The following is a 57357-nucleotide window of genomic DNA, read 5'->3' on the forward strand; positions in this document are numbered from 1 at the left end:
AAGGCGGAGCATCACCCGCGTACTGGATGTACTCGGGTGATGCGACAACGCGGCGAGGCGCCGTGCCGGGCGTCGCGAGCCGGTGAACCTTTCCGGTCACAGCACTGGGGTCCGCCCTCCCACTGCCGCGCCAACGGTACGGAAACGCTCCGGCGGTGCGGCAGAATCTTGGGCATGGGCATAGTCGCCGGCTTGGACAGTTCTTCCGCCTTCACACACATCGTCGTCTGCGATACGGACACGGGCGCCGTGCTGCGCCGGGGGTACGCCGCACACCCCGTCGAGGCGAAGGCCACCGAGGTCGACCCGCAGGCGTGGCTGCTCTCGCTCGGTGAGGCCGCCACCGATGGGCTGCTCGAAGGCGTGCAGGCCATCGGGGTCTCCGCGCAGCAGCACGGTCTGGTGCCGCTGGACCACCAGGGCAATCTCGTACGCCCGGCGCTGCTCGGCAACGACAAGCGGGCACAGGTGGCCGCGGCCGATCTGATCGACGGGCTCGGCGGACGGCAGTCCTGGGTCGAGGCGGTCGGATCGGTACCGCAGGCCGCACAGCCGGTCTCGAAGCTGCGCTGGCTGGCGCGGACCGAGCCGGAGGCGGCCCAGCGCGTGGCCTCGGTGCTGCAGCCGCACGACTGGCTGGTGTGGCAGCTGCTGGGGCGGCCGGCCCGGCGGACCACCGACCGGGGTGCCGCGTCCGGCACCGGTTACTGGTCGGCGGGCAGTGGTTCCTACCGGCCCGACCTGGTGGAGCTCGCGCTCGGGCACCAGGTGGCGCTGCCCGAGGTGCTCGGCCCCTCCGATGCGGCCGGTACGACGCCCGAAGGGCTGCTGATCTCCGCGGGGACCGGCGAGACGATGGCGGCGGCGTTCGGGCTCGGGGTCGGGGTCGGCGATGCGGTGGTGTCGCTGGGCGCGTCGGGTTCGGTCATGGCGGTGCACCACGAGGCGCTCTCGGATCCGGGCGGGATGATCACTTCGTTCGCGGACGCGACCGGGATGCATCTGCCGGTGGTGTACACGTCGAATGCGGTACGTGCGTTGCGCGGGTCCGTCGAGATGCTGGGTGTGGAGGGGCTTCAGGAGCTGTCCGCGCTGGCGCTGAAGTCGACGCCGGGCGCCTCCGGGCTCGTACTCCTGCCGTATCTGGAGGGCGAGCGCACCCCGTATCTGCCGCACACGGCGGGGACGCTGTGCGGGCTGCGGCGCGAGTCGATGAAGCCGGAACATCTGGCGCGGGCGGCGTTCGAGGGGATGCTGTGCTCACTGGCCGACGCGCTCGATGTGCTGCGCGGCCGCGGTGTCGAGGTGCGGCGGGTGTTCCTGCTGGGGGCGGCGGCCGAGCTGCCCGCAGTGCAGGCGCTCGCGCCCGCGCTGTTCGGTACTCAGGTGGTCGTGCCGCAGCCCGCCGAGTACGCGGCGCTGGGTGCGGCCCGGCAGGCGGCCTGGGCGCTGGGGGTCTCGCAGGGGACGGCCGATCCGCTCACTCCCCCGGCCTGGCAGGGTGCCGCGGCGCAGGTGCTGGAGCCGGGCGACGAGCTGGCGGTCGGCCGGGCGGTGCGCCAGCAGTACGTGGCCACGCGCGACCAGATTCACCCGGGGGCGTTCGACTCCGCGCCCTGAGCCGCCCGCCCTGCGTGACACGACCGGGTACACCTGACGGAGATTGATCTCCTACATGTGTACTCGGTCTTTTTTTTGACCTGGTCTTGAATAAAATCGTTCGCAGTCCCAGTCGGGGGTGCCGGAAAATGGGTTGCCTCCCGACCCCCGCCGACTCCGAGAGACACGCGTGCTCATAAAACTACTGCGGGCCTGTCTCGGTCCGTACAAGAAACCCATCCTGCTGCTGGTCCTCCTCCAACTCCTGCAGACCTGCGCCAGCCTCTATCTGCCCACCCTGAACGCCGACATCATCGACCACGGTGTCGTCAAGGGAGACACGGACTACATCCTGGAGTTCGGCGGCATCATGATCGCCGTCAGCATCGCCCAGGTGGTCTGCAACATCGGGGCGGTCTACTTCGGCGCCCGCACCGCGTCCGCCCTGGGCCGTGACATCCGGGCGTCGGTCTTCGAGCGGGTGCAGTCGTTCTCGGCGCGCGAGGTCGGGCGGTTCGGCGCGCCCTCGCTGATCACCCGTACGACCAATGACGTCCAGCAGATCCAGATGCTGGTGCTGATGACGTTCACCCTGATGGTTTCGGCGCCGATCATGTGCGTCGGCGGCATCATCATGGCGCTCGGCCAGGACATCCCGCTGTCGGCGGTGCTACTCGCTGTGGTGCCGGTGCTGGGCATCGCGGTGAGCCTGATCGTCAAGCGGATGCGGCCGCTGTTTCGCACCATGCAGGAGCGGGTCGACACCGTGAACCGGGTGCTGCGCGAGCAGATCACCGGCAACCGCGTCATCCGCGCCTTCGTACGCGACCGTTACGAGGAGGAGCGTTTCCGCGGCGCCAACAACGAGCTGACCGATGTGTCGCTGTCCACGGGCCGGCTGATGGCGCTGATGTTCCCGACCGTCACGACGGTCGTGAGTGTGTCCTCGATCGCCGTGGTCTGGTTCGGCGCCCACCGCATCGACAGCGGCGGCATGGAGATCGGCGCGCTGACCGCGTTCCTCGCCTATCTGATGCAGATCGTCATGTCGGTGATGATGGCCACCTTCATGTTCATGATGGTGCCGCGCGCCGAGGTCTGCGCCGAGCGCATCCAGGAGGTCCTGGAGACCGAGTCGAGCGTGGTTCCGCCCGTCAAGCCGGTCCGCGAGCTGCGCGCCCACGGTCATCTGGAGGTCCGTGGCGCGGACTTCCGCTACCCGGGCGCCCAGGAGCCGGTGCTGCGATCGGTGGATCTGGTGGCCCGTCCCGGCGAGACCACCGCGATCATCGGGTCGACGGGCAGCGGGAAGTCGACGCTGCTCGGACTCGTACCGCGGCTGTTCGATGTGACGGACGGCCAGGTGCTGGTCGACGGCACGGACGTACGGACGCTGGAGCCGACGCTGCTGGCGAAGACCGTGAGTCTCGTTCCGCAGAAGCCGTATCTGTTCTCCGGGACGGTCGCGACGAATCTTCGGTACGGAAACCCGGACGCCACCGACGAGGAGCTCTGGCACGCGCTGGAGGTCGCACAGGCCAAGGAGTTCGTCGAGGCACTGGAGCACGGCCTGAACGCGCCGATCGCGCAGGGCGGCACCAATGTCTCCGGCGGCCAGCGGCAGCGTCTGGCGATCGCCAGGACGCTGGTGCAGCGGCCGGAGATCTACCTCTTCGACGACTCGTTCTCGGCGCTCGACTACGCGACCGACGCCGCGCTGCGTGGGGCACTGGCACTGGAGACCGCCGAGGCGACCGTCGTGATCGTGGCGCAGCGGGTGTCCACCATCCGCGACGCCGACCGGATCCTGGTGCTGGACGAGGGCCAGGTCGTCGGCTCCGGCACCCATCACGAGCTGATGGACGGCAATGAAACGTACCGGGAGATCGTGCTCTCCCAGCTGACGGAAGCGGAGGCCGCGTAATGGCCGGTCCTGGCGGACGCATGATGGCGGGCGGGGCGCCGACCGACCGGTCCATGGACTTCAAGGGGTCCTCGAAGCGGCTGCTGAAGCGCTTCGCGCCGGAGAAGGCCACGCTGTACGTGATGCTGGCGGCCGGTGTGCTGAGCGTCGGGCTCTCGGTCATCGGGCCGAAGATCCTCGGCAAGGCGACCGACCTGGTGTTCGCCGGTGTGATCGGCCGGCAGATGCCCGACGGCACGACGAAGGAGCAGGCCGTCGAGGGCCTGCGCAAAACCAACAGCGGCCTCGCCGACATGCTTGCCGGGGTGGACTTCGTCCCCGGTCACGGCATCGACTTCGGTGCGGTGGGCGACGTACTGCTGGTGGCGCTGGCGGTCTATGTCGGTGCCGGGCTGTTCATGCTGATGGCGTCCCGGCTGTCGATCCGGATCATCAACCAGGTCGTGTTCCAGCTGCGCGAGGACATCCAGACGAAGCTGTCGCGACTGCCGTTGTCGTACTTCGACCGGGCCAAGCGCGGCGAGGTGCTCAGCCGGGCGACGAACGACATCGACAACATCTCGCAGACGATGCAGCAGACGATGGGCCAGCTCATCAACTCCCTGCTCACCATCGTCGGCGTACTGATCATGATGTTCTGGGTCTCGCCGCTGCTGGCGCTGATCGCACTGGTGACGGTGCCGCTCTCGGTGGTCGTGGCCGCGAAGGTCGGCAAGCGGTCCCAGCCGCAGTTCGTGCAGCAGTGGAAGGTGACGGGCAAGCTCAACGCCCATATCGAGGAGATGTACACCGGGCACACCCTGGTGAAGGTCTTCGGGCGGCAGGAGGAGTCCGCGAGGGACTTCGCCGAGCAGAACGAGGCGCTGTACGAGGCGGGCTTCAAGGCGCAGTTCAACAGCGGGATCATGCAGCCGCTGATGATGTTCATCTCCAACCTGAACTATGTGCTGATAGCCGTCGTCGGTGGTCTGCGGGTCGCTTCGGGTTCGCTGTCGATCGGTGATGTGCAGGCGTTCATCCAGTACTCGCGGCAGTTCTCGACGCCGCTGACCCAGGTCGCCTCGATGGCGAACCTGGTGCAGTCGGGCGTCGCGTCGGCCGAGCGGATCTTCGAGCTGCTGGATGCCGAGGAGCAGGGCGCCGACCCCGCGCCGGGTACCGGCGAGCACCCCGAGGAGCTGCGGGGCAGCGTCTCGCTGGAGAAGGTGTCGTTCCGCTACGACCCGAAGAAGCCGCTCATCGAGGGTCTGTCGTTGAACGTCGAGCCGGGTCACACGGTCGCGATCGTCGGCCCGACCGGCGCCGGCAAGACCACGCTCGTCAATCTGCTGATGCGGTTCTACGAGGTGACGGGCGGCCGGATCACCCTCGACGGGGTGGACGTGGCGAACATGTCGCGCGACGACCTGCGGTCGGGGATAGGCATGGTCCTCCAGGACACCTGGCTCTTCGGCGGGTCGATCGCGGAGAACATCGCGTACGGCGCTTCGCGCGAGGTCACCCGGGAGGAGATCGAGGAGGCGGCGAAGGCGGCCCACGCCGACCGCTTCATCCGCACTCTGCCGGACGGCTACGACACGGTGATCGACGACGAGGGCTCCGGCGTCAGCGCGGGCGAGAAGCAACTGATCACCATCGCGCGGGCGTTCCTGTCCGACCCGGTGATCCTGGTGCTCGACGAGGCGACGAGCTCCGTCGACACCCGTACGGAGGTGCTGATCCAGAAGGCGATGGCGCGCCTGGCGCACGGTCGTACGAGCTTTGTGATCGCGCACCGGCTCTCCACCATCCGGGATGCCGACGTCATCCTGGTGATGGAGAACGGCTCGATCGTCGAACAGGGCACGCACGACGAGCTGCTGAATGCCGAGGGCGCGTACGCCCGGCTGTATTCGGCGCAGTTCGCGCAGGCGGTCGCCGAGGTCGACTAGGGCGTGTGGCGAAAGTAGCGTCGTCCGCCCGAAGAAGGAGGGCCGTACCGCCGGCCGGCGGTGCGGCCCCTCCTTCTTCGGGCCGGACCGGGCCGCTCTCATGGGCGAGGTGCCGACCCGGCCCGCCCATCGGCGGTGCTTGTACGGCCCGGTGTCGCCGCGTGGTCAGTCGAGGTAGCCGCGGAGCTGGTCGGCGAAGGCGTGGTCCCGCAGCTTGTTGAGGGTCTTGGACTCGATCTGGCGGATGCGTTCGCGTGTCACGCCGAAGATCCTGCCTATCTCCTCAAGTGTGCGGGGCCGCCCGTCGGCCAGCCCGTAGCGCAGCTGGACAACCTTCCGCTCGCGCTCGCCCAGCGTGGAGAGCACCGCTTCCAGGTGCTCGCGCAGCAGCAGGAACGCGGCGGACTCGACCGGGGAAGCGGCGTCACCGTCCTCGATCAGGTCACCGAGGGCGACGTCCTCCTCCTCACCGACCGGGGCGTGCAGCGAGACGGGTTCCTGGGCGAGCCGCGGGACTTCGCCGACCCGTTCCGGGGTGAGGTCGAGCTGGTCGGCGACCTCCTCGGGCGTCGGCTCGTATCCGCGCTCCTGGAGCATCCGGCGCTGGACCCGCACGACGCGGTTGATCAGTTCGACGACATGGACCGGGACCCGTATGGTCCGCGCCTGGTCGGCGAGGGCGCGGGACATGGCCTGCCGGATCCACCAGGTCGCGTACGTCGAGAACTTGTAGCCCCGGACGTAGTCGAACTTCTCGACCGCCCTGATCAGTCCGAGGTTTCCCTCCTGGACGAGATCGAGCATGGTCAGCCCGCGGCCGACGTAACGTTTGGCGACGGAGACGACGAGGCGGAGGTTGGCCTCGATGAGACGGCGTTTCGCCATCCGCCCCATGACCACCAACCGGTCGAGATCGACGGCCAGTCGGGTGTCCGGGTCCGGGGTGCTCGCGAGTCGTTCCTCGGCGAAGAGACCGGCCTCGACACGGCGGGCGAGCTCCACTTCTTCGGCGGCGGTGAGTAGCGGAATCCGGCCGATCTCCCGCAGATACTGGCAGAAAAGATCGGCGGACGGACCGAAGGTCTCGGGGCGGCCCCGCGGCTCCGGCGGTTCGGGCGCCTGGGGCAGCTCCTCCATGAGTGCCTCAGGTGGGTCGGGTGGATCGGATGGTGTCTGCGGCTCCACCGCGGCCTCCGGATGATGCACGGCCCGGTTCTGCGCGGGTATGGCCGAGACATGCTCGGTTTCGGTCGGGGTCCGGGTCTGCACGGGGGCGACCTCCAGGTGATCGCTGCCGGATCGCGGGGATGGCGGACCACCGTTCGGTGGGCCGGCCGCGCTCCGATGACTCAGAGCCTGTCGGGTGACCTTCGATCGGAGAGCGGACGCGGTGTGGCGCGTGCGATTCCAAGGCGCCGGGATGGCCTCGGATGGGGTCTCCCCTGCCCCTTGAGAGCTTGGGGAAGGAGCTACTAGGCCATTTCGGCAACGCCGGAAGCATGCGTGCCACACCGCGTCCGCCCGATCAGAGGTCGCCCGACAGGCTCTCAGGCACCGCCCCCCAGTGTGGGGGAAGACACATCGCTGCCACGAGGGGCGTGCGGGGACTTTCTGAGTCCGGTCCGTGACCGAGCGGTTACGGAGACGGGCAGGTTTTTCGAGCCGGTCCGGCGATCGAGGACGCAGCGGCGACCGGGCGGACCCAGGTGCGCCTCCCGGGTCGCGGCGCCGGAACCTCGCGTCAGAGCGCGTCGGCGCCGTTGTTGCGCAGGGCCTGGGCGTACTGCTGGAGGACCCAGACCTCGTTCTGCGCGGCAGCCAGATGGTCCGGGGCGACGTTGCTGCCGAGGCGGGCGAGGCTGCCCTGTACATCGTTGATCCGGCGGTCGACGGCGCGCAGCCGGACCTGGACGAGCTGCATGCCCGCGTAGGTCTCGTCGATGGTCTTGCCGTGGAAGACCTCCACCGCCAGCTCGGTGACCAGATTGCGCACGGTGTCGTTGGGGGCCGTGTCCAGCACCTGGACCAGGTATTCGCGGGTCTCCGGGACACCCATCTCGGCGCCGCCCGCCTCCGCGATGCACTGCCGGACCGCGGCGTACGGCGGGGCCGTGAACTCGTCGGCCCCGTAGGCGTCGAAGGCCGGTGAGACGAGGGCGGGTTTCTGCAGGGCGAGCTTGAGCAGCTCGCGCTCGGTGCGGTGGGCGGGGCTGCGGAGGTTGAGGGCGGGGCCCGAGGGGGCGGCGGGCGCCCGGACCTGCTGGCGCTGGGGGCCACCGCGGGACGGGGCCTGCGCGGGGCCCCGCTGCTCGCCCCGCTCGCGGGCCCAGCGGGCGAGCTGGCCGACGCGCTTGACCACGAACTGGGTGTCCAGGATGCCGAGCATGCCGGCCAGCTGGACGGCGACCTCGTGCTGCGAGGAGCTGTTCTTGATCCGGGCGACGACGGGTGCCGCCTCGTCGAGCGCGGCGCCGCGGCCCGCCGGGGTCTCCAGGTCGTACCGGCCGACGATCTGGCGGAGCGCGAACTCGAAGAGCGGGGTGCGGGGTTCGACCAGGTCGCGGACGGCCTCGTCGCCCTTGGCCAGGCGCAGGTCGCACGGGTCCATGTTGTCCGGGGCGATCGCGATGTACGTCTCGGCGGCGAACTTCTGGTCGTCCTCGAAGGCGCGCAGGGCGGCCTTCTGCCCGGCCGCGTCACCGTCGAAGGTGAAGATCACCCGGGCGCTGCCGTTGTCCATCAGGAGGCGGCGCAGGATCTTGATGTGGTCGCCGCCGAAGGCCGTACCGCAGGTGGCGATGGCAGTCGTGATCCCGGCGAGATGGCAGGCCATGACGTCGGTGTAGCCCTCGACGACCACGGCCCGGCTGGCCTTCGCGATGTCCTTCTTCGCCAGGTCGATGCCGTACAGCACCTGGGATTTCTTGTAGATCGCGGTCTCGGGGGTGTTGAGGTACTTCGGTCCGTTGTCGTCGTCGCGCAGCTTGCGGGCGCCGAAGCCGACGACATCGCCGGAGGTGTCGCTGATCGGCCACATCAGCCGGCCGCGGAAGCGGTCGATGGGGCCGCGCCTGCCGTCCTGGGAGAGGCCGGAGGTGATCAGCTCCTTGTCACTGAAGCCCTTGCCGCGCAGATAGCGGGTGAGATGGTCCCAGCCCGCCGGGCTGTAGCCGACGCCGAAATGGGCGGCCGCCGCCTGGTCGAAGCCGCGCTCGGCGAGGAACTTCCGGCCGATCTCGGCCTCGGGGCTGTCCAGCTGCTCGACATAGAACTGGGCGGCCACTTTGTGCGCCTCGACCAGCCGGATGCGCTCGCCGCGCTGGTGGGAGGGGTTGTACCCGCCCTCCTCGTACCGCAGGGTGATGCCCGCCTTGGCGGCGAGCCGCTCGACCGTCTCGGAGAACGAGAGATGGTCGATCTTCATCACGAAGGCGATCGTGTCGCCGCCCTCCTGACAGCCGAAGCAGTGGAAGAGACCCTTGCTCGGGCTGACCTGGAAGGAGGGGGACTTCTCGTCATGGAACGGGCAGAGGCCCTTGAGGTTGCCACCGCCGGCGTTGCGCAGCTGGAGATACTCGGAAACGACGGCGTCGATCGGGACCGCGTCCCGTACCGCCTTCACATCGTCGTCATTGATCCTGCCTGCCACGGGTGAAGTCTACGGGTGGGGGTACGACAGCTGTGCCGCGCGGCGATGTGATCCGGGGAACCCGGGGGCGAGGGCGCCCGGCGAGTGCCGTACGACTGAGCCGCCCCGTCCGTGGCCATCAGGGGCAACGACTCGGCTCGGCTCAGCTCAGGGAGACCAGCGGTACCGACGGGTCCGCCAGCGCGTCCGGGTCGACCTGCCGGCCGGACCGGATCAGCTCCTGTACCGCCTCGGTGACGTCCCACACGTTGACGTTCATCCCGGCCAGCACCCGGCGGTCCTTCAGCCAGAAGGCGATGAACTCGCGCTTCCCCGCATCGCCGCGGATCACCACCTGGTCGTAGCTGCCCGGCGGCGCCCAGCCCGAGTATTCGAGACCGAGGTCGTACTGGTCGGAGAAGAAGTACGGCACCCGGTCGTAGCTGACGTCCTTGCCGAGCATGGCGCGGGCCGCGGCCGGGCCGCCGTTCAGCGCGTTCGCCCAGTGCTCCACGCGCAGCCGGGCACCGAGCAGCGGATGGGCCACGTTGGCGACGTCACCGGCCGCGAAGATGTGCGGGTCGCAGGTGCGCAGGGAGGCGTCGACGGCAATGCCGCCGCCGTCCTCGCGCGAGGCGATGTCGAGCCCCGCGGCTTCGGCGAGGCCGGTGCGGGGGGCGGCACCGATTGCGGCGAGCACGTCGTGGGCGGGGTGCTCCTCGCCGTCGTCGGTACGGACCGCGAGGACCAGGCCGTCCTGACCGATGATCTCGGTGAGGCGGACGCCGAAGTGGAAGCGGACACCGTGGCTGCTGTGCAGATCGGTGAAGATCTGGCCGAGTTCGGGCCCGACGACCTGATGCAGTGGCGTCGGCTCCGGTTCGACGACGGTGACCTCAGCGCCGTACCCGCGCGCCACCGCCGCAACCTCCAGGCCGATCCAGCCGGCCCCGGCGATCACCAGATGGCCGTTGTCGCGGCCGAGGGCGGCCAGTACGTTGCGCAGCCGGTCGGAGTGGGCGAGACGGCGCAAATGGTGGACGCCGGCCAGGTCCGTACCCGGAATGGGCAGGCGGCGCGGCTCGGCCCCGGTGGCGAGCAGCAGCTTGTCGTAGTGGACGACAGTGCCGTCGCCGAGCTGTACGGAGCGGGCCTCCCTGTCGAGGCTGGTGACGGGCTGGCCCAGGTGGAGCTCGATGTCGGCGCCCGCGTACCAGGCGGTCTCGTGGACGAAGACGCTGTCCCGTTCCTCCTTGCCGGACAGATAGCCCTTGGAGAGCGGAGGCCGTTCGTACGGATGGTCGCGTTCATCGCCGAGAAGGATCACCCGGCCGCTGAAACCCTCCGCCCGGAGTGTCTCGGCTGCCTTCGCTCCTGCCAGTCCTGCGCCGACGATGACGAACGTCCGATGTGCGTCGACCACGTGATGCCTCCTCGTTACTTGCTGCGCGGGGCCCAACTGCGAGCGTCCCGCACGCAGCGTGATGGCGAAAGAGGGTGTACACCGATCAGGTCACACCCGGTGGTCACAGGCCGGTCTGCGCGGCTCGGTCGATGCCGCACGGTGCGGCTCGCGGACACGACCGGCCGGGTACGGGGCTCCGGTCAGCGGCGGTCGGTGAGCGATGCGTGCAGGGAGCGCGCGGAGGCGTCGGTCAGGGCGGCGATCTGGTCGACCAGGACCCGCTTGCGGGCCCTGTCGTCCTGGGCGGCGTGGAACAGCGCCCGGAACTGCGGCTCCAGCCCCTCCGGGGCACGTGCGGTCAGCGCGGCGGCCAGTTCCGCGATGACGATCCGCTGGTCGGCACGGATCGCCTCCTGCTCGGCGCGCTGCATGACGTACCGGTCGGCGACCGCCTTGAGCACGGCGCATTCGTTGCGTGTCTCGCGGGGGACGACAAGTTCGGCGGCGTACCGGCCGAGGCGGCCCGTCCCGTGGGCCAGCCGGGTGCTGCTCTCGGCGGCGAGACAGAACCGGCCGATCAGCTGGCTCGTCGCGTCCTTCAGCCGGGCCTGGGCGACGGCGGATCCGTCGTAGCCGTGCGGCCACCAGTCCTGGCCGATGAGCCGGTCCAGGGCGTCGTCCAGCTCCTCGGGGTCGGTGTCCGGCGGGACGTAGCGGCCGATGGCGACCGCCCAGATCTCGTTCCGCTCGGGCTCGGCGTAGAGGCAGTCGGGGTCGATGTGACCGGCGTGCAGCCCGTCCTCGAAGTCGTGCACCGAGTAGGCGACGTCGTCGGACCAGTCCATGACCTGGGCCTCGAAGCACTTGCGGTCCTTCGGGGCGCCGTGGCGCGCCCACTCGAAGACCGGCAGGTCGTCCTCGTACACCCCGAATTTCGGCGAGCCGGGGTCGACGGGGTGCCCGCCGCGCGGCCACGGGTACTTGGTGGCGGCGTCCAGAGCGGCACGGGTCAGGTTGAGTCCGACGCTGACCAGCTCGCCGGTCCGGGTGTCGGGCACGAACCGCTTCGGTTCGAGCCTGGTCAGCAGGCGCAGCGACTGGGCGTTGCCTTCGAAGCCGCCGCAGTCCGACGCGAAGTCGTTCAGCGCCTGCTCCCCGTTGTGTCCGAACGGCGGGTGGCCGAGGTCATGGGCGAGGCAGGCCGTCTCGACCAGATCGGGGTCGCAGCCGAGCGCCGCCCCGAGTTCGCGGCCGACCTGGGCGCATTCCAGGGAGTGGGTGAGCCGGGTCCGTGGGCTGGCGTCCCAGGCGTGGCTGCGGGTGCCGGGGGTGACGACCTGGGTCTTCCCGGCGAGCCGGCGCAGCGCGGCGGAGTGCAGCACGCGGGCGCGGTCACGCTGGAACGCGGTACGACCGGGCCGTTTGTCCGGCTCGGTGTCCCAGCGCTCGGCGTCGGCCGCACCGTAGGGGGCCGTGCCGTGGTCCTGTGTGGCCTGCGTACCGTCCATGCCGTCCATGGTTCCGACAGTAAACGGCCGGGCCGACAAGAGGGCTCAGGCGGATGCGCGGCGGGCGGCTCGGGGGAGGCGCGCTTCGGTCGTCGCGACCCCGGCCGCGAACCGCCGGACAGGCCCTGGGGCGGGGGCCTGCGCGGCCCGTCGGGTTCCGTTCAGGGAGACGAGGCTGAGCTGGGTGCCGAGCTGTGCGGTGATGCGGCTCAACAATTGCGCCGTGCTGTCGAGGGGCAGGGACTCATCGGGATGTGCCGGTGCCGACTCCGTCATGCACCGATGGTGCAGGGCCGAGGTTGCCGCACCGTTGCGTGAGGGTGACGGGTGCTTTCCGCGGGCGCATCGAGCGGTCGGGGCGGTGTCGGGCGAGGTTTCGGTGACGGGCCGGGTCTCGATATCAGGCCGCGCCGCCGAAGAGCCGCTCGATGACGTGCGCGACCCCGTCCTCCTCGTTGGAGAGCGTGTGCGTCCGTACGGCGGCCAGCACACTCGGGTGGGCGTTGCCCATCGCGTAGCCGGTGCCGGCCCAGTCGAGGACGGTCAGGTCGTTGGGCATGTCGCCGAAGGCGATGACCTCCGTGGCGTCGATGCCCCGCCCGGCGCACAGCATCGAGAGTGTGCCGGCCTTGGTGACGCCGGACGCGCTGATCTCCAGCAGCCCGCGCCCGCCGGAGTGGGTGAGCTGTACCTCGTCGCCCGCCCCTTCCTCGGCAGCGGCCAGCAGGACGTCCGCGTCGAGCCGGTCCGACCAGGCGAGCAGCTTGGTGACGGGGACGTCGGTCAGCCACAGATCCGCCAGCGACGGTACAGGCAGCTCGGCGTCGATGTCCTCGGAGAGCCGCAGCCGGTAGGCGGGTTCGTACAGGACGTGGCTGCCGGTCTCCAGGGCGAAGCCGATCTCGGGCACGGCGGCGGCGAGCGCGGTGGCCACGCGCCGGGCGGTGGCGAGGGGCAGGGCGCGGGAGGAGACGACGGTGCGCGTCCGGATGTCGTACACCAGCGCCCCGTTGCTGCACACGGCTGTCCCCTCGAGGCCGGCGGCCTCGGCGAGCCGGTCGACGAATCTGGGCGGCCGGGCGGTGACGAGGACGACCTCCGTACCGGCGCTCTCGGCCGTGCGCAGGGCGCGCAGGGTGCGGGGCGAGAGGGTGCCGTCGTTGCGCAGGAGCGTGCCGTCGAGATCGGAGGCGATCAGCCGTGGAAGCAACATTGCCCGATGCTACTGGGCGTCCTTTGGACAATCGCCGGTCTCAGTCCGAGTCGCACCGGAGCAGCACGCCCGGCCCGTCCGGGGTGAGCACCGGCACCCATGCCTCGTCGGCCCCGTCCAACCGGCTCTCGTCCCAGCACAGTTCGTGGAGATGGTGGTCCACGCCGTCGCGGAACCAGTATCAATGAGTTCTCCGGGCCGCCCGTTCGGCTGCCGCGTGCCACCACGCCGGGGCGGGCGGGAATCCTGGCTGCGAGGTCGGCTGGTCGGGATGGAGGCCGAGCGGAATCAGTGCTGAAGCCCGGACACGAACGGTGAACCAGCCGTGCCAGTGGCCGTCCGGGCCCGGGCCGCAGGCCAGGTCGACGTGCAGGTCGTCGACAGCGAACGGCATCCAGTCGATGCCCCGGTCCCGCAGTCAAGTGCGGACGGCAGCCGCGAGATGCGGTCGGCCCTTCAGATTCTCGTACGCGGCCACGGTCACCCAGTTGTCTGTCCCGGTTCCAGGTCGGTTCATGGCGGCCATCCTGCCGGAAGTGTCCGCGCCGAATCGGAAACGGTAACGAAATCAACGAAATCGGGAGATGGAGAACCCTTTCCCCCCATCGCTCGTCCGATCATGTGGGACAGCACGGCACAGGGCACGGACAGGGGGAGACCCATGCGGGAGAAGCAGCCTGGACGGCTGGGGCGGTTGCGGACGCGGCGCGGGCAGCGGCGGCTCGTGCAGGGGGTGATGGTCGCCTGTGTGGCGGCGCTGGCGCCCGCGACCTGGATGTACTCCGCAGCCGACGCCCACGTCGGGACGACCGCGGACGCGCCCGCACAGCAGGTCGCCATGGTGTTCGGGGCCGGTCTCTGGGAGGGCAAGCCGTCGCCGTATCTCGCGAACCGGCTCAAAGCCGCCGCCGAGCTGTACCGGGACGGGAAGGTGAAGGTCGTGCTCGTGACCGGCGACAACAGCCGGAAGGAGTACGACGAACCCGACGCCATGCGCACGTATCTCAGGGAGCACGGGGTACCGGACAAGCGGATCGTGAGCGACTTCGCCGGGTTCGACACCTGGGACTCGTGCGTTCGGGCCAAGAAGATCTTCGGCGTCGACCGCGCGGTGCTGGTGAGCCAGGGGTTCCACATCCGACGGGCGATCGCGCTGTGCCGGACCGCGGGGATCGATGCGTACGGGGTCGGCGTCGACGCCGTACACGATGCGACCTGGTACTACGGCGGGACGCGGGAGATATTCGCGGCGGGCAAGGCGGCGCTGGATGCCGTGTTCAAGCCCGACCCGCACTTCCTGGGGCCGAAGGAGCCCGGGATCGGGGAGGCCATGGCGGCGGACGGGCGTTGAGGGCGGGCGACCCCGGGCGGGTGCCCGGCGCTACAGAGAGCTGACCGGGGCGGTCTCGGCCGAGACCCAGTCGAGGTAGCGGGCGCTGCCCCGTAGCACCGGGATCGCGACGATCTCCGGAGTGTCGTAGTCGTGCGCCGCCAGGAGATGGGCCTCCAGTTCGTCGTAGCGCTCGACCGTCGTCTTGAACAGCAGCTGCCACTCCTCGGTGGTCTCGATGGCGTTCTGCCAGCGGTAGACCGAGGTGACGGGCGCGGAGATCTGTACGCAGGCGGCGAGCCGCGCCTCCACCGCGCCCTGCGCCAGGGAATGGGCCTTCTCCTCGCTGTCCGTCGTGGTCAGTACGGTCAGCGATGCCGGCGTCGTCACCTTCGGGCTCCCTCGGGGGTCGGTAATGGAGCGTGCTTGCTCCCTTCGTCGATTGTCGGGGGCGTCGCGGCGCGGCGCAGTACCTGGTGGTCAGACGCCGTACGGACGGACAGCCTTGGCGTCGCGCAGCGCGCGCCCCCACCAGACCAGCTGGTCGAGCAGCGCCTTGGCCGCCGCGTCGCAGCCCGCAGAGTCCTTGTGCCTGCCTTCGCCGTCGAACAGGGCACCCGCGTTGTGGAACGACACGGTTTCGCGGATGCCGACGGCGTGCAGCTCCGCGAAGACCTGCCTCAGGTGCTCGACGGCGCGCAGACCTCCGGAGACTCCGCCGTACGAGACGAAGGCGACGGGTTTGGCCTGCCACTCGGCGTGGTGCCAGTCGATGAGGTTCTTCAGCGGGGCCGGGTACGAGTGGTTGTACTCGGGGGTGACGACGACGAAGGCATCGGATTCCGCCAACCTGGGTGACACGGCCGCGAGTTGTGCTTGCGCATCGGCGTCGGGCCGGTAGGAGAGAGCGGTCGGGAGGTCGAGTTCCGCGACGTCGATCAGGTCGGTCTCGATGTCGGGGTGACCGGCGGTGTGCGAGAGGAACCAGTCCGAGACGACGGGGGCGAACCGTCCCTCGCGATTGCTGGCGAGGATGACCGCGATCTTCAGAGGTGCGGTGGAGGCGGTCGTGGATGCGATGGATGAGGGTGCTTCGGTGAGGTCCATACGGAGAGGCTCATATGTCAACCATGGTTGAGGTCAAGTCCTGTCCGTCGGGGCCCCCTCGCGCGCGGCGGCATACGGTGGATCGCATGACGACTTTCCCTCCCGCGCCCTTCCCGTACGCCGAGTTCAATGGGCGCCCGGCCACGGGGGCGGATCTACGGATTCCCGCCTTCCTCAACTACGGCCATTTCACGGCCATGCAGGTCAGAGGCGGAAAGGCACGCGGCCTCGCCCTGCATCTGGCCCGGCTGGACTCCGCCAATCAGGAGCTGTTCGAGCGCGGTCTCGACGGGGAGCGGGTCCGCGAGCTGATCCGGCACGCGCTGGACAGTGCCGGGGTACGGGACGCCTCGACCCGCGTGTACGGCTTCCTGGCGCCGGGCGACACGGAGACGACCGTGATGGTCACGGTGCGCGAGCCGGCACGGAAGTCCGCCGAACCGCACGCCCTGATGTCCGTTCCGTACGCCCGGACCGTGCCGCACATCAAGCGTCCCGGCGAGTTCGGCCAGACGTACTACGCGAGGCTCGCGGCACGCGCCGGTTTCGACGAGGCCCTGCTGACCACGCCGGGCGGTGCTGTGACGGAGGGTTCGATCACCAACATCGGTTTCTGGGACGGCACTTCGGTCGTCTGGCCCGATGCTCCTTCCCTGCCCGGCATCACCATGGCGCTGCTGGAGCAGGAGCTGCCCGGCGCAGGACTGGAGTCCGTACGCCGCCCGGTGACGCTGGACGGGCTGGCCGCGTTCCGGTCGGCGTTCATCACCAACTCGCAGGGCATCGCGCCGGTCCGGCGCATCGACGACACCGAGTTCACGGTGGACGAGGAGCTGATGAAGCGGATCGGGCAGGCGTACGACGGTGCACCGTGGGACACGATCTGACGCCCGGCCCCACCTGTGGGCCCGACAGCGATTTCCCCGGCGCCCACACCATCCACGCGGACACACAGCGCAAGGACAGGCCCGGTGAACTGCTCGACTTTCACCTGGGCGACGCCCCGTCGGCCTCGCGGATCTCGGACCTCGGGCCGCACCGTCGCCCCGGCCTGAGAGCGCCGCACCGCCGGACGCCACGGCACGAAACCGCCCCCGCCGGACCCAGGGGGGATGGGCCCGGCGAGGGCGGCGGCCGGGGGCGGCCTGGTTCACCGTCCCGTGGGGGGGGTGTCAGACGTGTGCCCGACACCCACAAAGTCATGCGTGTGATGCGCGTCACTCTCCTCCGGGGTGGCATCACCCAATCGGCACCGGGCGATGCGGGACCGGTCACCCTCGCCTCGATCACCGCTGTGACCTGCACACATACGGTTCGGCAAGGATGCCGCGCCGGGCCATTCGGGTGAAAGCTGACTTCATGTCAGCAGGCATGGGTGGCGGACCGCCCGTTAGCTCGAGGTCAGGACACACCTAATCGCGCAGTTGCCGGAGGAACCCCCCATGCGCCCTGCCCGCCTAGTGACCGGGACCGCCGCTTCCGCGGTCACCATAGCTGCGCTCGGCCTCTTCACCGCCGGGCCGTCCGCGTACGCAGTTGGTGCCGGCGCACTGCGGGACAGCTCGGCGACCGCACCACGGGCCAATGGCAAGCCGGAGGCGGAGACCGACGACGGCAGGGCGAACAACCCCGCCGGGTCCGGGCACGACACCCCCTTCGGCCTCAGCAATCCCTCCGGCCTCAATATCCCCTCGCTGCTCGACTCCGTCGGCGGGCTCAACGCCCTCTCCGGGCTCGACGCCCGCTCCGGGGACGAGGGGTCGGACGAGCGGGAGAGCCGAAAGCCGTACAAGGACGAGGGCTCGACAAAACACGACAGCTCGTCATCCGGACGCGACAACTCGTCCGGGCGTGAAAGCTCGTCCGGACGCGACGACTCCTCCGGAAACAACAACCACTCCGGGCGCGACAACTCGTCCGGTCACGACAGCTCGTCCGGGCGTGACAACTCGTCCGGACGCGACAACCAGTCCGGGCGTGACAACTCGTCCGAACCCAACGCCCCCAGCGGGCACGTCAAAACAGGCGTCGGCGGCAGCGTCCGGCCCGACACCACCCAGATCGCGGCGGGCGCCGGCGTACTCGCCGCGACCGCCGTCGGCGGAGCCTGGCTCCTGCGTCGCCGGGCGAGCGGCACGCAGGGAGCCGGCTGACGGCGACGGATTCACGTCTCCGTACCGCCTGGTTTCCGTCCCGGTGGCCGCGCGCCACCGGGACGGGACTGTCCCCGTACCGTCCCCATTTCGTCATCCGGAGGACGACCGTGTCCCAGAAGGCCAAGAGCTGGCTGCTGGTCGTCGCAGCGCTGGCCGGTATCTGGCTGATCCGTCACGGCGCCGGCGTCGAGCTGATCCCGCCCCAGCCGACCGCCGGCCAGGCCTTCGCGGGCGGCCCCGAGCCGCAGCCGGGGTCTCCGGTCGCCGAACCGCTGAAGCCCTCGGCGCCCGTACGCATCCGGATTCCGAGCATCCGGGTGGACGCACCGATGATGCGACTGGGACTCGGGGCCGACGGCAGTCTCGATGTGCCGCCTGCCGGGAACCGCAACGTCGTCGGCTGGTACCGGGACGGCACTCCGCCCGGCTCCAAGGGCAGCGCGATCGTCGCCGGTCATGTCGACAACGCACAGGGACCGTCGGTCTTTTACAACCTGGGCACTCTGCAGAAGGGCAGCACCGTCGAGGTGGTCCGCCGGGACGGGCGTACCGCCGTCTTCTCACTCGACGCGATCGAGGTCTACGAGAGCAAGAACTTCCCCGACAAGCGGGTGTACGGCGCCTCGCCCTACGCCTCGCTGCGGCTGATCACCTGCGGCGGCGGATTCTCGAAGAGGACGGGTTACCAGGGCAATGTGGTGGCGTACGCGCACCTCACCGCGGTGCGGTGAACCCGGCCGCCCGCCGCCGTCGTCATGCCGCCCACTGGTCGAACGCCAACTTGGCAACCAGCGAGAACACCACGACCAGCAGTACCCCGCGGACGAACTCGCTGCCCTTCCTGAGCGCCATCCGCGCCCCAATCAGCCCGCCTGCCAGGTTGAACACCGCCATCAGCGCGGCCAGTTGCCACATCACGCTGCCCTGGTAGGCGAACATCGCCAGCGCCCCGCCGTTGGTGCAGACGTTGACGATCTTGGCGGTGGCGGACGCCGTCACCAGATCGAGGTGGAGCACCGCGGTCAGCGCCAGCACCAGGAACGTACCGGTGCCGGGGCCGAACAGCCCGTCGTAGAAGCCGATGCCGCCGCCGACCAGCACGATCGCGGTGACGGTGCGGGCCCGGGTGACCTTGTGCCGCGTACCGTCGTCCGTCGCCCTGCCGAACGAGGGCCGCAGCATCACGAACGCCGCGACCGCCAGCAGCACAACCATGATGACCGGGCGCAGCACCTCGCTGCTGATCCCGGCCGCGAAGAACGCACCGGCCATCGATCCGGCCAGCGCCGCGAGCCCGATCCGCAGGGCCGTCCCGACCTTCACCGGCGCCTTGCGTACATACGTCACGGCGGCACCCGACGTACCGACGATCGCGACCGCCTTGTTCGTGCCGAGGACGTGCGCGGCCGGGACGTGCGGCAGGCCCAGCAGCAGGGCGGGCAGCAGGAGCAGTCCGCCGCCACCGACGACCGCGTCGATCCAGCCGGCCGCGGCCGCGGCGAGGCAGAGGACGACCAGAGTGGTGAGTGCTATGTCGGGCATGATCGCGACCCTAAGGAGACGATGCGTGCCCCGTCCAACGACTTCGGCCGGATCGCGGGAAAGTTGAGCCAACTCTGAGGTTCCCGGGCTTCCGGGCCCTCGCGGGCCCGGCGGAATCCGGCCCGTCCGGCCCGTCCAATCGGCCCGTCCGGCCCGTCCGACCGGCCGGTGTGCCGCGGTCTTACGCTTGGTCCATGAGCCAGGGCTGGAACGCGAGCGACATCCCCGATCAGAGCGGCCGTACGGCCGTGGTCACCGGAGCCAACAGCGGCATCGGACTGATCACAGCACGGGAACTGGCCCGGCACGGCGCGCGGGTGCTGCTCGCCTGCCGTGACGAGACACGCGGCAAGGAGGCCGAATCCCGCATCCGGACGGCCGTGACCGGCGCGGACGTGGAGTTCGTACCGCTCGATCTGGCCGATCTCGATTCCGTACGCAAGTTCGCCGCGGCCCACACGCCCGACCGGATCGATCTGCTGATCAACAACGCGGGCGTAATGGCCCTTCCGTACGGGAGGACGACCGACGGCTTCGAGAGGCAGTTCGGCGTCAACCACCTCGGGCACTTCGCCCTCACCGGACTGCTGCTCCCGAAGCTGCTCGGCACCCCCGGGGCGCGCGTGGTGAGCGTCTCCAGCGGCATGCACGCCCTGTCCAACATCGACATGGGGGATCTCAACAGCGAGCGGAACTACCGCCGTTGGATCTCCTACGGTCGCTCGAAGACCGCCAATCTGCTCTTCATCCACGAGCTGGCGCGGCGGCTTTCGGTGGCCGGTTCCGAGGTGCTGGCCGCCGCGGCGCACCCCGGCTACGCGGCGACCAATCTGCAGACGGCGGGCGCCCGGATGGAGAACCGCAAGGCGGCACAACGGGTGGTCGAGCTCGGCAACCGGATCATCGCCCAGCCCGCGTCGTCCGGTGCGCTGCCCATCCTGTACGCGGCCACCGCTCCCGGCGTACGCCCCGACTCGTTCACCGGGCCGAGGCTGCTCGGCTGGCGCGGTGCGCCCGCCCCGTCCTGGCGGGCCGGCTGGACGCTGAACAATGTGGCGAGCGAACGGCTCTGGGTGGCGTCCGAGCAGCTCACAGGGATGTCGTATCCGGGCCTCACACCCTGAGGACCGCTCCCCCGTCCAACCGGCACATGGGAGGCGGCCGGGCTGCGCAGAACTCATCGGTCCCGCGAAGAAAACGTCTGCCCTCCGGTGTCAGGACATGGCGAGCGGTGCGCCGCCCCGCAGCAGTGATCCGCCCAGCGGGGTCAGTGTGTGCAGTACCGAGCTGCCGTGCCGCAGGGTGTGGATCAGGCCGGCTTCACGCAGTACACAGGCGTGCTGGCTCGCCGAGGCGAGGGAAACTCCTGCCCGGCGGGCGAGTTCGCTGGTCGTGCATCCGTTGCCGATGGCTCTCAGGATCGTCGAGCGGGTATTGCCGAGGAGCCGGCCGAGCCAGGGCCCTGGTTCGGCGAAGACCGGGGCGCGGGAGTGGGTGACCGGATAGACGAGGACCGGCGGGAGCTGCGGGTCGCGGTGGACGACCGGCGTGACGCGGCAGAAGTAGGACGGCTGGAGCAATAACCCCCTTCCGTCCAGGCGGAGTTCACGGTCGACGGGGTAGTCCGCCTCCAGTACGGGTGCCCGCCAGCGGATCATGGGCGGGAGGGAGGCCAGCAGTTCTTCCGCCCCGCCGTCCAGGAGAGCGCGGCCTCGGACGGCGCGGTCGGCCTCGACGCTGGCCTGGATGTGCGGCCAGTACGGTTCGATCGCGGCGCGGTGATAACTGCGCAGGGCACCGATGAGCCGGCCGAGCACCTCGGCGCGCCCGTCCGGGGTGCGGCCCGCCTCGCGGCGTTCGGCGCTCAGCAGGGCAAGTTCGGCGCGGATCCGCCGGAGCGGGGTGTCGCGCAAGGCTTCAATTCCGGCGTCGAAGCCGTACGGCTCACTACTTTCCTGAGAAGGCGTCAGAAAGTCCGGGAAATAGCCACGCGGTGGAATCACGGTGGCCAGCAGACGTACTTCACCACTCAGCCTGGGCCGGGTTTCCGTACGCCATTTCCCGAACACCGTGGAACCGCGCCGGTCCCTCAGTCGATGGAAACTCAGAATGGTTTCCCACAGCGCATCCGGCCGGGTAGCCATCCGCACCCTGGAAAGGTCCACTCCGGACATATGGATACGCAGCACCGAACCCCCACCTGTTGCACCCGCAATTCCCCCCACTCAAGGGTAGGTGATCCGTAACAACACGTCACCACGGGGTTTCGGCCAGAGGTGAAACGTCTCGCCTCCACATGCCGTCTCCAGAAATGCTGTACGCCGTCGGGTACGAATCCGGAGCCACCGGCAAGAGCGAGTGAAGGCCGTGGGGGGTTTTGCTCGTTCGGCGGCGGTCGGCGACGGAGCGGCTCCGTACCCGACGGGGGTAAGCCGGGTGCGGCTCATGGATGGGGATCCATGGGCCGCACCCCGGTCCGTTCCCGGCCCATGCCTTTGCGCATGGAGCGAACTTTGCGTATTGAACGAAGAAAAGGCACAACGTCGAACAGCCATTTTCCCCAGAACAAAACGAAACGGCGGCATCCCCGTACAGGGCGTCGCCGCCTCTGGGAGTTCCGGAGTCGCCGTCGAGTCGGTGAGGGTACGGGTGAACCGACGACGGCTCCGGAGTCAGGGGGTGTGGTGCCGGGTCAGCGGCTGTCACTGCCCTTCGAGTCCGCCGCAGCCCGGCCCGCCTCCAGGCGGGCGACGGGGATGCGGAACGGGGAGCAGGACACGTAGTCCAGGCCCACCTCGTGGAAGAAGTGCACCGACTCCGGGTCGCCGCCGTGCTCGCCGCAGACGCCGAGCTTCAGGTCCGGGCGGGTGGCCCGGCCGGCCTCGACCGCGCTGCGGACCAGGGATCCCACACCGTCCTTGTCGATCGTCTCGAACGGCGACACCCCGAAGATGCCCTTTTCCAGGTACGCGGTGAAGAACGAGGCCTCCACGTCGTCACGGGAGAAGCCCCACACCGTCTGGGTCAGGTCGTTCGTGCCGAAGGAGAAGAACTGTGCGGCCTCGGCGATCTGACCGGCGGTCAGCGCGGCGCGCGGCAACTCGATCATCGTGCCGATGGTGAGCTTCAGCCGGGTGCCGGTAGCGGCCTCGACCTCGGCGATGACCTGGTCGGCCTCCTCGCGGACGATCTCCAGCTCCTGGACCGTGCCGACGAGCGGAATCATGATCTCGGCGCGCGGGTCGCCCTTGGCGTTCTTGCGTTCGGCCGCGGCCTCGGCGATCGCCCGTACCTGCATGGCGAACAGGCCGGGGATGACGAGACCGAGACGGACCCCGCGCAGACCGAGCATCGGATTCTGCTCGTGCAGCTTGTGCACGGCCTGGAGCAGACGCAGGTCGTTCTCGTTCGCGTCCTTGCGGGACTCGGCGAGCGCGACCCGCACCGAGAGCTCGGTGATGTCGGGCAGGAACTCGTGCAGCGGCGGGTCGAGCAGCCGTACGGTGACGGGCAGTCCGTCCATCGCCTCGAACAGCTCGATGAAGTCGGCCTTCTGGAGCGGAAGCAGCTCGTCCAGCGCGGTCTCGCGCTCGGCGTCGGTGTCCGCGAGGATCAGCTTCTCGACCATCTCGCGGCGCTCGCCGAGGAACATGTGCTCGGTACGGCACAGGCCGATGCCCTGGGCACCGAAGCGGCGGGCGCGCAGCGCGTCCTCGGCGTTGTCGGCGTTGGCCCGCACCCGCAGCCGGCGCACCCGGTCCGCGTACGCCATGATCCGGTGCACGGCGGCGACCAGTTCGTCGGCGTCGTCGGCGCCCGCGTGCATCCGGCCCTCGAAGTACTCGACGACCGGGGACGGCACGACGGGGACCTCACCGAGGTACACCTTGCCGGTGGAGCCGTCGATGGAGACGACGTCGCCCTCCTCGATGACCCGGCCGCCCACCGTCATCCGGCGGCGCTTGGTGTCGACTTCGAGGTCCTCGGCGCCGCAGACACAGGTCTTGCCCATGCCGCGTGCGACGACGGCGGCGTGCGAGGTCTTGCCGCCGCGCGAGGTCAGGATGCCCTCGGCCGCGATCATGCCGTCGAGGTCGTCGGGGTTGGTCTCGCGGCGGATGAGGATGACCTTCTCGCCGGACCGGGACCACTTCACCGCGGTGTACGAGTCGAAGACGGCCTTGCCGACCGCGGCGCCCGGCGACGCGGCGATGCCACGGCCGAGCAGCTCGGTCCTGGCCTCGTCGTCGAAGCGCGGGAACATCAGCTGCGCGAGCTGCGCCCCGTTGACCCGCTGGAGCGCCTCGGCCTCGTCGATCAGGCCCTGGTCGACGAGCTGCGTGGCGATCCGGAAGGCGGCACCGGCGGTGCGCTTGCCGACCCGGGTCTGGAGCATCCACAGCCGGCCGCGCTCGATGGTGAACTCGATGTCGCACAGGTCCTTGTAGTGCGTTTCGAGGGCTTCCATGATCTGCATCAGCTGGTCGTACGACTTCTTGTCGATCGACTCCAGCTCGGCGAGCGGCACGGTGTTGCGGATACCCGCGACGACGTCCTCGCCCTGCGCGTTCTGCAGGTAGTCGCCGTAGACGCCCTGGTGGCCACTGGCCGGGTCGCGGGTGAACGCGACACCCGTACCGGAGTCGGGACCGAGGTTGCCGAAGACCATCGAGCAGATGTTGACGGCCGTGCCGAGGTCGCCGGGAATGCGCTCCTGACGACGGTAGAGCTTGGCCCGGTCGGTGTTCCACGAGTCGAAGACGGCCTTTATGGCCAGGTCCATCTGCTCGCGCGGGTCCTGCGGGAAGTCACGCCCGGCGTCCCGCGAGACGATCTTCTTGAACCGCTTGACCAGCTTCTTCAGGTCGGCCGCGTCGAGATCCACATCGACCGTGACACCCTTGGCCTCCTTCGCCGCCTCCAGCGCCTCCTCGAAGAGGTCACCGTCGACACCGAGGACGGTCTTGCCGAACATCTGGATGAGGCGGCGGTAGGAGTCCCACGCGAACCGCTCGTCGCCGGCCTGTGCGGTGAGACCGACCACGGACTCGTCGGAGAGGCCGATGTTGAGGACCGTGTCCATCATGCCGGGCATCGAGAACTTCGCGCCGGAGCGGACCGAGACCAGCAGCGGGTCGTCCGCCTGGCCGAGCTTCTTGCCCATCCGCGCCTCAAGGGCGTCGAGATGCGCGCTGACCTCGTCGCGCAGCTCCGTCGGCTCCTCGCCACTGTCGAGGTAGACCTTGCACGCCTCGGTGGTGATGGTGAAGCCCGGAGGGACTGGGAGCCCGAGATTGGTCATCTCGGCGAGGTTGGCACCCTTCCCGCCGAGCAGGTCCTTCAGATCCTTGTTGCCTTCGGTGAAGTCATAAACGAACTTCTGGCCCTGGGGCTCCCGGGATTCCGGGGTGGGTACGTGGGGATCTTTGTTTTCCGACACGGGTCTCGACTCCTCGAGGACGCGGTGGCTGCCCTGACGGCGAGGAACATACCCAGATCGAAGGTGTCTGGGTACGTCCACTTGCGCGTCATGAGGCCTCAACCACCCGTCCGCCAGCAGATCGAAAGTGACATGACCAGTCCCTCGATCGATTGAATGCCTTCACTTCTTGAATGAATAAGCACTCAGTGCAACTGGAATCCCGAGACTCAACCACACAGCGCAACGGAAGCGTCGATCGATCAAAATGGAGTCCCCTGGCACCGAGTGCCACCATTTGAGAAGTGCAGCTCCCAAATTCACGCTCATTTGAGCGACATGATTCTCAGGGTGGCGAGAATCACTCTACGATCGGCGCTCAGATGTCACCATCCGGACGGTCGAGGGGCGGCCGATGGTCACCCTTTGGTCATCCAGGTACAGCCGATTGTGAGCAGATTCGGCACGCGATGCCCCGCGCGGGCGCTTCAAGGCTCAGCCTTGGCCGAATATCGCCAAATCCGACTCGATGTAGCGCTCAAATGAGCGGTGTAAATCAAGAGGCACGCGGTGCCTGTGGTGCCGCGTGCCTCTTGAGGGGCTCCGGAGAGCCGGGGAAGCAGTGGAGGGCCCCGTCAGGCCCTCGTCAGGCCCTCGTCAGGCCCTCGTCAGGCCCTCGTCAGGCCCCGGGGGCCTCTCAGCCGCCCGAGGTGTCCAGTTCCGCGTCCGCGCTCACGCCCGCGCAGTCGTACGGGTCCTTCAGCCAGCCGTCCGGCAGGACCACCCGGTTGTTGCCCGAGGTGCGCCCGCGCGGCCCGTCCGCGCCGTCCGGCCACGGCTGGTCCAGGTCCAGCTCCTGCAGCTGACCGCCCAGCTCCTCCAGCGACGAGGTGATCGCCAGCTTCTTGCGCATCTCGGAGCCGACCGAGAAGCCCTTGAGGTACCAGGCGACATGCTTGCGGAAGTCGATCACGCCACGGGTCTCGTCACCGATCCACTCCCCCAGCAGCGTCGCGTGCCGCAGCATGACGCCGGCGACCTCGCGCAGACCGGGCGCCGCCCCGGTACGGGGTTGGTCCGAGCCGGGGGCGTGCGCAGTCGCTGTGGGGAGGTGGTTGCCATGGGGTGCCGGCGCCCGCCTCGTCTCCGTACCTTCGAACGCGCGCACCAGGTCACCGAAGAGCCAGGGGCGACCCAGGCAGCCGCGGCCCACGACCACGCCGTCACAGCCGGTCTCGCGCATCATCCGGCGGGCATCGTCCGCGCACCAGATGTCGCCGTTACCGAGGACGGGGATCTCCGGGACGTGCTCCTTGAGGCGGGCGATGGCGTCCCAGTCGGCGGTGCCGCCGTAGTGCTGGGCAGCCGTCCTGCCGTGCAGGGCGACGGCCGTGACGCCCTCCTCCACCGCGATCCGGCCCGCGTCGAGGTAGGTGATGTGGTCGTCGTCGATGCCCTTGCGCATCTTGATGGTGACCGGCAGATCGCCCGCGTTGGAGACCGCCTGGTTGAGGATCGCGCGCAGCAGCGGCCGCTTGTACGGGAGCGCCGAGCCACCGCCCTTGCGGGTCACCTTGGGGACCGGGCAGCCGAAGTTCAGGTCGATGTGGTCGGCGAGGTTCTCGTCGACGATCATGCGGACGGCCTTGCCGACGGTGACCGGGTCCACTCCGTACAGCTGGATCGAGCGCGGGGTCTCGCTCGCGTCGAAGTGGATGAGCTGCATGGTCTTCTCATTGCGCTCGACCAGCGCCCGCGTGGTGATCATCTCACTGACGAACAACCCCTTACCGCCGGAGAACTCCCGGCACAGGGTGCGGAACGGGGCGTTGGTGATGCCGGCCATGGGGGCGAGCACCACGGGCGGCTGCACCGTGTGGGGGCCGATCCGGAGCAGCGGGAGCGAGGGAGCGAGCGTGGTCATTGCTCCATTGTCGCGTACGACGCGCAGCGGCCCGTCGGCAAAGTTCACCGGCCACTCTTGACCGTACTATCCACGTATGCCCGAGTTGAGCCCCCGCAGACGGCAGCTGGTGCTGGCGATCTGCTGCATGAGTCTGCTGATCGTCAGTCTCGACAACACCGTCCTCAATGTCGCCCTGCCCTCCATTCAGAAGGAACTGCACGCCACCGTCGCGGGAATGCAGTGGACGATCGACGCCTACACCCTCGTCCTCGCCTCGCTGCTGATGCTCGCGGGCTCCACCGCCGACCGGATAGGGCGCCGGAAGATCTTCAAGATCGGGCTCGTCCTCTTCACCCTCGGCTCGGTGCTCTGCTCCCTGGCGCCGAACCTGGAGTCGCTGGTGGCGTTCCGGATGGTGCAGGCGGTGGGCGGCTCGATGCTCAACCCTGTCGCCATGTCGATCATCACCAACACCTTCACCGACCCGCGCGAGCGGGCCCGCGCCATCGGGGTGTGGGGCGGTGTCGTCGGCATCTCCATGGCGGCGGGCCCGGTGGTCGGCGGCCTGCTGGTGGACTCGGTCGGCTGGCGGTCGATCTTCTGGATCAATCTGCCGGTCGGTCTCGCCGCGCTGCTGCTCACCTGGCGGTACGTCCCCGAGTCCCGCGCCCCGAAGCCGCGCCGCCCCGATCCTGTGGGGCAGCTGCTGGTGATCGGGCTGCTCGGTTCGCTGACGTACGCGATCATCGAGGCGCCCTCGGCGGGCTTGGGCTCGCCGCGGATCCTGGTGTTCGCCGTGTTCGCCGTGTGCTCGCTCGTCGGGCTGCTGCTGTACGAGCCGAGACGCGCCCAGCCCCTCCTTGATCTGCGGTTCTTCCGCAGCGCCCCGTTCAGCGGTGCCACCGCCATAGCGGTCTGCGCCTTCGCCGCACTGAGCGGGTTCCTCTTCCTCAACACGCTGTATCTGCAGAACGTGCGCGGTCTGAGCGCTCTGCATGCCGGTCTGTACATGCTGCCGATGGCGGCCCTGACCTTTGTCTGCGCACCGCTGTCGGGCCGGCTCGTCGCAAGCCGGGGGCCGCGGCTGTCGCTGCTGGTGGCGGGCGTGGCCATGACGGCGTGCGGGCTGTTGTTCGCCGCGTTCGACGCCGAGACGGACGACGTCCTGCTGTTCACCGGCTATGTGCTGTTCGGCCTCGGCTTCGGCATGGTGAACGCGCCGATCACCAACACGGCCGTCTCCGGGATGCCGCGCTCACAGGCCGGTGTGGCGGCGGCGGTCGCCTCGACCAGCCGGCAGATCGGCGGAACGCTCGGGGTCGCCGTGATCGGTGCGGTGCTGGCGGCGGGCGTGGCCGGTACCGGGTCGCCGCGCGGCGCCGAGTACGCGGCCGCTTTCGTGGACGCGAGCAAGCCCGCCTGGTGGGTCCTCGCCGGGTGCGGGCTGTGTGTCCTGCTGGTGGGGGCGCTGACCAGCGGGCACTGGGCGCTGGAGACGGCGCGTCGGACCGCGGAGCGGCTGGAAGCGCCGACGAATGTCCCCGCCAGGGATCAGGCGTCGGCGGGTTCCAGGGCCTGAAGGCGTGGCAGCCGCTGCCTGGTCTCGTCGTCGGCGGGCGCGTACGCGCTGGTGCCGGCGTTCACCGTGTGGCGCGAGTGGTCCGGCCGCGGTCATGCTGACGGTGCTGCTGAGTCTGCGACTGCCGCGCAGCGTGGCGTGAGCGCGGGGCGCAACGGGGCACGGACAAGGGCGTGGGCCCGGATCACTCCAGGTGATCCGGGCCCACGGTCGTACGGGTGATGAGGGGGCGTCAGCTCTGTGCCGGGGTGTCCTGCTCGGACGCACTCGGCTGCGCGGAGTCGTCGGGCGACGGCCCGGCCTGCGCGGCGGACGAAGCCGCCTGCGCGGAGCCCGGTACCGACTGCGCGCGCTCACGCATCTTGCGCAGCAGCTCCTGCTTCTGGTCGGCAGCCGCCTTGCGGTCGGCATTGCGCGCAGGGTCCCCGCCCTGCTGCTCGGCACGGGACAGCTTCTTGCGCTGTCCGCCCACACCGAGGAGGTTGTTGCGGCTCTTGGCCACGGCGTTCTCCCATTCGTGGTGAGAAGTGAGGTTTGAAGCAACCTGGAATCGATCCGATGGGCGGCGGGTGGTCGGACCCGCCGCGCTCTCACTCGTAGATCTGGAAGAACGAAGACATGCCGGAAACCGTACCCCGGCCCCGTCGGCCGCCGCACCCGGTTTTCGGCGCGGGCGGGTGGAGCGCCCAATAATGGACTGGCAGATATTGAAATCCGTCACCCGTCATGCCATGGCTGCGACAACCTCTTCGAGGTCGGCGCCGCCACGATCGACGCCCTGCGCGAGATCGCCGAACAGAGGGGCGTCACGGCCGCGCAGATCGCCATCGCCCGGTTCCTCGCCGGGGGTATGGACATCGTGCCGCTCGCCGGTGCCCGCCATCACGGCCGAGTTCACCGCCGTGTCGGACCTGCTGCTGCGCGGCCTGCGCGCGTAATCCCCCTTCGCGCGTAACGGCCCTGCGCGCTGGGGGAGTCGACTCGGGCGGCCCGCTCAGGCGGTCGGGTCGACCGTCGCCCGGTGGGCCTCGGCGAGATGTTCCTCGGCCTTGAGCCAGGGCAGGAACTGGACGCCCTTGCCCCAGTCGCAGGTGTCGCAGCTCAGCTGCCGCTGCATGCCCGACTTCCGTACATGGACGACATGTTCACGGCCGTGCTGATCCCATCTGCTGACCTTGCTCGTGGTCATGGACGGCATCCGAGCCTCCTGTTGACGCGTTGACGCAACTGCGCAGCGTGGACAGTGTGCAACGAAGCCCCCGGTTCCGTACGAGAACCGGGGGCTTCGCCGTGAAACCGTGGTGCGTCAGCAGCCCAGCAGACGGGCGCCGAGGTACGCCTGGATCTGGTCCAGGGAGACGCGCTCCTGCTTCATCGTGTCGCGCTCGCGCACAGTCACCGCGTTGTCGTCGAGGGTGTCGAAGTCGACGGTGACGCAGAACGGCGTACCGATCTCGTCCTGACGACGGTAGCGGCGGCCGATGGCACCCGCGTCGTCGAACTCGATGTTCCAGTTCTTCCGCAGGTCGGCCGCCAGGCCCTTGGCCTTCGGCGACAGCTGCGGGTTGCGGGACAGCGGCAGGACGGCGACCTTGACCGGCGCGAGGCGCGGGTCGAGACGCATCACGGTGCGCTTCTCCATGACGCCCTTGGCGTTGGGCGCCTCGTCCTCGATGTAGGCGTCGAGGAGGAAGGCGAGCATCGCGCGGCCGACACCGGCTGCAGGCTCGATGACGTACGGAGTCCAGCGCTCGCCGGCCTCCTGGTCGAAGAAGGACAGGTCCGTGCCCGAGGCCTTGGAGTGCGCCTTGAGGTCGTAGTCCGTACGGTTGGCGACGCCCTCCAGCTCGCCCCACTCGCTGCCGCCGAAGCGGAAGCGGTACTCGATGTCAGCGGTGCGCTTGGAGTAGTGCGAGAGCTTCTCCTGCGGGTGCTCGAACCACCGCATGTTCTCCTCGCGCAGACCCAGGCCGGTGTACCAGTTCCAGCGCTGCTCCATCCAGTATTCCTGCCACTCCTCGTCCTCGCCCGGCTTGACGAAGAACTCCATCTCCATCTGCTCGAACTCGCGGGTGCGGAAGATGAAGTTGCCCGGAGTGATCTCGTTCCGGAAGGACTTGCCCATCTGGGCGATACCGAACGGCGGCTTCCTGCGCGAAGTCTGCTGCACCTGGCCGAAGTTGGTGAAGATGCCCTGGGCGGTCTCGGGACGCAGGTAGGCGACCGAGCCGGAGTCCTGGGTCGGGCCGAGGTGGGTGGAGAGCAGACCCGAGAACTGCTTGGGCTCGGTGAAGGTGCCCTTGTTGCCGCAGTTGGGGCAGTTGAGCTCGGCCAGGCCGTTCACGGGCGCGTGGCCGTGCTTCTCCTCGTACGCCTCCTCCAGGTGGTCGGCGCGGAAGCGCTTGTGACAGGAGGTGCACTCGGTCAGCGGGTCGGTGAACGTGGCGACGTGGCCGGAGGCCACCCACACCTCGGGGGCCAGGACGACCGACGAGTCGATTCCGACCACATCTTCGCGCGAGGTGACCATGTAGCGCCACCACTGGCGCTTGAGGTTCTCCTTCAGCTCGACGCCCAGCGGCCCGTAATCCCAGGCGGCACGCTGACCACCGTAGATCTCACTGCAGGGATAGACGAAGCCACGGCGCTTGCTCAGGCTGACGATGGAGTCGATCTTGTCGGCGGCCACGGTGCTCTCTTCATTACGACGACGAAACTGGACAAGGGTGGCGCGAAGCGCCTCGTGGGGGGGGTGGTGGTCGTGAGACGGGCGGGCGAATGCTTCAGATTACCGGCGGGCACGCCCCTTGGATCAAATCGGTACCGGCACGGTCGGCCGAGCGGTCACCTCAGCGCCCTTGTTGACAATCGTTTCCAGTTTTGTTGAAAATGACTGTCATGAACGTAAGCCGCCTCATACCCACCGCCGCCGTCGCCGGCACCGTCGTCCTCGGCCTCACCGCCCTCACCGCCTGCTCCGCCTCGGATGCCGTCGGCCACAAGAACGGCGACAAGCTGAACGTGGTGGCTTCGTTCTATCCGATGCAGTTCCTGGCCGAGCAGATAGGCGGGAAGCACGTCTCCGTCACCACGCTGACCAAGCCGGGCGTCGAGCCGCACGATCTGGAGCTCACCCCGCGGCAGATCGGCGGACTCGGCGACGCCGACTACGTCCTGTACCTCAAGGGCATCCAGCCCGCCGTCGACGACGCCATCAAGCAGTCCGGCTCGAAGGACGCCGTCGACGCCTCGAAGCTCACCTCGCTGGAAGACCACGGCACCGAGACCGGCGCCGACGAACACGGTCATGAGCACCACGGCGACGAGGCCGGAGCCGACCCCCACATATGGCTGGACCCGGTGAAGTACGCCGAGGTCGCCAAGGGCGTCGGGAAGTCCCTGGAGAAGACCGACCCCGACCACGCCGCGGACTACCGCAAGAACACGGACGCGCTGGTCAACAAGCTCGACGCGCTGAACACGGCGTACGAGACGGGTCTGAAGGACACCACGACCAAGACCTTCATCACCACCCACTCCGCCTTCGGGTACCTCGCCGAGCGCTACGGCCTCACCCAGGAGGGCATCGCCGGCGTCGACCCCGAGGCCGAGCCCAGCCCCGCCCGGATCAACGAGATCCACACCATCGCGGAGAAGAACAAGGTCAGCACCGTATTCTTCGAGACGCTCGCCAGCGACAAGACCGCGAAGACCCTCGCCAAGGACACCGGCCTGAAGACCGACGTCCTGGACCCGCTGGAGGGAATCACGGACAAGTCCAAGGGCGCCGACTACATCGAAGTCATGCAGTCCAACCTCGCGGCCCTGCAGAAGGCGCTCGGCGCCAAGTGACCCACGCAACACCCGCCACAGCAGCATCGGAGGCGCTCATGCCCGAGCCCGGGAGCACCACGACGGACCCCGTGATAGCCCTGCGCGGCGCCACGGCCACGCTCGGCGCGCGTCCGGTGCTGCGCGGCATCGACCTGTCCGTCCACCGCGGCGAGGTCGTCGCCCTGCTCGGCGCCAACGGCTCGGGCAAGTCGACCGCCGTACGCTCCGTCATCGGCCAGGTCCCGCTCACCGGCGGCTCCATCGAGCTGTTCGGCACCCCGCTGCGCCGCTTCCGCGCCTGGGCGCGCATCGGTTACGTACCCCAGCGCACCACGGCAGCCGGCGGCGTCCCCGCCACGATCCGTGAGGTCGTCTCCTCCGGGCGCCTCTCCCGTACGAAGCTGGGCCTGCTCCGCAAGGCCGACCGGGCCGCCGTCGACCGGGCCATCGGCCTCGTGGGCCTCGCCGACCGGGCCAAGGACTCGGTGGACGCGCTCTCCGGCGGGCAGCACCAGCGGGTGCTGATCGCCCGGGCGCTGGCCGCCGAACCGGAGCTGCTGATCATGGACGAGCCGATGGCCGGCGTCGACCTGGCCAGCCAGGAGATCCTTGCCACGACGCTCCGCGAACAAGTCGCGGCCGGCACCACGGTGCTGCTCGTGCTGCATGAGCTCGGCCCGCTGGAGCCGCTGATCGACCGCGCGATCGTGCTGCGCGACGGCTGTGTGATGCACGACGGGCCGCCCCCGAAGGCACTGGGCCAGCACGCCCTGCCCGGACACGACCATGTACACCCCCACGCGGCCTCCGAGCCCGTCAGGACGGGACTGCTGAGCTGATCATGGAATTCCTCAACCCCCCGTTCATGCAGCGGGCCCTGCTCGCCGCCGTACTGGTCGGTGTCATCGCCCCCGCCGTCGGCATCTACCTCGTCCAGCGCCGCCAGGCCCTGATGGGCGACGGCATCGGCCATATCGCGATGACCGGCGTCGGCCTCGGCTTCCTGCTCTCCACCAGCCCGGTGTGGATGGCCACGGCGGTCGCCGTCGTCGGCTCCGTCGGGATGGAGCTGATCCGCTGGTACGGGCGTACCCGCGGCGACATCGCGCTGGCCATGCTGTTCTACGGCGGTATGGCGGGTGGTGTCCTGCTGATCAACCTCTCCGACACCGGCTCCAACGCCAACCTCACCTCGTATCTCTTCGGCTCTCTCTCCACGGTCTCCACCGAGGACATCACCGCGATCTGTCTGCTGGCCGCCTTCGTGCTGCTGGTGACGCTGGGGCTGCGCAGGCAGCTCTTCGCCGTCAGCCAGGACGAGGAGTTCGCCCGGGTCACCGGCCTGCCGGTGCGCGCGCTGAATCTGCTGGTCGCCGTGACGGCGGCGGTGACCGTCACCGTGGCGATGCGGGTCGTCGGGCTGCTGCTGGTCAGCGCGCTGATGGTGGTGCCGGTCGCGGCCGCGCAGCAGATCTCCAGGTCCTTCAAGGTGACGTTCGTGCTGTCCGTCGTCATCGGTACCGCGGTGACCCTGGCCGGCACCGTGACCTCGTACTACCAGGACGTCCCGCCCGGCGCGACGATCGTGCTGCTGGCCATCGTGGTCTTCGTCGTTCTGACGCTGCTCGCGACCCCGCTGGCCAGAAGGCGCGCACGCCGGAGCGAAGCGGCGTCCAAGGAGTGCACTCTTGAGGTATCGGCCTCCCGCCCGGCCACGGACGAACTCCGAGTTTGACCATGGCGCCCGGACGGGCTGGCACAATGGCCCGACAACAGGTACGGGCGACACGAGGAGGCTGCTGTGGCGACGGCGCCGATCAGTGGAACGAACGCAGCCCCGGTACGCGGCCGGTCGACCCGGCAGCGGGCGGCGGTGGCGGCGGCGCTCGATGAGGTGGACGAGTTCCGCAGCGCCCAGGAGCTGCACGATGTGCTCAAGCACCGCGGTGACTCGGTCGGGCTGACCACCGTCTACCGCACGCTTCAGTCCCTCGCCGATGCGGGCGAGGTCGATGTGCTGCGCACCACGGACGGCGAGTCCGTGTACCGGCGCTGCTCGACCGGCGACCACCACCACCATCTGGTGTGCCGGATGTGCGGCAAGGCCGTGGAGGTCGAGGGGCCCGCGGTGGAGCAGTGGGCGGAGACGATCGCCGCGCAGCACGGGTATGTGAACGTGGCCCACACGGTGGAGATCTTCGGAACATGTGTGGAGTGCGCGGACGCGAAGGAGTGAGGACGACGGCCCGGGGGCTCCGCCCCGGGCCCGCGCCGCTCAGCTCGTCGGTTCCTTGGCCGCCTCCACCGCACCGCCGAAGCGCCGGTCCCGCTGGGCGTACTCCAAGCAGGCTCGCCACAGATCGCGGCGGTCGAAGTCCGGCCAGAGCACGTCCTGGAAGACCATCTCGGCGTATGCGCTCTGCCAGATCAGGTAGTTGGACGTGCGCTGCTCGCCGCTGGGGCGGACGAAGAGGTCGACGTCCGGCATGTCCGGGTAGTAGATGTACTTCGCGAACGTCTTCTCGTTGACCTTGGACGGGTCCAGCTTCCCGGCCGCGACATCCTGCGCGATGCGCTGCGCGGCGTCGGCGATCTCGGCACGGCCGCCGTAGTTGACGCAGAAGTACAGCGTCATCCTGTCGTTGTCCTTCGTCTGCTCCTGGGCGACCTGGAGCTCCTGGACGACGGACTTCCACAGCTTCGGCATGCGCCCCACCCAGCGGATGCGGATGCCCAGTTCGTCCATCTCGTCGCGGCGGCGGCGGATGACGTCCCGGTTGAAGTTCATCAGGAACTTCACTTCCTCCGGGGACCGCTTCCAGTTCTCGGTGGAGAACGCGTACAGCGAGAGGTTCTTGACGCCCATCTCGATGCAGCCCTTGAGGACGTCCATCACGACGCCCTCGCCGATCTTGTGGCCCTCGGTGCGCGGGAGGCCGCGTTCCTTGGCCCAGCGGCCGTTGCCGTCCATCACGACGGCGACGTGCTTGGGCACCAGCTCGCCGGGGATCTTCGGGGGCGTGGCACCGGAAGGGTGCGGCTCCGGGGTTTTGTAGTCGCGCCGGTTACGGCCGCCGAGAATCCCGCGTACTGCCATGAACTGTCTCGCTCCCTGTGCCTGATCTGCCTGTGTCACTTCTCTACGTACCGCAGTGAGCGCAGTCCGCGCTCCAGATGCCAGTGCAGATAGGCGGACACCAGTCCGCTCCCCTCCCTGACATGACGTGCCTCGCACGCGTCCGCCGTCTCCCAGTCGCCGGTGAGCAGTGCGCTCAGCAGGGTGACGGCCTCAGCCGAGGGTACGACGCTGCCGGGTACCCGGCAGTCGCCGCATATGACTCCGCCCGCCGCGACGGAGAAGAACCGGTTCGGTCCGGGCATTCCGCACTTCGCGCAGTCCTCGAAGCTGGGTGCGTAGCCGTTGACGGCGAGCGAACGCAGCAGGAAGGCGTCGAGGACGAGATGCGGCTCGTGTTCGCCGCGGGCGAGGGTGCGCAGCCCTCCGACGAGCAGCAGATACTGCTGGACCGCGGGCTCGCCCTCGTGGTCGGTGAACCGCTCGGCGGTCTCCAGCATCGCGGTGCCCGCGGTGTAGCGGGCGTAGTCGGTGACGATGCCGCCGCCGTACGGGGCGATCGTCTCGCTCTGGGTGCAGAGCGGCAGACCGCGGCCGATCAGCTCGCTGCCCCGGGCGAAGAACTGCACGTCGACGTGGGAGAAAGGTTCCAGCCGTGCCCCGAACTTGGACTTCGTACGCCGCACGCCGCGCGCGACGGCCCGCACCCGGCCGTGGCCGCGGGTCAGGATCGTGATGATCCGGTCGGCCTCGCCCAGCTTCTGCGTGCGCAGCACCACGCCGTCGTCCCGGAACAAGCTCATGCGTCCATTGTCCGGTACGGGGACGGCTCATCGGGCCCGCCCCCGCAACCGGTCGGTCTCAGTTCCCGTCCGCCTCACCGGCGGCCGGTACGACCAGCCCCGATTTGTACGCGACGATCACCAGCTGGGCCCGGTCGCGGGCGCCGACCTTGCCCATGATCCGGCTGACATGGGTCTTCGCGGTGAGCGGGCTGAGGCCGAGGGTCTCGGCGATCTCGGCGTTGTTCAGCCCGCGCCCGACGAGGCAGAGCACCTGACGCTCCCGTTCGGAGAGGCGGTCCGGACCGCCCGGTACTCCGGCGGGCGGGATCCGGGGGCTGCTCAGCACCCTGGCGATGAGCCGGGCAGTCGGCCCGGGCGAGAGCAGGGACTCGCCCGCCGCCACGGTCCTGATCGCGGCCAGGAGTTCCGCGGGCCTGGTGTCCTTGACCAGGAAGCCTGAGGCGCCCGCGTGCAGTGCGTCGACGATGTGTTCATCGGTGTCGTACGTGGTCAGGACCAGCACTTTCACTCCGGCGAGGTGCTCGTCGGCGGCGATGCGGCGGGTCGCCTCGATGCCGTCGAGCTCGGGCATCCGGATGTCCATGACGACGAGGTCGGGCCGGTGCGCGCGGGTCAGCTCGACGGCTTCGAGACCGTTGCCCGCCTGGCCGACGACTTCCATGTCCCGGTCGGACCCGACGAGCATCGCGAAGGCCGCCCGTACCAGGGTCTGGTCGTCGGCGAGGGGTCCGGCTGAGTGCACCCGGCCACCAGATCTTCCGCTGCAGTGCCACGCTCGCCGAGGTCACCAGATAGGTGCGGACGAGGAAGGTGTCGAGGAGTACGCCGACGGCGATGACGAAGCCCATCTGGACCAGGCTGACCATCGGCATGTTCATCAGGACCGCGAAGGTGGCCGCGAGTACCAGGCCCGCCGAGGCGATCACCCCGCCCGTGGTGCGCAGTGCGGTGAGTGCGGCAGTTGTCGGTGCGGCGCCGGAGAGCGCCTCCTCGCGAACCCGGTGCATCAGGAAGATGCCGTAGTCGACGCCCAGTGCGACCAGGAAGACGAAGGACAGCAGCGGCAGCCCAGAGTCGATGCCCTTCATTCCGAGGAGCGGTTCGAAGACGAGTCCGCCGATGCCGAGCGAGGCGCCCCACACCCCGACGACGGCGGCGACGAGCAGCAGCGGCGCGACGAGGCTGCGCAGCAGTGCGATCAGGATCAGCAGGACGGAGATCAGGACGAGTGGGACGACACGCCCGAGGTCCCGGGCGTTGGCCGTCTCCGCGTCCATCTGCTGGGCGCTGGGCCCGCCGACGTGGCTGCCGTCCAGGGAGTCGCGCAGGGCCTCGATGGTCGCCCGCTCCCCCGCGGACTCGGGCCGGTCGGTGGCGACGACGGACAGCTCGGTCCAGCCGCCGCCGCTGCGGCCGCGTTCGGCTGCGGCGACGCCCTCGGTGGTACGGGCCTTCGCCAGGGTCGCCCCGGCCCGTTCGGTGGGGGTGATCACGGTGATCGGCTGGGTGGATCGCCCCGGATAGGCGGCGGCGAGAGTCTCCATCGCCACGATCGAGTCCGGCTTGCTGGAGAAGGAGTCGCCCTGCTTGAGATCGCCGGGCAGGTTGAACGTACCGAGCGCCAACGCACCCAGCAGCACACCCCCGCAGGCGAGCACGGCCAGCGGCCTGCGCCCGGCCGAACCACCCATCGCGGCAAACAGCGAACGACGCTGCTTGGGCAGGCTGCCGTACGTGGGGACGAGCGGCCAGAACACCCGGCGGCCGAGCAGCACCAGCAGTGCCGGCAGCAGCGTCGTCATGGCAAGCAGCGCGCAGAGCACCCCGACGGCGGCGATGGGGCCCATGCCCCGGCTGCTGGTGAGGTCGGCGGCGAGCAGGCACAGCAGACCGGCGGCGACGGTGCCGGAGGAGGCGACGACCGCGGGCCCGCAGCCGCGCAGGGCGGCCATCATGGCGTCGTACGGCCGGTCGATGCGGGTCAGTTCCTCCCGGTAGCGGGAGACGAGCAGCAGCGCGTAGTCGGTGCCCGCGCCGAAGACGAGGATGGTCATCACGGCGGAGCTCTGGCCGGTGACGGTGATGTCGAAGCCCCGGTTGAGCCCGTACACGACGGCCATGGACAGAGCGTCGGCGACGCCCGCGACGACGAGCGGCACCAGCCACAGCAGCGGGCTGCGGTAGATGAGGATCAGCAGGATCGCCACGACGGCGACGGTCGTGTAGAGCAGGGGTCCGCCGAGGGATTTGTAAACCTTCTGCGCGTCGGTGCTCAGCGCCCCCGGTCCGCCGACCTCGACGCTCAGTCCGCCGCTGCCCTCGGCGACCGCGCGCACCTCGTCGACGAAGGCGGTCCTGGCGTCGTCGTCCTGTCCCGGCTCGGTGGAGGAGACCGGGTACATCAGGGTCGTGCCGTCCTTGGACGGGACCGGCCGGGGTTCCCCGGTGAGTGTGTGGCCGCGAGCGACCTCGGCGGTCTGCTCGGCAGCCAGGGTCCGGTCGGCGGCGGTCAGTCCGCCGTCGCGGTGGTAGACGAGGACGAGTTCGGTGGCCTCGCCGCCGGGCAACGCGTCCTGGATCTTCGCCACCTGCGTGGAGTCGGCGCTCGCCGGGAGGTAGTCGACGGCGCGGTTGGTCTGTACGCCGCCGAGCTTGCCCGCGAGCGGCCCGGCGAGCGCGATCACGGCGACCCAGAGCGCGAGGATCGCCCAGGGCAGCACGCGCCGCTGGTTGCGTGGCCGCGACCGCATGCCACTTGGTTCCACTGCGGCCCTCATGACGGGCCCCCCTTCCGCCGGGTGTCTGGTTCCTCTCCAGACTCCCGGCGGAACGCGGACGGTACGTCGCGCCCGGGGCCGACTTCGCGGCTACTGCAGCAGTGGGCGCACGGGCCCGATTACTCCCGCGGGAGTGCGCGCCCGGTGCAGAGGGGGCCGTTCAGGAGGGGGTACGCGCCGCCGCGGCGAGCAGCCGGGCCGTGTCCTCGGCGCAGAGCTGCAGCGCCCCGCCGACCGTGGTCAGCACCTCTCGCTCCGCCTGCCCGTACGGGCCGTCGGCGAGCGCGATCCTGGCGCCCTGCAGCAGGATCGATTCGCGTCCGGCGGGAGCCAGATGCGGGGCGAGGGGTTCCAGCGCCTCGTGCAGTTCGATGGCGAGGGCGGCTCCGCAGGCCTCGGCCGCCGGATCGAAGACGGAGCCATGGCCGATGTCGGCGGAGAGAACCTCGACGACGGTGGAGAGCTGTTCCTCCGTGCAGTCGTCGAATCCGGCGTCGCGCACGGCGGCGGCCGCGGTCTCCAGGACCGTACGGGAGGTGGTGCCGCCGACCGCGAGGACACCGAGCGCGACCGTGTGGACGGCGTCCCGGAGCATGGCGGAGAACCGGGTGGTGGTGGGGTGGTCGAGCACATCGGTGTCGAAGTGGGCCCGGCAGGCGGCGCATTCGACGACAGGGCCCACGGTGCCGCGCCGCATCATCGGCACGCCGAGCACCGCGAAGCGCCGACGGCCGGTGAGCCGACGGTAGTTGCGGTCGCCGCCGCAGCCGGGGCAGAAGAACTCGCCGTCACCGACGGTGTCCCAGATAGTGCGGATGCCGCAGATACGCAGCTTCATGGCGCGTTGCCCCAGGGCTGACCGCACGTCGCACACCTCCGTAACTCCCCCGTAGCCCTAAGGGCACGGGAGGTGCCCCCTCCGGCAACATTGCCGTGTCGACGTGATGTTAACCACAGTCACGATGTGGCGTCAGCACCTCGCTCGTCACAACCGCCGGAGATGGCCGAACCCCGCCCCCCGGATACGGGTGGACGGGGTCTCGGACCGTGCGACTTCATGCCCTTTCGGGCACCGGGTCAGCGAGTGGCGCGGTTGACTGCGGAAACGACCGCCTTCAGCGAGGCACGCATGGTGTTGGCGTCGATGCCGATGCCCCACAGGACCTTTCCGTCGATCGCGCACTCGATGTACGAGGCGGCCTGGGAGCTGGCGCCCTCGCTCATGGTGTGCTCGGTGTAGTCCAGCAGCCGGGCGTCGATGCCGATGGCCTGCAGCGCTTCGAAGAACGCGGAGATCGGGCCGTTGCCGGTGCCGGTCAGTACGGTGTCCGTGCCGTTCACGGTCGCCTCGACGGTGATCGTGTCCTGGCCGTCGGATCCGGTCGTGGTCTGGCCGGAGCGGATCTGTACGCGCCCCCAGGCGTTCTCCGGGTTCGGCAGGTACTCGTCCTGGAACGTGGTCCAGATCTGCGTCGGCGTGACCTCGCCGCCCTCGGCATCGGTCTTGGCCTGAATGATCCGGGAGAACTCGATCTGCATCCGGCGCGGCAGGTCCAGCTTGTGGTCGTTCTTCAGGACATAGGCGATTCCGCCCTTGCCGGACTGCGAGTTGACCCGGATGACGGCCTCGTAACTGCGGCCGACGTCCTTCGGGTCGATCGGCAGGTACGGCACCGCCCACTCGATGTCGTCCACGGTCCTGCCCTGGGCGGCCGCGTCGGCCTCCATGGCGTCGAAGCCCTTCTTGATGGCGTCCTGGTGGGAGCCGGAGAAGGCGGTGTAGACCAGGTCGCCCGCGTAGGGGTGGCGCGGGTGGACCTCCATCTGGTTGCAGTACTCGCTGGTGCGGCGGATCTCGTCGATCTGCGAGAAGTCGATCTGCGGATCGACACCTTGCGAGAACAGGTTCATGCCCAGGGTGACCAGGTCGACGTTGCCGGTGCGCTCGCCCTGACCGAACAGACAGCCCTCGATCCGGTCCGCACCGGCCATGATGGCCAGTTCAGCGGCGGCGACGGCGGTGCCGCGGTCGTTGTGCGGGTGGACCGACAGGCAGACGAACTCGCGGCGCGACAGGTTGCGCGACATCCACTCGAACCGGTCCGCGTGCGTGGATGGGGTCGAACGCTCCACGGTGGCGGGCAGGTTGAGGATGATCTCGCGGCCCTCCTCCGGCTGCCAGACGTCACAGACCGCCTCGCAGACCTCCAGGGCGAAGTCCAGCTCGGTGTCGGTGAAGATCTCGGGGCTGTACTGGTAGCCGAAGATCGTCTCCGGGCCCAGCAGCTTCTCCGCGTACTCCATGACCAGCCGGGTGCCGTCCACGGCGATCTGCTTGATGTCGTCCTTCGAGCCGCGGAAGACGACCCGGCGGAAGGTGGGTGCCGTCGCGTTGTACAGATGCACGGTCGCACGGCGAGCGCCGACGATGGACTCGACGGTCCGCTCGATCAGGTCCTCGCGGGCCTGCGTCAGTACGGAGATCGTCACGTCCTCGGGGATCGCACCCTCTTCGATGATGGAGCGGACGAACGCGAAGTCGGTCTCGCCGGAGGACGGGAAGCCGACCTCGATCTCCTTGTAGCCCATACGCACGAGCAGATCGAACATCTCGCGCTTGCGGGCCGGCGACATCGGGTCGATCAGGGCCTGGTTGCCGTCGCGCAGATCGGTGGACAGCCAGCGGGGCGCGACGGTGATCCGGTTGTCCGGCCAGGTACGGTCAGGGATCTCGACGGCCTCGTAGTGGCCGTACTTGTGGATCGGCATCCCGGACGGCTTCTGCAGCTGGGTCGCGTTGGTGATCGGCGTCGGGCGTCCGACAGCGGTCTCAGCGGGATATGCGGCGGTCATGGCGTACGGCTCCTCGGGGGTCCAACCAATGGGACGGCCGACTGTGTCGCTGCAACACCAGACTCCGCGGGGAGGGGGTCGGCCTACGACTACAGGCCCTCGCCGCGGCAGCTAAGAAGAAGCAGCCCGAAACGCATGATGCGACGAGACTAGCCGAGAGGCGCCTGAAGCGTCCGTCCCGTATCAGTATGCGGGACCGGACGCCGGAAACGCCCAACAGTGACCGATCACTCCATTTCGTCAATCCTGGTCGCAACCAGTGACATCACAATCACCCGGTGCCACAGTCGGCTCCATGCAGCCTCAGTCTCAGCACGGGTTCCACCCCGTCTTCTGCACGATCGTGCCGCCCCATGTCCTCGACAAGCTGTCGCAGTCCGACAACCCCGATCTCGCGGGCCCGGCCCGCCGCACCCTGGAGAGCGACGCAGCCCGTCGCACCCGCCGCCAGATGGCAACGGTCGTCACCGTGCCTGCTGCCCCCGCGACCGAGGGGAAGGCATCCGACAAGCCCCACCGGACGCTGTACGACTGCCGCCACCGCACCCGGCTGCCCGGCACCAAGGTCCGCGCCGAGGGGCAGGAGCCGACGAAGGACGCAAGCGTCAACCGCGCGTACGCGGGACTCGGCGCCACCTTCGAACTGCTGCTCAAGGCGTACGGACGCCGTTCGATCGACGGCCACGGGCTGCCGCTGATCGGTTCCGTGCACTACGACGAGAAGTACAACAACGCCTTCTTCGACGGCGAGCAGATGGTCTTCGGTGACGGGGACGGGGAGATCTTCCTGGACTTCACCGTCGCCATCGATGTGATCGCCCATGAGCTGGCGCACGGCCTGACCCAGCACACCGCCAATCTGAGCTATTACGGCCAGTCCGGCGCGCTCAACGAATCGGTGTCCGACGTCTTCGGCTCCCTGGTCAAGCAGTACTCGCTGGGCCAGAGCGCCGACCAGGCCGACTGGCTGATCGGCGCCGGGTTGCTGACGCCCCGGGTCCAGGGTGTCGCCCTGCGCTCGATGAAGGCGCCGGGGACCGCGTACGACGACGATGTACTCGGCAAGGACCCGCAGCCCGCGTCGATGGAAGACTACGTCCACACCAGCCAGGACAACGGCGGAGTGCACGTCAACTCGGGCATCCCGAACCGCGCGTTCTATCTGCTGGCGACGGCACTCGGCGGCAATGCGTGGGAGCGGGCCGGGCAGCTCTGGTTCGATGTGCTCACAGGTGGTCAACTGGCCGTGGACGCGGACTTCGAGTCCTTCGCCCGGCTGACGGTCGCTGCGGCCCGCAGCCGCTTCGGGGAAGGTGACGAGGCGGAGGCGGTCCTGAAGGCATGGTCGGAGGTGGGCGTCCCGACCGTGTAGAACAATCCCGGGCCCGTCCGGCGATGGAGGGAAACCGCATGCGGATTCAGGTCAGCAGGACCGGCGGCTTCGCCGGCATCGCACGCCACCGCGAGGTCGACACCACCGGACGGGCCGACGCCGCGGAGTGGGTGGCACTGGCCGAATCGGCGCTCGCCGAGGGCCACGGCACCCCGCCCCCGGGCGTACCGGACGGCTTCCGCTACCGGATCACGGTCGGCGACCGGACGGTCCACTGCGCGGACCCGAAGCTGACCGAAGCCCAGCGCGCACTGGTTTCACGCGTCCTGAAGGAGGGCGCGTGAGACGGGCGTACCGTTGATTCCGGTCTCACGTGGGACGGGCGTACCGCTGAATCCACGGCCGGACCCGGGCGGCGGTCAGAACCCCAGCTTGCGCAACTGCTTCGGAACCCATCCCCACGGCCACCCTCGCACCCCTCGGCCCCAGGGGGCCTCAGCGGCTTCGGCCAGCTGCGTCGGCCTCCGGCCGCCGGACCCGGGCGGCGGTCAGAACCCCAGCTTGCGCAACTGCTTCGGATCGCGCTGCCAGTCCTTGGCGACCTTCACATGCAGGTCAAGGAAGACCGGCGTACCGAGCAGTGCCTCGATGTGCTTGCGCGACTTCGTGCCGACGTCCTTCAGCCGCTTGCCCTTCGGGCCGATGATGATGCCCTTCTGGCTGGGACGCTCGATGTAGACATTGGCGTGGATGTCGAGCAGCGGCTTGTCCGCCGGACGGTCCTCGCGCGGCAGCATCTCCTCGACGACGACCGCGATGGAGTGCGGCAGCTCGTCCCGTACGCCTTCGAGCGCGGCCTCGCGGATCAGCTCCGCGACCATGACCATCTCGGGCTCGTCGGTGAGGTCGCCCTCCGGGTAGAGCGGCGGGCTCTCCGGGAGCAGGGGGGCGATCAGATCGGCCAGCAGGTCGACTTGCTTGTCCTTGACCGCGGAGACCGGGATGATCTCCGCCCACTCGAAGCCGAGCTCCTCACCGAGTCGGGAGACGGCGAGCAGCTGTTCGGCGAGCTGCTTGGAGTCGACCAGGTCGGTCTTGGTGATGATGGCGATCTTCGGGGTCTTCTTGATGCCCGCGAGTTCCTTGACGATGTACTTGTCGCCGGGGCCGAGCTTCTGGTCGGCGGGCAGGCAGAAGCCGATGACGTCGACCTCGGCCCAGGTGGTGCGTACGACGTCGTTGAGACGCTCGCCCAGCAGCGTGCGCGGCTTGTGGAGGCCGGGGGTGTCGACCAGGATCAGCTGCGCGTCGTCGCGGTGCACGATGCCGCGCACGGTGTGCCGGGTGGTCTGGGGCCGGTTGGAGGTGATCGCCACCTTCTGGCCGACCAGAGCGTTCGTAAGGGTGGACTTGCCCGCGTTGGGGCGGCCCACGAAGCAGGCGAAGCCGGCCCGGTGGGGGGCGTTGTTCGCAGTCTGCTGCGCAGCGGCTTCTGTGTCAGGTCGAACGCTCATGCCGCCCATTGTCCCCGATCCTGGCGGCCCCGCCGCACCAAGGGCCGCGGCGGGGCCTGTCGCGCGTCGTCTCAGGCCCTGCGGGTACGGCTCCGACGGGCCCGTATCCACATTCCCGTACCCGCGCCGACGATCAGCAGCAGGGCCCCGGCCACCAGCCAGGGCAGTGCGAAGTACGGGACGGCGGCGGACTCGCGGGTGTCTCGGGCGCTCGCGGTCAGTTCGACCTCGCCCCATTCCAGCTGGGGCGCGTCGGCCCACTGTTCGGTCAGCCGGACCTGTTGGCGGGGCAGCAGCTCGGAGGGGATCTTCTTCAGATCGCGGGCGAGCAGGGTGCGGCCGAAGAGCCCCTCGGCCTTGAGGGCGACCTTGGGGTTGAGGGTGACATTGCCCCGGTTGTGGAGGGTGTACGAGATGACGGCCCGGCTCTTCCCGGTGCCCGGGACCAGCGGCTGGGTGTGTTCGACCTTGACGTCGTCGACGGAGAGCGCGGGCATGGTCGGCCCGTTCACCCGCAGATAGATCCGGGCACCGACCGCCTTCTGGATGCCGACGGCGACGGCTCCGGCGTCGGCGGGATCGATGCGTTCGTCGAGGGCGAGGAGTGCGCCGGGGTGGTCGCCCGGCTCGGCGTCCTTCGGGACGGTGATGGTGACCGGGACGGTGACCGAGCCGTGCGGCCGTACGGTGACCCGGTCACGGTCGGTTCTCGCCCAGGCGCCGACCGAGCGCGGTTTCTCGTTCTGGGCACGGACGGCGAATCCGCCGTCGCGCGCGGTGTTGTAGGCGTCGGCCGCGTACAGCCGGAAGGTCTGCGGCCGGTCCGTCTTGTTGGTGACGGTGACCTTGTCGTCGAGCGTGGCGCCGGGGTCGGCGGAGAGGTAGAAGTACGGGCGCTGACCGGCCTGTGTGGTGGCCGGGTAGACCGACCAACTGCCGTTGTCCGCGGCGTGGACGGTGGGGGCGCCGATCACCAGGAGGGCGCCGGCCAGGAGGAGTACGTACAGCTTGCGCACGGTGCGGGACCCCCGGGTGGTCGTCGGGGCGGTCCGGGCGGGTGCGCGCCCGGTCCACCGGTTGATCAGAACTGCTCGATCACGTGAGGGTGAGAGTGAGCACGCCGGTGTACGCGCCGGGGGCGGTGTACGCCGGTACGTTCAGCGCGAGCCGGGCGTCGACGGTGAACTCGCCGCCGGTGAAGGTCCCGTTCGGCGTGGACGCCAGCGTGGCGCCCGCGCTGCCGACCGGTCCCTGGGAACCGGCCGCACAGGTGCTGGGACTGCCGGCCTTCGTCGCGCAGACCGGGGTCCAGCCGAGTGCGGATGCGCCGATCGTCGCGCCGCCGGGGCCCTTGAAGTCGGTGACCTTTCCGGTCAGGGACCAGCCGGCGGGGCCGCCGCGAAAGTCCTCGACCATCACCGTCTGCAGGGAGCCGCGGGAGGCGCCGCCCTTCCCGAAGTCGACCGCCGACATCTCGACGGTGTCCCCGGCCTGGACCATGGACAGCGTGCCCGCCTTGACGGACGAGTTGAGCCGCTGGCTGCCGTCCGGGATCTCGCCACCGCCACCGGTGACGGTGTAGGCCTGCGGGCCCGCCCCCTTGGCCGCGTCCCAGCTGCTGCCCTCGTAGGCGACGATGCCGGTGGTCGCCGGATCGTTGACGGTGAGGCGGCCGCTGAAGCCGCCGGAGGCGTCCGCCTTCACGGTGGCCGTGTCGGCGGTCCGGGTGTCACCGGCGCGGCCCGCGAGCGTGATGTCCGCGCCCGCGGTGAACTTCGAGCCGGTCACGGTGACCGGCTCACCCGCCTTGCCGGATGCGCTCCCGAGCTGGATGGCACGCTCGTTGACCTGGCCGCCGCCGTCCCTCGCGATGATCTTCTGGGAGACGGGGGCGGGCGGGTTCGTCACCGTGCAGGGGGTGTCCAGCTCCATGATGTAGCTCGTGTGGATGTTGTAGTCGCCGGGCGACAGCGTGATCTCGCCGGGCGCGGTGACCGTGAAGGTGCCGGTCATCGAGAACGAGGGGAATTCGCCCTTGCCGGGTACCGGGTCGTTCTTCTTCGGGCCCGCGACGGTGAGGCTCGTGGACTGCGCACCCGCGACGGTGACCCTGCCGGTCGGCGTCATGATGTCGGCGGGCAGCGCCAGATCGACCGGGTTGCTCGCGGCCGCTTCGACGACGGTGTACGTGACCGTGACCGTGTCGCCCACCTCGGGAGCAGCGTTGTCGACGGTGATCTGCGCCTTCGTCGTCCCGTCGATCGGCGGGATGCCCGCGATGGGCGGCGGGATGCAGTGGGTGGGGAAGTCCACCGCCACGGAAGCGGTCGCCAGGGCCTGTGCGGGGCCTGCGAGCCCCCCTCCCCCGGCGACGACGAGCGCGCCCACGCCCAGCGCCGCGGCCCAGCGGCGGCGTCCGGGACGTCTTCGGGCATCGGAACTTCGCATGCTGATTCTTCGAACGGTCGGACGCATGGAGCCCCCTCCTGCCGGATGCGGCGCAGCGGCTCTTCTGCGCCGACAGGGGGCCCATTGATGACTCCGGCCGAAAAGAAGTCAATGGAAGCGAAACGCACCGACTGATGGGCCATCAGATGCTGTCAAGATCCTCATTCCTCCCCCATGGTGTGCGAACGCCCCGCACAGGTGGGGTGCGGGGCGTTCGTACACCATGGGGGATTTCGTCGGCGTCAGCCCGCCGTCACGCTGACCCGCAGCGTGCCGTCGGGCCCGGCGAGCAGTACCGGTGTGTCCGGGCCGCCCAGGTCCCGTACCGCGGCACGGTCCGCGTCCGAGGGGGTCTGCGCCTCGGAGACGACCGCGGCCGCCTCCAGCGAGGTGGCGCCACTGGCCACGGCCATCGCCACGGCGGTCTGCAGCGCGCTGAGCTTCAGCGACTCCAGCCGCACGGTGCCCGCGACATACGTACGTCCGGTCTCGTCCCGTACGGCCGCGCCCTCCGGCACACCGTTGCGGGCGCGGGCGCTGCGCGCCAGCGTGACGATCTTGCGGTCCTCGGGGCCGAGGTCGGTGCTCTCAGTCATGTGCCGAGCATACGAACCGGGCGGACGGGACCGGTACTCGGGCGCACGGCTGCCCCGCCCCTACGCCCGGTCCAGCCGCAGCCGCTCCGCCTTCGGCAGCCCCGCCACCACCAGGTCGTAGGAGTCCTCGATCAGCTCGCAGAGCACCCGGTCCGGGACCCCGGACACCGTCACCGTGTTCCAGTGCCGCTTGTTCATGTGCCAGCCCGGCACGACCGCGTCGTACTCCTCCCGCAGCCGCACCGCCTCGTCCGGATCGCACTTGAGGTTCACCGTGAGGGGACGCGCGTCCAGCGTGCTGAGCGCGAACATCTTGCCGAGCACCTTGAAGACGGACGTCTGCGGCCCGAACGGGAACTCCTCGACGCTCGCGTTGAACTCCAGGCAGAACGCCCTCAGTTGCTGCGGAGTCACCCCGCGTCCACCCCCTGAGAGCCTGTCGGGTGACCTTCGATCGGAGAGCGGACGCGGCGTGGTGCGTGCGATTCCAAGGCGCCGGGATGGCCTCGTAGCGGAGCTACTAGGGCATTTCGGCAACGCCGGAAGCGTGCGTGCCACGCCGCGTCCGCCCGATCAGAGGTCACCCGACAGGCTCTGAGGCTCCACGGGCTCCACCAGCACCGTGACGATCTTGTTCCGGCGGCCCGCCGGGGACTCCGCCGTCAGCCGCAGCCGGCGGCCGTCCGGCAGGTCGACGAGCGACGACGCCCCGGCGATCGGCACCCGGCCCAGCGCCTTCGCGAGCAGTCCGCCGACCGTTTCCACATCCTCGTCGTCGTACTCGTCGAGGCCGAACAGGTCGCCGAGGTCGCCGATGTCGAGGCGCGCGGTCACCCGGAAGCAGCCGTTCTCCAGCTCCTGGACGGGAGGGAGTTCGCGGTCGTACTCGTCGGTGATCTCGCCGACGATCTCTTCGAGGATGTCCTCGATGGTGACGATGCCTGCCGTGCCGCCGTACTCGTCGATCACGACCGCGACATGGCTGCGGTCCTGCTGCATCTCGCGCAGCAGACCGCCGGCGTTCTTCGTGTCGGGCACGAACGCCGCCGGCCGCATCGCCGTGGAGACCAGATCGGCCTCCGATTCACGGTTGATGTGCGTCTTGCGGACCAGGTCCTTGAGGTACACGATCCCGACGATGTCGTCCTCGTTCTCCCCGGTGACGGGGATCCGCGAGAAGCCTGAGCGCAGCGCCAGGGTCAGCGCCTGCCGGATCGTCTTGTAGCGCTCGATGCAGACCAGGTCGGTCCGCGGCACCATGACTTCGCGTACGAGCGTGTCACCGAGCTCGAAGACCGAGTGCACCATGCGGCGCTCCTCGTCCTCGATCAGCGACTCCTGCTCGGCGAGGTCGACCATCGCCCGCAGTTCGGCCTCGCTGGCGAACGGTCCCTTGCGGAACCCCTTGCCCGGCGTCAGCGCATTGCCGATGAGGATCAGCAGCTGCGGGACGGGGCCCATGACCCTGGCCAGCGGCAGCAGGACATATGCCGCTGCCGTGGCCGTGTTCAGGGGGTGCTGACGGCCGATGGTTCGCGGTGACACCCCGATGGCGACATAGGAGACGAGGACCATCACGGCCATGGCGACGGCCAGCGCCTGCCAGGTCTCCGGGAACTCCTGCAGGCAGGCGTACGTGACGAGCACACCGGCCGACATCTCGCAGGCGACCCGCACCAGCAGGGCGACATTGAGGTAGCGGGTCGGGTCCGCCGCGACCTGTTCGAGCTTGTCGCTGCCGCGCCGCCCGGAGCGGACCGCCTCGGCGGCCCGGAAGCTCGACACACGGGCGATGCCCGCCTCCGCGCAGGCCGCCAGCCAGCCGACGACGACCAGCAGGACGGCACCCAGGATGAGAGGAACGCTCACGAGACGGTGGGGGCGGGCGACGGGCCGGTCAGGCCGTGCTCGGCACGCCAGCCGTCGACGATCGCGGCCTGGAGGCCGAACATCTCGGCCTTCTCGTCCGGCTCCTCGTGGTCGTACCCGAGCAGATGCAGCACTCCATGGACGGTGAGGAGCTGGAGCTCCTCGTCCATGGAGTGCTGGGTCTCCGCGTCCTCGCCCTGCTTCTTGGCGACCTCCGGGCAGAGCACGATGTCACCGAGGAGCCCCTGCGGGGGCTCCTCGTCGTCCTTGGACGGCGGACGGAGTTCGTCCATCGGGAAGGACATGACATCCGTGGGCCCCGGCAGGTCCATCCACTGGATGTGGAGCTGCTCCATGGCGTCGGTGTCCACCACGATCACCGACAGCTCGGAGAGCGGGTGGATCCGCATCCGCGCGAGCGCGTAGCGGGCGATGTCGAGGATCGCCTGCTCGTCGACCTCGGTTCCGGACTCGTTGTTGACGTCGATCGACATGGTGCGCTGCGACTACTTCCCGTTGTGGCTGTTTCGGCTGTCGTACTTTTCGTACGCGTCGACGATACGGCCGACCAGCTTGTGCCGAACGACATCCTGGGAGGTGAGCCGGGAGAAGTGCACGTCCTGAACGCCGTCCAGGATGTCCTGTACCTGGCGCAGACCGCTCTTGGTCCCGTTCGGCAGGTCGACCTGCGTGACGTCACCGGTGACGACGATCTTCGAATCGAAGCCGAGCCGGGTCAGGAACATCTTCATCTGCTCGGCGCTGGTGTTCTGCGCCTCGTCGAGGATGATGAACGCGTCATTGAGCGTGCGGCCGCGCATGTACGCCAGGGGGGCCACCTCGATCGTGCCCGCCGCCATCAGCCGCGGGATCGAGTCGGGGTCGAGCATGTCGTGCAGCGCGTCGTAGAGCGGGCGCAGATACGGGTCGATCTTCTCGTAAAGCGTGCCCGGCAGGAATCCGAGCCGCTCGCCCGCCTCGACGGCGGGACGGGTCAGGATGATCCGGTTGACCTGCTTGGACTGCAGGGCCTGGACCGCCTTCGCCATGGCGAGATAGGTCTTTCCGGTGCCCGCTGGGCCGATGCCGAAGACGACCGTGTGCTTGTCGATCGCGTCGACGTACCGCTTCTGGTTGAGCGTCTTGGGGCGGATCGTGCGACCGCGGCTGGAGAGGATGTTCTGGGTGAGCACCTCGGCCGGTGTCTCCGGGCCGTCCCCCTCGCCGCTCTCACTCGCCCTGAGCATGGCGATCGAGCGTTCCACTGCGTCCTCCGTCATCGGCTGACCGGTGCGGAGCACCAGCATCATCTCGTCGAACAGGCGCTGGATCAGGGCGACTTCCGTCGCGTCTCCGGCGGCGCTGACCTCATTTCCCCGGACATGGATGTCGGCCGCCGGGAAGGCCGTCTCGATCACGCGCAGCAGGGCGTCACCTGAGCCCAGAACGGTCACCATCGGATGCTTGGCCGGAACGGTGAACTGGGCTCGTGCCTGCCCCGGCGCGGGGGTCTGGGCTGTGGGTGTCTGAGTCATGGGCCGGCTCTGTGGCCTGCACATACCTCCCGTTGCAAGGTTCTCGCCGATCGACAACCTCTGGATTACCAAGCGTACGACTCCGCACCGACAACACCGAGGGCTTTTTCGCACATGCTGCGAACACATGTGCCCGGGTTAAGACCGGCCGGCAAATGGGGGGTGGGAGAAGGAGCGGGTCTGGGTGCGTGCAGCTGCAAGGCGGAGGATTGAGGCAGATGGGGTCTCCCCTGCTCGAGCCCAGCCGAGAGCTTGGGGAAGGAGCCATGGTGCTCGACGACAACGCGGCAGATGTGCGTGCCCAGACCCGCGACGCCGCCCCCCATTTGCCGGCCGGTCTAAGCCGGGCGGCGGAAGCCGATCGTCGGGACGGCCCGGCGCAGCGGCCACGGCCGGGCGGCGGCCGGCAGGAGTTCCTCCAGGAACGCGTACCGCTGGAGCGCCGCCGGGTCCTGGTCGGCGAAGGTGCGGACCTGCTGCCACCAGGCGGCGATCTCCTCCCAGTCCGGCGCCGACAGCGATCCGCCGAACTCCTGCACCGAGAGCGCCGCGGTGAGTCCGGCGAAGGCCAGCCGGTCGGCCAGCGGCCAGTCCGCCAGGGTGCCGGTGACGAACCCGGCGACGAAGACATCGCCCGCCCCGGTCGGGTCCAGCGCCTGGACCTCGATCGCGGGTACCTCGGCGCTCGCCCCGGTCACCGCGTCCACCGCGTACGCGCCCTCCGCGCCCAGGGTGACCACGGCGAGCGGCACCCGCTCGGCCAGGGCGTGGGCGGCGGCGCGCGGGCAGTCGGTGCGGGTGTAGCGCATCGCCTCCTCGGCGTTGGGGAGGAAGGCCTGGCAGTGCTCCAGGTCGACGAGGGCGTCCAGATCCCAGTGGCCGGTCTCGTCCCAGCCGACGTCGGCGAAGATCCGGGCGCCGTTCCTGGCCGCCTTGGCGACCCAGGGCTCGCTGCGGCCGGGGACGAGCGAGGCGATGGCGGCCCGGGCGCGGGGCGGGCAGCTCGGGAACGCGGACTTCTCGGCGGGAATCCCGACGCCGGGGGTGCCCGTGGGGCCCGGGGCCTCGTGGCCGTGCGAGACCATCGTCCGCTCGCCCTCGTACGCCATCGAGACGGTCACCGGCGAGTGCCAGCCGGGGACGGTGTGCGACATGGACAGGTCGATGCCCTCGCCCTGTTCCAGGGCGTCCCAGCAGTACTCCCCGTAGTGGTCGTCGCCGAACGCCGCGGCCAGCGAGGTGTGCAGTCCCAGCCGGGCCAGCGCGGTGGCCATGTTGGCGACCCCGCCGGGGCTGGAGCCCATGCCGCGCGCCCAGGACTCGGTGCCACGCACCGGGGCGCGGTCCAGGCCGGTGAAGATGATGTCGAGGAAGACCGTGCCGGTGAGGAAGACGTCGCAGTCCGGGTCCTGCGGGGCGCGCAGCCCGTCCAGTGGGTCGACGCCTGGATTGTCTGTGCTCACCTTGCACTCCCCGGTCGTGGCAGATCTGGCCAGTGTGCCCGATTCATCCCCGTAACCGGAGGGTCCGCGCCGCCACATACGGAGGGCCGGAGACGACCCCGCGCATACAGACGCTGACCTGCATAAACGTTCGCTGTTACCCGCACTGCCGGAGAGCAAACACATATATGGTCCAGATCACACAGGGTCGCCTTTCGGTCAACCGGAAGCAGTTGATACAAATTGGCCCGCGAGCCCCGTCGGCGTCAGTCGCCGACGCGAGCCCCGTCTCCCCGTATTTCCCGTTTCCCGCATTGCCCTCCCCTGCCTTCTCTGCCTCCTTCGGCATGTCCTCAGGAACGCCCATGTCCTCGCGCCCTCGCGCCGCGTGGCCCCTGGTCGCCGTGTTCACCGCCGGTTACCTCGCCGCCTATCTGCTCCCCACCATCGTCGGGCGGCTCTCCGTCTATCTGGGTCTCAGTACGGCCCAGGCCGGTCTGGTGGGCAGCGCTCTTCTGCTGAGCTCGGCCACCGCCGGGTTCACGCTGGCGGGCCGGGTCGAAACCTACGGACCGCGCAGGCCGGCCCGGATCGGACTGGTGCTGGCCATGGTCGGGTACGGCTGCGCGGCGCTGTCCGGCTCCGTGCCTGCGGTGGTCATGGGCGCGATGATCGGCGGCTTCGGCTCCGGCACGGCGACCGCGGTGGCCGCGGCGGGCATCGCCGCCCAGCGCGATCCGCACCGGACCTCGTCGCTCGGTCTGCTCAGCGTCTCCGCGACGGCGGGCGCCCTGTATCTGACGATCCCGCACCTCGGCGGCGGCCACCGGCTGCCGTTCGCCTCGATCGCCCTGGCCGCCCTGCTCGTCTGGCCCGCCACCGCACGGCTCGGCGGCGCCGCGCCCAGCGGTCCCGCCGCCTCCGTCGCCGGCCGGCTGCCGCACCGCCGTTCCGGTCTGGTGCTGGCGGGCGGAATGCTCGTCTGGTCCATGGCGCAGAACGCGCTGTGGGGCGTCAGCGGCCGGATCGGTGTGGTCCAGGTGGGGCTCTCCGAGGTCACCGTCGGCGCGGTGTTCGCCGCCGCGCTCGGTGCGGGTCTGCTCGGGGTGATGGGCGCCGGGGCACTGGGCGCCAGGCTCGGCCGGGCGGTGCCGATCGGTCTGGGCACCGTGATCATCGCGGTGAGCATCGTGCTCAGCTCGTCGGCCGGGAATCTCGGTTCCTTCGCGACCGGCGAGATCCTGTGGAACACCGTCTACCCGGTGGTCCTGTCGTATCTGATCGGCCTGGCCGCTTCCCTGGACGTACGCGGCCGCTGGGCGGTACTCGCGGGCTCCGCCTCATCCGTCGGGGTGGCCTGCGGACCGGTTCTCGGCAGTGTGCTGTCCGAGCAGGCCGGCTACCCGGTCATGGGCCTGATCCTGGGCGCCGTCACGCTCCTGGTCGCGGCCCCGGTCATGGCCGTCGCCCTGCACACCGGCGGCCGTCCGCTGGTGCCGGGATCGGTGCGCCGCAGGGGCGGTGCCCCGGCCGCGCTGCTCGCTGTCACCACCGGAGCGGTGCCCGGTGCCGTGCCCAAGCTGGGCGCGCCCGAGCAGGCCGTCACGGAGATCAGCCTGCCCGCGCTGCGTCGCAGGCGACCGATCAGGAACGCGTTCCGGACGGCCGGTCCGTCGGGTGGGGCCGGTCAGTCGAACTCGTACGCCTCGACCTCGGACAGATAGCGCGCCCTGCGCTCCTCGTCGTGGTCGAGGAAGGCCGCCTCGAAGGAGTTGCGGGCCAGCGTGCGCAACTGCTCGTGGTCCAGGCCGAGCGCCTCGTGGACGGCGTGGAAGTTGTCCCCGGCGTATCCGCCGAAGTAGGCGGGGTCGTCGGAGTTCACCGTGCAGAGCAGTCCGGCGGCCATCATGGCCGGCAGCGGGTGCTGCTCCAGGGTGTCGATGGCGCGCAGCCGTACGTTGGACAGCGGGCAGAGAGTGAGCGGCACGCGGTCGGCGGCCAGCCGCTTCACCAGGTCCGCGTCCTCCATGCAGCGCAGCCCGTGGTCGATGCGCTCGACCCCGAGGACGTCCAGGGCCTCCCGGATGTACTCGGGCGGGCCCTCCTCGCCGGCGTGGGCGACCTTGCGCAGCCCGAGCGCCCCGGCCGCCTCGTACACCTCACGGAACTTGACGGGCGGATGCCCGACCTCCGCCGAGTCGAGGCCGACCGCGCTGATCCGGTGCAGATACGGCTTCGCGGCCTCCAGGGTCTCCAGCGCCGACTCGGCGGACTGGTCGCGCAGGAAGCACATGATCAGCTGGGTGGAGATGCCGTGCTTCTCCTCGCTGCGGTCCAGCGCCCGGCCGAGCCCCTCGACGACGGTGCCGATCGGGACGCCGCGGGCGGTGTGCGCCTGCGGGTCGAAGAAGATCTCCGCGTGCCGGACGCCCTGGGCGGCAGCGCGGGTGAGATACGCGTCGGCGAGCTCCTCGAAATCCTCTTCGGTCCGGAGCACCGCCATCAGGGCGTAGTAGAGATCGAGGAAGGTCTGCAGATCCTCGAAGAGATAGGCGGTGCGGAGCTCTTGCGTGGTCGCGTACGGCAGCTGCACGCCGTTGCGTTCGGCGAGCGCGAAGGCCAGCTCGGGTTCGAGGGTTCCTTCGATGTGGAGGTGGAGTTCGGCTTTCGGGAGGTGCACGGGTCTTTCACGCTCACAAATGGTGGTGCTGATGTGTTTTCAGAGGTGCCGGGTGGGGACGGGAACCCGGCTGAGGTCCCGGGCGACGGTCAGTTCGCCCTCGAACCCCGCGGCGCGGGCCTGGGCCTCGAAGACGGCCGGGTCGTCGTACCGCTGCGAGAAGTGCGTCAGCACGAGGTGCCGTACGCCCGCGTCCCGGGCCACCCGGGCCGCCTGGCCGGCGGTCAGATGGCCGTGGTCGGTGGCGAGTCGTTCGTCCTCGTCGAGGAAGGTCGACTCGATGACCAGCAGGTCGCATCCCTCGGCGAGCACGTGCACGCCGTCGCAGAGCCTTGTGTCCATGATGAACGCGAACCGCTGCCCGCGCCTGCGCTCGGAGACGTCGTCGAGCGTGACGCCGCCGAGGGCGCCCTCGCGCTGGATCCGACCGACGTCCGGCCCTCTGATGCCGTGCTCGGCGAGCTTGGCGGGCAGCATGCGGAGCCTGTCGGGCTCGACGAGCCGGTAGCCGTACGACTCGACGGGATGCGAGAGCCGGTGGCTGCTGAGCGTGTACGCGTCCGTGGTGGCGAGCACCCCGTCGGCGGCGACCGGGGCCTCGGTCAGCTGGACGGTCTCGCGGTAGGCGGTCGCGTACCGCAACCGCTCGAAGAAGCGCTGCCCGCTCGCCGGGTAGTGCGCGGTGACCGGGTGCGGGACCTGGTCGAGGTTGATCCGCTGGATCACCCCGGCCAGGCCGAGCGAGTGGTCGCCGTGGAAGTGCGTGACGCAGATCCGGTCGATGTCGTGCGCGGCGACACCTGCCCGCAGCATCTGACGCTGGGTGCCCTCACCCGGGTCGAAGAGGATGCCCTCGCCGTCCCAGCGCAGGAGATAGCCGTTGTGATTGCGGTGCCTGGTCGGGACCTGGCTGGCAGTGCCGAGGACCACGAGTTCGCGTACGGACACGGTGTCGTTCGACCGTTCTAGCCGGGGGGCCACTGCAGTCCGCGACCGCCCAGTACGTGGGCGTGCGCGTGGAAGACGGTCTGGCCGGCGCCGGAGCCGGTGTTGAAGACGACCCGGTAGCCGCTGTCCACGATCTTCTCGTCAGCGGCGACGTGGCCCGCCTCGCGCAGTATGTCGGCGGCGATCCCCGGCTCGGCGGCGGCGAGGGCGGCGGCGTCCGGGTGGTGGACGCGAGGGATGATGAGTACGTGGGTGGGGGCCTGGGGGTTGATGTCCCGGAAGGCGACGGTGGTCTCGGTCTCCCGGACGACGGTTGCCGGGATGTCACCCGAGACGATCTTGCAGAACAGGCAGTCGGGCTGCGGTTCTCCCGCCATGGGCTGGCTCCTCGGTCGGTGGTGATCGTTGTACGGCATGGTATCGGGGCGGTCGGAGGTGGTGTGGGGGGTGCCGGGTGTGCGTGCGGGGGCGCCTGCGGCGGGCCATGTCGCCGCCCCGCCCCCCTTCCCGAACCGGGGCTCCGGGGGCGGAGCCCATGGCTGCGGGAAGGGGCGGGTGAGGGAACAGGCCCGCCTCGGGCGCACCCTCACCCGGCCCTCGCCCCGCTACGCCCCCGGCCGCTCCGGTGCCCGCTTCGCCGGCGTCCGAGCCAGCGAAGCGAGCGCGATCCGGATCGCCTCGTCCAGCTGCGGATCCCGCCCCGCCGCATGGTCCTGCGGCGCCATCACAACCTCGACATCGGGATCGACCCCGTGGTTCTCCACACCCCAGCCGTAACCCTCGAACCAGAACGCGTACTTGGGCTGGGTGACCGATGTCCCGTCCACGAGCTTGTACCGGCTGTCGATGCCGACCACTCCGCCCCAGGTACGCGTACCGACCACCGGCCCGATTCCCAGCGCCTTGATCGCGGCGTTCACGATGTCGCCGTCCGAGCCGGAGAACTCGTTGGCGACGGCCACCACGGGGCCGCGCGGTGCGTCCTCCGGGTAGCTGTACGGCTGCATGCCACGCGGCATGTCCCAGCCGACGATGCGCCGGGCGAGCTTCTCCACGATCAGCTGCGAGGTGTGGCCGCCCCGGTTCTCCCGGACGTCCACGACCAGCCCCTCGCGGGCGACTTCGATCCGCAGGTCGCGGTGGATCTGCGCCCAGCCCGAGCCGACCATGTCGGGGACATGGAGGTAGCCGAGGCGTCCGCCGGAGTGCTCGTGGACGTAGGCCCGCCGGTCGGCGACCCACGCGTGGTAGCGCAGCGCCTCCTCGTCGGCGACCGGTACGACGACCACATGGCGCGGGTCGCCGCCGTCCACCGGTGAGACGGTCAGCTCGACCGGTTTGCCGGCCGAGCCCGTGAGCAGCGGTCCGGGCCCGGCCTCCGGGTCGACCGGGTGCCCGT

At 69.6% G+C, this 57357-nt stretch carries 51 protein-coding genes and 2 pseudogenes (1 of these 53 only partly in view); 16 read left to right on the plus strand and 37 right to left on the minus strand.

Going from position 1 to position 57357, the window contains the following annotated elements; translation table 11 throughout:
• The first annotated feature begins 174 nt into the window (after positions 1-174).
• The 3 genes from ABTZ94_RS06540 (at position 175) to ABTZ94_RS06550 (ending at position 5454) form a co-directional block, all read left to right on the plus strand.
• The gene (locus ABTZ94_RS06540) at positions 175-1620 is read left to right on the plus strand and encodes an FGGY family carbohydrate kinase (protein ID WP_351198128.1); all 1446 of its coding nucleotides are present in this window, start codon (positions 175-177) and stop codon (positions 1618-1620) included.
• A 169-nt stretch (positions 1621-1789) separates the two neighbouring features.
• Positions 1790-3523: an ABC transporter ATP-binding protein gene (locus tag ABTZ94_RS06545; protein ID WP_351198130.1), complete on the plus strand. Its 1734-nt coding sequence runs from the start codon at positions 1790-1792 to the stop codon at positions 3521-3523.
• Positions 3523-5454 (plus strand): ABC transporter ATP-binding protein, encoded by a 1932-nt coding sequence (locus ABTZ94_RS06550; protein ID WP_351198132.1) that lies wholly within the window; start codon positions 3523-3525, stop codon positions 5452-5454. The genes ABTZ94_RS06545 and ABTZ94_RS06550 overlap by 1 nt, the downstream gene beginning before the upstream one ends.
• 165 nt (positions 5455-5619) lie before the next feature.
• Here the strand turns inward: ABTZ94_RS06550 and ABTZ94_RS06555 are convergent, their stop codons facing one another.
• From ABTZ94_RS06555 to ABTZ94_RS06590, 8 genes and pseudogenes are all read right to left on the minus strand, one after another.
• Positions 5620-6723, minus strand: coding sequence for an RNA polymerase sigma factor (locus ABTZ94_RS06555; protein WP_351198134.1), 1104 nt, complete (start codon positions 6721-6723; stop codon positions 5620-5622).
• 472 nt (positions 6724-7195) lie between these two features.
• A complete protein-coding gene (gene dnaG, locus ABTZ94_RS06560) occupies positions 7196-9103 on the minus strand; it encodes a DNA primase (protein ID WP_351198136.1) in 1908 nt (635 codons plus the stop codon).
• A gap of 142 nt (positions 9104-9245) precedes the next feature.
• Positions 9246-10505 (minus strand): NAD(P)/FAD-dependent oxidoreductase, encoded by a 1260-nt coding sequence (locus ABTZ94_RS06565; protein WP_351198138.1) that lies wholly within the window; start codon positions 10503-10505, stop codon positions 9246-9248.
• A gap of 182 nt (positions 10506-10687) precedes the next feature.
• Positions 10688-11995: a deoxyguanosinetriphosphate triphosphohydrolase gene (locus ABTZ94_RS06570; RefSeq protein WP_502967191.1), complete on the minus strand. Its 1308-nt coding sequence runs from the start codon at positions 11993-11995 to the stop codon at positions 10688-10690.
• Positions 11996-12142: 147 nt separating this feature from the next.
• Positions 12143-12271: pseudogene (locus ABTZ94_RS06575) on the minus strand (sirohydrochlorin chelatase); the annotation flags it as partial.
• Between the two features lie 124 nt (positions 12272-12395).
• On the minus strand, positions 12396-13193 hold the full coding sequence (locus tag ABTZ94_RS06580; protein ID WP_351198236.1) for a Cof-type HAD-IIB family hydrolase: 798 nt from the start codon (positions 13191-13193) through the stop codon (positions 12396-12398).
• A gap of 55 nt (positions 13194-13248) precedes the next feature.
• A complete protein-coding gene (locus tag ABTZ94_RS06585; protein WP_502967189.1) occupies positions 13249-13371 on the minus strand; it encodes a DUF6210 family protein in 123 nt (40 codons plus the stop codon).
• A gap of 18 nt (positions 13372-13389) precedes the next feature.
• Complete coding sequence (locus tag ABTZ94_RS06590; RefSeq protein WP_351198141.1) at positions 13390-13602, minus strand: hypothetical protein; 213 nt, start codon at positions 13600-13602, stop codon at positions 13390-13392.
• Positions 13603-13869: 267 nt separating this feature from the next.
• Here ABTZ94_RS06590 and ABTZ94_RS06595 point away from each other — a divergent pair, with 267 nt between their 5' ends.
• Entirely contained in the window at positions 13870-14559 is a 690-nt protein-coding gene (locus ABTZ94_RS06595; RefSeq protein ID WP_351198143.1) for a SanA/YdcF family protein, read from the plus strand.
• A gap of 30 nt (positions 14560-14589) precedes the next feature.
• On the opposite strand, the gene cutA is transcribed toward ABTZ94_RS06595, so the two are convergent.
• Entirely contained in the window at positions 14590-14928 is a 339-nt protein-coding gene (cutA, locus tag ABTZ94_RS06600) for a divalent-cation tolerance protein CutA (protein ID WP_351198145.1), read from the minus strand.
• Positions 14929-15018: 90 nt separating this feature from the next.
• The gene (locus ABTZ94_RS06605; protein WP_351198147.1) at positions 15019-15645 is read right to left on the minus strand and encodes an NADPH-dependent FMN reductase; all 627 of its coding nucleotides are present in this window, start codon (positions 15643-15645) and stop codon (positions 15019-15021) included.
• Positions 15646-15731: 86 nt separating this feature from the next.
• Here ABTZ94_RS06605 and ABTZ94_RS06610 point away from each other — a divergent pair, with 86 nt between their 5' ends.
• The 3 genes from ABTZ94_RS06610 (at position 15732) to ABTZ94_RS06620 (ending at position 18532) form a co-directional block, all read left to right on the plus strand.
• Positions 15732-16532, plus strand: a complete 801-nt coding sequence (locus tag ABTZ94_RS06610; protein WP_351198149.1) for an aminotransferase class IV family protein — start codon at positions 15732-15734, stop codon at positions 16530-16532.
• Positions 16533-17087: 555 nt separating this feature from the next.
• Complete coding sequence (locus ABTZ94_RS06615; protein WP_351198151.1) at positions 17088-17798, plus strand: GVDTG sorting domain-containing protein; 711 nt, start codon at positions 17088-17090, stop codon at positions 17796-17798.
• Between the two features lie 110 nt (positions 17799-17908).
• Entirely contained in the window at positions 17909-18532 is a 624-nt protein-coding gene (locus tag ABTZ94_RS06620; RefSeq protein WP_351198153.1) for a class F sortase, read from the plus strand.
• Between the two features lie 22 nt (positions 18533-18554).
• Here ABTZ94_RS06620 and ABTZ94_RS06625 read toward each other — a convergent pair whose 3' ends face one another.
• The gene (locus ABTZ94_RS06625) at positions 18555-19343 is read right to left on the minus strand and encodes a sulfite exporter TauE/SafE family protein (RefSeq protein ID WP_351198155.1); all 789 of its coding nucleotides are present in this window, start codon (positions 19341-19343) and stop codon (positions 18555-18557) included.
• A 194-nt stretch (positions 19344-19537) separates the two neighbouring features.
• Here ABTZ94_RS06625 and ABTZ94_RS06630 point away from each other — a divergent pair, with 194 nt between their 5' ends.
• Positions 19538-20467, plus strand: coding sequence for an oxidoreductase (locus tag ABTZ94_RS06630; RefSeq protein WP_351198157.1), 930 nt, complete (start codon positions 19538-19540; stop codon positions 20465-20467).
• A 90-nt stretch (positions 20468-20557) separates the two neighbouring features.
• On the opposite strand, the gene ABTZ94_RS06635 is transcribed toward ABTZ94_RS06630, so the two are convergent.
• The 3 genes from ABTZ94_RS06635 to dusB all read right to left on the minus strand — a co-directional run bounded on the left by ABTZ94_RS06635 (position 20558) and on the right by dusB (position 26686).
• On the minus strand, positions 20558-21532 hold the full coding sequence (locus ABTZ94_RS06635) for an ArsR/SmtB family transcription factor (protein WP_351198159.1): 975 nt from the start codon (positions 21530-21532) through the stop codon (positions 20558-20560).
• A gap of 503 nt (positions 21533-22035) precedes the next feature.
• Positions 22036-24783, minus strand: coding sequence for a pyruvate, phosphate dikinase (gene ppdK, locus ABTZ94_RS06640; protein WP_351198161.1), 2748 nt, complete (start codon positions 24781-24783; stop codon positions 22036-22038).
• 676 nt (positions 24784-25459) lie between these two features.
• Positions 25460-26686: a tRNA dihydrouridine synthase DusB gene (dusB, locus tag ABTZ94_RS06645; protein ID WP_351198163.1), complete on the minus strand. Its 1227-nt coding sequence runs from the start codon at positions 26684-26686 to the stop codon at positions 25460-25462.
• 76 nt (positions 26687-26762) lie between these two features.
• On the opposite strand from dusB, the gene ABTZ94_RS06650 reads away from it, so the two are divergent.
• Entirely contained in the window at positions 26763-28247 is a 1485-nt protein-coding gene (locus tag ABTZ94_RS06650) for an MFS transporter (protein WP_351198165.1), read from the plus strand.
• Positions 28248-28479: 232 nt separating this feature from the next.
• On the opposite strand, the gene ABTZ94_RS06655 is transcribed toward ABTZ94_RS06650, so the two are convergent.
• The 4 genes from ABTZ94_RS06655 to ABTZ94_RS06670 form a co-directional block, all read right to left on the minus strand.
• Positions 28480-28749 (minus strand): DUF6243 family protein, encoded by a 270-nt coding sequence (locus ABTZ94_RS06655; RefSeq protein ID WP_351198167.1) that lies wholly within the window; start codon positions 28747-28749, stop codon positions 28480-28482.
• Between the two features lie 222 nt (positions 28750-28971).
• Positions 28972-29145 (minus strand): hypothetical protein, encoded by a 174-nt coding sequence (locus ABTZ94_RS37775; RefSeq protein ID WP_502967190.1) that lies wholly within the window; start codon positions 29143-29145, stop codon positions 28972-28974.
• Positions 29146-29241: 96 nt separating this feature from the next.
• Positions 29242-29445, minus strand: a complete 204-nt coding sequence (locus ABTZ94_RS06665) for a hypothetical protein (protein WP_351198169.1) — start codon at positions 29443-29445, stop codon at positions 29242-29244.
• Positions 29446-29553: 108 nt separating this feature from the next.
• Positions 29554-30936: a glycine--tRNA ligase gene (locus ABTZ94_RS06670; RefSeq protein ID WP_351198171.1), complete on the minus strand. Its 1383-nt coding sequence runs from the start codon at positions 30934-30936 to the stop codon at positions 29554-29556.
• 209 nt (positions 30937-31145) lie between these two features.
• Here ABTZ94_RS06670 and ABTZ94_RS06675 point away from each other — a divergent pair, with 209 nt between their 5' ends.
• From ABTZ94_RS06675 to ABTZ94_RS06690, 4 genes are all read left to right on the plus strand, one after another.
• Positions 31146-32099 carry a metal ABC transporter substrate-binding protein gene (locus ABTZ94_RS06675; RefSeq protein ID WP_351198173.1) on the plus strand — a complete coding sequence of 318 codons (954 nt, stop codon included), beginning with the start codon at positions 31146-31148 and terminating at the stop codon, positions 32097-32099.
• A 38-nt stretch (positions 32100-32137) separates the two neighbouring features.
• On the plus strand, positions 32138-32920 hold the full coding sequence (locus ABTZ94_RS06680; protein WP_351198175.1) for a metal ABC transporter ATP-binding protein: 783 nt from the start codon (positions 32138-32140) through the stop codon (positions 32918-32920).
• 2 nt (positions 32921-32922) lie between these two features.
• Positions 32923-33816, plus strand: coding sequence for a metal ABC transporter permease (locus ABTZ94_RS06685; RefSeq protein ID WP_351198177.1), 894 nt, complete (start codon positions 32923-32925; stop codon positions 33814-33816).
• Positions 33817-33882: 66 nt separating this feature from the next.
• Positions 33883-34317 (plus strand): Fur family transcriptional regulator, encoded by a 435-nt coding sequence (locus tag ABTZ94_RS06690; RefSeq protein WP_351198179.1) that lies wholly within the window; start codon positions 33883-33885, stop codon positions 34315-34317.
• Positions 34318-34356: 39 nt separating this feature from the next.
• Here ABTZ94_RS06690 and ABTZ94_RS06695 read toward each other — a convergent pair whose 3' ends face one another.
• The 6 genes and pseudogenes from ABTZ94_RS06695 to leuA form a co-directional block, all read right to left on the minus strand.
• On the minus strand, positions 34357-35178 hold the full coding sequence (locus ABTZ94_RS06695; protein ID WP_351198181.1) for an isoprenyl transferase: 822 nt from the start codon (positions 35176-35178) through the stop codon (positions 34357-34359).
• A gap of 35 nt (positions 35179-35213) precedes the next feature.
• The gene (gene recO / locus ABTZ94_RS06700) at positions 35214-35960 is read right to left on the minus strand and encodes a DNA repair protein RecO (protein ID WP_093897111.1); all 747 of its coding nucleotides are present in this window, start codon (positions 35958-35960) and stop codon (positions 35214-35216) included.
• Positions 35961-36018: 58 nt separating this feature from the next.
• Positions 36019-36648 (minus strand): response regulator, encoded by a 630-nt coding sequence (locus ABTZ94_RS06705; protein WP_351198184.1) that lies wholly within the window; start codon positions 36646-36648, stop codon positions 36019-36021.
• A 19-nt stretch (positions 36649-36667) separates the two neighbouring features.
• Positions 36668-38713, minus strand: a pseudogene (locus ABTZ94_RS06710) (MMPL family transporter); the annotation flags it as partial.
• 187 nt (positions 38714-38900) lie between these two features.
• Complete coding sequence (locus tag ABTZ94_RS06715; RefSeq protein ID WP_351198238.1) at positions 38901-39578, minus strand: TerB family tellurite resistance protein; 678 nt, start codon at positions 39576-39578, stop codon at positions 38901-38903.
• A 239-nt stretch (positions 39579-39817) separates the two neighbouring features.
• Complete coding sequence (gene leuA / locus ABTZ94_RS06720; RefSeq protein WP_351198186.1) at positions 39818-41593, minus strand: 2-isopropylmalate synthase; 1776 nt, start codon at positions 41591-41593, stop codon at positions 39818-39820.
• A gap of 295 nt (positions 41594-41888) precedes the next feature.
• On the opposite strand from leuA, the gene ABTZ94_RS06725 reads away from it, so the two are divergent.
• Together ABTZ94_RS06725 and ABTZ94_RS06730 are read left to right on the plus strand one after the other, a co-directional pair.
• Positions 41889-42965 carry a M4 family metallopeptidase gene (locus tag ABTZ94_RS06725; RefSeq protein WP_351198188.1) on the plus strand — a complete coding sequence of 359 codons (1077 nt, stop codon included), beginning with the start codon at positions 41889-41891 and terminating at the stop codon, positions 42963-42965.
• Positions 42966-43003: 38 nt separating this feature from the next.
• Positions 43004-43270, plus strand: coding sequence for a protealysin inhibitor emfourin (locus ABTZ94_RS06730; protein ID WP_351198190.1), 267 nt, complete (start codon positions 43004-43006; stop codon positions 43268-43270).
• Positions 43271-43474: 204 nt separating this feature from the next.
• On the opposite strand, the gene era is transcribed toward ABTZ94_RS06730, so the two are convergent.
• The 9 genes from era to ABTZ94_RS06775 all read right to left on the minus strand — a co-directional run bounded on the left by era (position 43475) and on the right by ABTZ94_RS06775 (position 52351).
• Positions 43475-44449: a GTPase Era gene (gene era, locus ABTZ94_RS06735; RefSeq protein ID WP_351198192.1), complete on the minus strand. Its 975-nt coding sequence runs from the start codon at positions 44447-44449 to the stop codon at positions 43475-43477.
• 62 nt (positions 44450-44511) lie between these two features.
• On the minus strand, positions 44512-45456 hold the full coding sequence (locus ABTZ94_RS06740; RefSeq protein ID WP_351198194.1) for a WxL protein peptidoglycan domain-containing protein: 945 nt from the start codon (positions 45454-45456) through the stop codon (positions 44512-44514).
• A gap of 79 nt (positions 45457-45535) precedes the next feature.
• Entirely contained in the window at positions 45536-46888 is a 1353-nt protein-coding gene (locus ABTZ94_RS06745; RefSeq protein ID WP_351198196.1) for a WxL domain-containing protein, read from the minus strand.
• A gap of 242 nt (positions 46889-47130) precedes the next feature.
• On the minus strand, positions 47131-47484 hold the full coding sequence (locus ABTZ94_RS06750; protein ID WP_351198198.1) for a cytidine deaminase-like protein: 354 nt from the start codon (positions 47482-47484) through the stop codon (positions 47131-47133).
• Positions 47485-47544: 60 nt separating this feature from the next.
• Positions 47545-47898, minus strand: a complete 354-nt coding sequence (locus ABTZ94_RS06755; RefSeq protein ID WP_351198200.1) for an MmcQ/YjbR family DNA-binding protein — start codon at positions 47896-47898, stop codon at positions 47545-47547.
• Positions 47899-48057: 159 nt separating this feature from the next.
• Positions 48058-49353: a hemolysin family protein gene (locus ABTZ94_RS06760; RefSeq protein ID WP_351198202.1), complete on the minus strand. Its 1296-nt coding sequence runs from the start codon at positions 49351-49353 to the stop codon at positions 48058-48060.
• Positions 49350-49847: an rRNA maturation RNase YbeY gene (gene ybeY, locus ABTZ94_RS06765; RefSeq protein WP_327275325.1), complete on the minus strand. Its 498-nt coding sequence runs from the start codon at positions 49845-49847 to the stop codon at positions 49350-49352. The genes ABTZ94_RS06760 and ybeY overlap by 4 nt, the downstream gene beginning before the upstream one ends.
• 12 nt (positions 49848-49859) lie before the next feature.
• Positions 49860-50888, minus strand: coding sequence for a PhoH family protein (locus tag ABTZ94_RS06770; protein WP_351198205.1), 1029 nt, complete (start codon positions 50886-50888; stop codon positions 49860-49862).
• A 338-nt stretch (positions 50889-51226) separates the two neighbouring features.
• Positions 51227-52351, minus strand: coding sequence for a carbohydrate kinase family protein (locus ABTZ94_RS06775; protein ID WP_351198207.1), 1125 nt, complete (start codon positions 52349-52351; stop codon positions 51227-51229).
• Between the two features lie 344 nt (positions 52352-52695).
• Here ABTZ94_RS06775 and ABTZ94_RS06780 point away from each other — a divergent pair, with 344 nt between their 5' ends.
• The gene (locus ABTZ94_RS06780) at positions 52696-54054 is read left to right on the plus strand and encodes an MFS transporter (RefSeq protein ID WP_351198211.1); all 1359 of its coding nucleotides are present in this window, start codon (positions 52696-52698) and stop codon (positions 54052-54054) included.
• Here the strand turns inward: ABTZ94_RS06780 and ABTZ94_RS06785 are convergent.
• The 4 genes from ABTZ94_RS06785 to ABTZ94_RS06800 all read right to left on the minus strand — a co-directional run.
• A complete protein-coding gene (locus ABTZ94_RS06785; RefSeq protein WP_351198213.1) occupies positions 54018-55010 on the minus strand; it encodes an adenosine deaminase in 993 nt (330 codons plus the stop codon). The genes ABTZ94_RS06780 and ABTZ94_RS06785 overlap by 37 nt on opposite strands.
• A 39-nt stretch (positions 55011-55049) precedes the next feature.
• Positions 55050-55958 (minus strand): ribonuclease Z, encoded by a 909-nt coding sequence (locus ABTZ94_RS06790; RefSeq protein WP_351198215.1) that lies wholly within the window; start codon positions 55956-55958, stop codon positions 55050-55052.
• Positions 55959-55975: 17 nt separating this feature from the next.
• Positions 55976-56335 carry a histidine triad nucleotide-binding protein gene (locus ABTZ94_RS06795; protein WP_351198217.1) on the minus strand — a complete coding sequence of 120 codons (360 nt, stop codon included), beginning with the start codon at positions 56333-56335 and terminating at the stop codon, positions 55976-55978.
• Positions 56336-56563: 228 nt separating this feature from the next.
• Positions 56564-57357: the 3' end of a S41 family peptidase gene (locus tag ABTZ94_RS06800; protein ID WP_351198219.1), read on the minus strand. It continues 2518 nt past the right edge of the window; the window shows 794 of its 3312 coding nt (coding positions 2519-3312); the start codon falls outside the window, past its right edge; it ends in the stop codon at positions 56564-56566.

This window comes from Streptomyces sp. NPDC002785 (assembly GCF_040295565.1).
Lineage (GTDB): Bacteria > Actinomycetota > Actinomycetes > Streptomycetales > Streptomycetaceae > Streptomyces.

What these genes read in the sequence shown, in the direction of transcription:
- ABTZ94_RS06540 (WP_351198128.1), top strand. Translation starts at nt 175, where the DNA reads ATGGGCATAGTCGCCGGCTTGGACAGTTCTTCCGCCTTCACACACATC.
- ABTZ94_RS06550 (WP_351198132.1), top strand. Translation starts at nt 3,523, where the DNA reads ATGGCCGGTCCTGGCGGACGCATGATGGCGGGCGGGGCGCCGACCGAC.
- ABTZ94_RS06570 (WP_502967191.1), bottom strand. Translation starts at nt 11,995, where the DNA reads ATGGACGGTACGCAGGCCACACAGGACCACGGCACGGCCCCCTACGGT.
- ABTZ94_RS06590 (WP_351198141.1), bottom strand. Translation starts at nt 13,602, where the DNA reads ATGCCGTTCGCTGTCGACGACCTGCACGTCGACCTGGCCTGCGGCCCG.
- ABTZ94_RS06595 (WP_351198143.1), top strand. Translation starts at nt 13,870, where the DNA reads ATGCGGGAGAAGCAGCCTGGACGGCTGGGGCGGTTGCGGACGCGGCGC.
- ABTZ94_RS06605 (WP_351198147.1), bottom strand. Translation starts at nt 15,645, where the DNA reads ATGGACCTCACCGAAGCACCCTCATCCATCGCATCCACGACCGCCTCC.
- ABTZ94_RS06610 (WP_351198149.1), top strand. Translation starts at nt 15,732, where the DNA reads ATGACGACTTTCCCTCCCGCGCCCTTCCCGTACGCCGAGTTCAATGGG.
- ABTZ94_RS06615 (WP_351198151.1), top strand. Translation starts at nt 17,088, where the DNA reads ATGCGCCCTGCCCGCCTAGTGACCGGGACCGCCGCTTCCGCGGTCACC.
- ABTZ94_RS06625 (WP_351198155.1), bottom strand. Translation starts at nt 19,343, where the DNA reads ATGCCCGACATAGCACTCACCACTCTGGTCGTCCTCTGCCTCGCCGCG.
- ABTZ94_RS06630 (WP_351198157.1), top strand. Translation starts at nt 19,538, where the DNA reads ATGAGCCAGGGCTGGAACGCGAGCGACATCCCCGATCAGAGCGGCCGT.
- dusB (WP_351198163.1), bottom strand. Translation starts at nt 26,686, where the DNA reads ATGACCACGCTCGCTCCCTCGCTCCCGCTGCTCCGGATCGGCCCCCAC.
- ABTZ94_RS06650 (WP_351198165.1), top strand. Translation starts at nt 26,763, where the DNA reads ATGCCCGAGTTGAGCCCCCGCAGACGGCAGCTGGTGCTGGCGATCTGC.
- ABTZ94_RS06665 (WP_351198169.1), bottom strand. Translation starts at nt 29,445, where the DNA reads ATGCCGTCCATGACCACGAGCAAGGTCAGCAGATGGGATCAGCACGGC.
- ABTZ94_RS06675 (WP_351198173.1), top strand. Translation starts at nt 31,146, where the DNA reads ATGAACGTAAGCCGCCTCATACCCACCGCCGCCGTCGCCGGCACCGTC.
- ABTZ94_RS06680 (WP_351198175.1), top strand. Translation starts at nt 32,138, where the DNA reads ATGCCCGAGCCCGGGAGCACCACGACGGACCCCGTGATAGCCCTGCGC.
- ABTZ94_RS06685 (WP_351198177.1), top strand. Translation starts at nt 32,923, where the DNA reads ATGGAATTCCTCAACCCCCCGTTCATGCAGCGGGCCCTGCTCGCCGCC.
- ABTZ94_RS06695 (WP_351198181.1), bottom strand. Translation starts at nt 35,178, where the DNA reads ATGGCAGTACGCGGGATTCTCGGCGGCCGTAACCGGCGCGACTACAAA.
- recO (WP_093897111.1), bottom strand. Translation starts at nt 35,960, where the DNA reads ATGAGCTTGTTCCGGGACGACGGCGTGGTGCTGCGCACGCAGAAGCTG.
- ABTZ94_RS06705 (WP_351198184.1), bottom strand. Translation starts at nt 36,648, where the DNA reads ATGCTCGTCGGGTCCGACCGGGACATGGAAGTCGTCGGCCAGGCGGGC.
- ABTZ94_RS06715 (WP_351198238.1), bottom strand. Translation starts at nt 39,578, where the DNA reads ATGAAGCTGCGTATCTGCGGCATCCGCACTATCTGGGACACCGTCGGT.
- leuA (WP_351198186.1), bottom strand. Translation starts at nt 41,593, where the DNA reads ATGACCGCCGCATATCCCGCTGAGACCGCTGTCGGACGCCCGACGCCG.
- ABTZ94_RS06725 (WP_351198188.1), top strand. Translation starts at nt 41,889, where the DNA reads ATGCAGCCTCAGTCTCAGCACGGGTTCCACCCCGTCTTCTGCACGATC.
- ABTZ94_RS06730 (WP_351198190.1), top strand. Translation starts at nt 43,004, where the DNA reads ATGCGGATTCAGGTCAGCAGGACCGGCGGCTTCGCCGGCATCGCACGC.
- era (WP_351198192.1), bottom strand. Translation starts at nt 44,449, where the DNA reads ATGGGCGGCATGAGCGTTCGACCTGACACAGAAGCCGCTGCGCAGCAG.
- ABTZ94_RS06745 (WP_351198196.1), bottom strand. Translation starts at nt 46,888, where the DNA reads ATGCGAAGTTCCGATGCCCGAAGACGTCCCGGACGCCGCCGCTGGGCC.
- ABTZ94_RS06750 (WP_351198198.1), bottom strand. Translation starts at nt 47,484, where the DNA reads ATGACTGAGAGCACCGACCTCGGCCCCGAGGACCGCAAGATCGTCACG.
- ybeY (WP_327275325.1), bottom strand. Translation starts at nt 49,847, where the DNA reads ATGTCGATCGACGTCAACAACGAGTCCGGAACCGAGGTCGACGAGCAG.
- ABTZ94_RS06770 (WP_351198205.1), bottom strand. Translation starts at nt 50,888, where the DNA reads ATGACTCAGACACCCACAGCCCAGACCCCCGCGCCGGGGCAGGCACGA.
- ABTZ94_RS06780 (WP_351198211.1), top strand. Translation starts at nt 52,696, where the DNA reads ATGTCCTCGCGCCCTCGCGCCGCGTGGCCCCTGGTCGCCGTGTTCACC.
- ABTZ94_RS06795 (WP_351198217.1), bottom strand. Translation starts at nt 56,335, where the DNA reads ATGGCGGGAGAACCGCAGCCCGACTGCCTGTTCTGCAAGATCGTCTCG.